Raw genomic sequence first — 55,806 nt, forward strand, 5'->3', positions numbered from 1 at the left:
CGAGCAGTTCGGGCGTGGCGGGCATACCGGCGACGGTGGTGTCCCGCTCCTCCTCCTTGCGGATCCACAGCTCGGGGGTGATGCCGCGTTCCGCGTCGAACTCGGCGTCCAGCTCCTCCTGGAGGGCGCGGTCGTCCGCCAGGTCCGTCCCGGTGCGCAGCGGCCGGTGGCCGGGCGAGGTGCCGCCCAGCTCGTCGGGGTCGGTGAGGAGACGGCGGTAGAGCGCGGAGGTGCGCTCCAGCTCCTGGTGGGTGCCGATCGCGGCGAGCTTCCCGCCGTCCAGGACGGCGATGCGGTCGGCGAGCTGGAGGGTGGAACGCCGGTGGGCGATGAGCAGGGTGGTGCGGCCCGCCATCACCTGTTTCAGCGCCTCGTGGATCTCGTGCTCGACGCGGGCGTCGACGGCGGAGGTGGCGTCGTCGAGGAGGAGGAGCCGGGGGTCGGTGAGGATGGCGCGGGCGAGGGCGACGCGCTGGCGCTGGCCGCCGGAGAGGGTGAGCCCGTGCTCGCCGACGGTGGTGTCGTACCCGTCGGGCAGGTCGGAGATGAACCCGTGGGCCTGGGCGGCGCGGGCGGCCGCCTCGATCTGCTCCTGGGTGGCGTCGGGGAAGCCGTAGGCGATGTTAGCGCGGACGGTGTCGGAGAACAGGAAGCTGTCCTCGGGGACGAGTCCGATGGCGGCGCGCAGGGAGGCCTGGGTCAGCTCGCGGACGTCGTGGCCGCCGATGAGGACGGCCCCGTGGGAGACGTCGTAGAAGCGGGGCAGCAGGAGCGAGACGGTGGACTTGCCGCTGCCGGAAGCGCCGACGACAGCGACGGTCTCGCCGGGTTCGACGGTGAGCGAGAACCCGTCCAGGACGGGACGCTCCTCGTCGTACCCGAACGTGACGTCGTCGAACTCGATCCCGGCCGGGGCGTCGGCGGGCAGCTCCTTCGTACCGTCCCGCATGGACGGCTCGGTGTCGATCAGCTCCAGGACGCGTTCGACACCGGCGCGGGCCTGCTGGCCGACGGTGAGGACCATGGCGAGCATCCGGACCGGGCCGACGAGCTGGGCGAGGTAGGTGGAGAAGGCGACGAACGTGCCGAGCGTGATCTCGCCCCGGGTGGCCAGCCAGCCGCCGAGGGCGAGCATGGCGACCTGGCCGAGGGCGGGCACGGCCTGGAGGGCGGGGGTGTAGCGGGAGTTCAGCCGGATGGTGCGCAGCCGCCCGGCGAACAGCCGCCGCCCGACCTCGCGGAGCTTGCCGGTCTCCTGGTCCTCCTGCCCGAACCCCTTGACGACCCGGACCCCGGAGACGGCCCCGTCGACGACTCCGGCGACGGCGGCGGCCTGGCTCTGGGCGTACCAGGTGGCGGGGAAGAGGCGGGTACGGGAGCGGCGGGCGATGAACCAGAGGGCGGGGGCGACGGCGAGCGCGACGAGGGTCAGGGGCAGCGAGAGCCACGCCATGATTCCCAGGGAGATGAGGAAGAGCAGGACGTTCCCGATGGTCATCGGGAGCATGAACAGCAGCCCCTGGATCAGCTGGAGGTCACTGGTGGCCCGGCCGACGACCTGCCCGGTGGACAGCTCGTCCTGACGCTTCCCGTCGAGCCGGGTGATGGTGGCATACATGTCCGTACGCAGATCGTGCTGGACGTCGAGGGCGAGCCGGCCGCCGTAGTAGCGGCGGATGTAGGTGGCGATGTAGACGAGGACGGCCGCGCCGATGAGCAGGCCGGTCCAGACCGCGAGGGAGCGGGTGTGGTCGGTGACCACGTCGTCGATGATCACCTTGGTGATGAGCGGCACGAGGGCCATGACGGCCATGCCGGCGAGCGACGAGCCGAGAGCGAGCACGACGTTGCGCCGGTACCGCCACGCGTACCCGGTCAGCCGCCGGCCCCACCCCTGTTGCTCTGCGCCCGTCACGCGTTGCCTCCCCGTCCCGTTCGATCCGTCCCGTTCGATCTTCCGGAGGCACCAACACGGCCGGGAGCGGATTTCATCCCTCCGCAACAATCGGGGCGGCGAACCGGGCCGAAGGGCGGGGGCGGGTGGGGCCGGGGTCCTAGGACCGGTTCACGGCCCCGGCCCGGCGGGTAGTAACCCGCGGCGAACCGGCGGCTCCCCGGCCGGAGGACATCTCGAAGACCATCCCGCAGGCCATCCCGCGCGGGGCATCTCGAAGGCCATCCCGCAGGCCATCTCGCAAGGCATCTCGAAGGGGCAGGAAGCATGGCGATCGACCGGCTCACCGAGGCCTACCGTTGTGGACAGCTCTACGCGGCGCTCGCCGCACTGGAGCGTCTCGGCGGGGGCGCGCACCATCCCCTGGACGACCCTGCGGAGCGTCGGCAGGTGTCCACCGAACCGCGCAAGCACCTCGCCCCGCACCTGTGGAAGGCGACCCGGTCCCTGGTCGACGCCACCGGCCAGGGCCGGGGGAAGCCCGCCGCGGTGATCTTCCGGCAGCTGCCGGACCTGCTGCCGCTCCGCCGGGAGCTGCCCGGGGAGATCCGGGACCCGGCGGAGCGGGCGCGGTTCCAGGAGGGCGTCACGGCGCAGGAGGCCGCGATCGGCAAGGCGCTCGCGGAGCTGTGAGCGGGCGGGCGGTCCCACCGGCCCGCCCACCCCGCCCCCACGTGCGCCCGGCCTACAGGTGCGTCGGCTCGAACATCCGCAGCAGCGCCGGAAGCACGACGACCGAAGGCCCCGGGGCCGCCAGCGCCTTGCCCAGGTCGGTGGCGAGCGACTCCGGTGTCGTACGGACGGCCGGTACGCCGAAGGACTCGGCGAGCGCGACGAAGTCCGGGCGGGACAGCTCGGTGGCGGTGGCCTCGCCGAAGGCCCCCGTCATGTACTCGCGCAGGATGCCGTAACCACCGTCGTCGACGATCAGCCAGGTCAGCGGCAGGTCGTACTGACGCGCGGTGGCCAGCTCCGCGATGGAGTACATCGCACCGCCGTCGCCGGAGACCGCGAGCACGGGCTTCGTCGTGTCGGCGGCGGCCGCGCCGACGGCCGCCGGGAAGGCGTAGCCGAGGCCGCCCGCGCCCTGGGCGGAGTGCATGGTGTTGGGGCGCCGGGCGTCGAAGGCGGACCAGGCCCAGTACGCCAGGATCGTCATGTCCCAGAAGCTGGGCGCCGCGTCGGGCAGCGCCTCGCGGACGGCGGCGAGGACCTGCTGCTCCAGGGTGAGTTCCTGGGCCTCGATCCGGACCCGTACCTTCTCCAGCACCGTACGTACGCGCTCGGCGGCGCCCGCGTCCTCGCGCCGCTCGACGGCCTCCAGGAGGTCGGCCAGCGCCTCGCGGGCGTCGGAGTGGATGCCGAGGGCGGGGTGGTTGGACTCCAGCTTCCCGGCGTCCGCCTCGATCTGGATCACCCGGCCGCGCGGGCGGAAGGTGTGGTAGTTCGAGGAGAGTTCACCGAGCCCGGAGCCGACGACGAGCAGGACGTCCGCGTCCTCCAGGAAGTCGGTGGTGTGCCGGTCCTCCAGCCAGGAGCGCAGCGACAGCGGGTGCTCCCAGGGGAACGCGCCCTTGCCGCCGAAGGTGGTGACGACCGGCGCGTCGATCTTCTCGGCCAGCGCGAGGAGCTTGCCGGAGGCGTCGGAACGTACGACTCCGCCGCCCGCGATGATCACGGGCCGCTCGGCGTTCGACAGCAGATGCGCGGCGGCGATCGTCAGCTCGGGGCGCGGGTAGAGCTCGCGCGGGGTGGCGTCCATGGCGCTGACGACCGGCAGCGTGGTCTCGGCCAGCAGCACGTCCTGCGGGATCTCCACCCAGACCGGCCCGTGCGGGGCGGTCAGCGCGGACTCCCAGGCGGCGGCGATCGCGGACGGGATCTGGGACGCGGTCCGCACGGTGTGCACGGACTTCACGATGTCGCGGACGGAGGCCTGCTGGTCGCGCAGCTCGTGGAGATAGCCGTGCCGCCCGCCGCCGAGACCGGCCGTGGGGATCTGGCTGGAGATGGCGAGGACGGGCGCGGAGGCGGCGGCCGCCTCCTGGAGCGCGGCGAGCGAGGTGAGCGCACCGGGCCCGGTCGAGAGCAGGAGCGGGGCGACCTCCCCCGTGATCCGGCCGTACGCGTCGGCGGCGAAGCCCGCGTTGTTCTCGACGCGGAGTCCGACGTACGAGAGGGAGGAGCGGCGCAGCGCGTCGAACATGCCGAGCGCGTGCTGGCCGGGCAGCCCGAAGACGGTGGTCGCGCCGAGGCCCTGGAGGGACTCGACGACGAGGTCGCCGCCGTTGCGGCCGGCCGGCGGGTTCAGTACGGCGGCGGCCTGGGCGGCGGTGAGCTGCGGCCGGTCGTCGTGGTCGTGGCTCACTTGGCGTCCTCGGCTTCCTTTGCTCCCTTTGCGTCCTTTGCGTCCTTCTGTGCGGCGATCTGCCGGGACATGATCGTCGTCAGCTCGTACGCGGCGTGGGAGGCGGCCACGGAGGTGATCTCGGCGTGGTCGTACGCGGGGGCGACCTCGACCAGGTCGGCGGAGACGAGGTGGCAGGAGGAGAGCCCGCGCAGGATCTCCAGCAGCTCGCGGGAGGTGAGGCCGCCGGCCTCGGGGGTGCCGGTGCCGGGGGCGTGCGCGGGATCGAGCACGTCGATGTCGATGGAGATGTAGAGCGGCCGGTCCCCGATGCGCTGGCGCAGCTGGTCGGCGATCTCGTCGACGCCGCGCCGCATGACGTCGGCGGAGGTGACGATGCCGAAGCCCATCTTCTCGTCGTCGGTCAGGTCCTGCTTGCCGTAGAGCGGGCCGCGGGTGCCGACGTGGGAGAGGGCGGAGGTGTCGAGGATGCCCTCCTCGACGGCCCGGCGGAACGGGGTGCCGTGGGTGTACTCGGCGCCGAAGTAGGTGTCCCAGGTGTCCAGGTGCGCGTCGAAGTGGAGCAGGGCGACGGGCCCGTGCTTCTTGGCGACGGAGCGCAGGAGGGGCAGGGCGATGGTGTGGTCGCCGCCGAGGGTCATCAGGCGTGCGCCGGTGCCCAGGAGGTCGTCGGCCGCGCCCTCGATGGTCTCGACGGCCTCGTTGATGTTGAACGGGTTCGCCGCGATGTCGCCGGCGTCGGCGACCTGGGCGAGGGCGAACGGGGAGGCGTCCTGGGCCGGGTTGTACGGACGCAGCAGCCGGGACGCCTCACGGATGGCGTTGCCGCCGAAGCGGGCGCCGGGCCGGTAGGAGACCCCGGTGTCGAAGGGCACGCCGACGACGGCGACATCGGTCCGGCCGACCTCGTCGAGCCGGGGCAGCCGGGCGAACGTCGCGGGCCCGGCGTACCGCGGGACGCGGGAGGAGTCGATGGGGCCGCGCGGCGAATCGGTGCTGCTCATGGGGGGTGTGCCTTTCCTTCGGTTTCTTACGCTGTCAAGTGTGCGGGCTCCGGCGGACAAACCCAGCCCGTCCGGCGATTGAGGACGTCCACCCCAGCCCGCCCGGCGATTGAGGGCATCTGTGAGGGCGACCGAACTCAGCCCGTCCGGCGATCGAGGACATCGGTGGGCTCGGCCGGATCCGGCGCAAGGGTTCCGTCCTCAAACGCCGGACGGGCTGGATGGCCCGCCAACCGCTCACGCCACGCGTCCAGCACGGCCGCATCCGTAGGCGGCGTGGCCAGCGACACGACCACGTACACGGCCAGCGACGCCAGCAGCCCGTAGTAGATCGGCTGATTGGCGAGGATCCCGTAGTGCCACATCAGCCCGACCACCGCGACACCCCCCACGCACACCGCCGACAGCGCCCCGGCCGCCGTGCCGCGCCGCCACAGCAGCCCGCCGATGATCGGCACGAGCAGTCCGCCGACCAGCAGGTTGTACGCGACGGTCAGCGCTTCGACCACGTCGTTCAGCGCGATGGCGATCAGGATGACCGCGACGCCCATGATCAGGATGAACGCCCGGTTCCCCTTGACCTCGTCGTGCGGCTCGTCGCCGTCCCCGCCCCGGCCGACGGCCCCGCGCAACCGGGACCAGATGTCGTTGTTGGCGACGGTGGCGCAGGCGATCAGCGCGCCCGAGGACGTCGACATCACGGCGGCCAGCGCCGCGGCGAGCACCAGCCCGCGCACGCCCACCGGCAGCTCGTCCTTGACGATCGTCGCGAAGGCCGCGTCCGCACTGGCCAGGTTCGGGTACATCACCTTGGCGGCGGTGCCGATGACGGCCCCGGCGATGGCGTAGACGAGACAGTACGTACCGGCGACCGTCCCGCCCCAGCGCGCCGTCGTGTCACTGCGCGCGGTGAAGACGCGCTGCCAGATGTCCTGCCCGATGAGCATGCCGAAGGTGTAGATCAGCACGTACGTGAAAATCGTCTCGCCGCCGATGCCGAGCGGGTCGAAGTACTCGGTGGGCAGCTGGGCCTTCATCTCGCTGAAGCCGCCCGCCTTGACGACGGCGATGGGCAGCAGGAGCAGCAGCACCCCGATGGTCTTGACGACGAACTGGACCATGTCGGTGAGCGTGATCGACCACATGCCGCCGAGCGTCGAGTACGCGACGACGATCGCTCCGCCGAGGACGATCGCGACGGTGCGGTTCACGTCGAAGAGGACGTCGAAGATGGTGGCGTACGCGATGGTCGAGGTGACCGCGAGCATCAGGGTGTACGCCCACATCACAACGCCGGAGATGATCCCGGCCCGGCCGCCGTAGCGCAGGTCGAGCATTTCGGAGACGGTGTAGACCTTCAGCCGGGCGATGCGCGCCGAGAAGAAGACGGAGAGCGCGAGGAGCCCGAGGCCGATGGTGAAGACCATCCACGCGCCGGAGAGACCGTACTGGTAGCCGAGCCCGACACCGCCGATGGTGGACGCGCCGCCGAGGACGATCGCGGCCATGGTGCCGGAGTACATGCCCGGTCCGAGGCGGCGGCCCGCGACCAGGAACTCGCTCTTGGACTTGGCGCGGCGCATGCCCCACCAGCCCATGGCGAGCATGCCGGCCAGGTAGACGACGATCACGGCGTAGTCGACAGCCATGGGCTTCCCTCCGTCTCGCGCAAACAGATGTACGTGCGAGGAAGACGGTAGGTGGCCGAAAGCCGACGCTGAAGTGTACGTTTCCTCCATTCCCGACGCACGGAATGGACGAACCATCCATGCCAACCCCGCCCCCACCCCCGGCCTCACCGTCACCGCCCGGCCCGCCGACCCCGCCCATCCCGCTGGCGGAACTCCTGTCCAGGGAGGAGCTGGGCCTGCGCCGGATCGCGGGCCCGGCCGACGCCGATCTGCTCTGGGTGCACACCTCGGAGATGGCGGACCCGTATCCGTACCTCCTCGGCGGCGAGCTGCTGCTGAGTGCCGGGGTGCTGCTGACGGACCCGGACCACTACGTCGGCCGGCTGGTGGAGGCGGGGGCGGCGGCGCTGGGCTTCGGGGTGCGCCCGGTGCACGAGACGGTGCCGGCCGCGCTGATCGAGGCGTGCGACCGGTACGGCCTGCCGCTGCTGGAGGTGCCGCCCGAGACCCCGTTCACCACGATCGCGCGGGCGGTGTGGCGGCTGATGGCCGAGGCACGCCACCGCGAGCTGCGCCGGGTGACCCGCGCCCAGCAGGCCCTGGCGACGGCTGCGGCCCGCCCCGACCCCGTACCGGCGGTGCTCCACCAGCTCGCGGCGCAGCTCGGCGGCCGGGCGGCCCTGCTGACGGCGCGGGGCGAGGAGCTCCACGCAGCGGGCCGCGCCCCGGCCGGGGAGACCCCCACGACGGGCCGCCGACCGACCGAGGGGACCCCCACGGCAGGCCGCCGATCGACCGAGGAAACCCCCACCGCGGGCCGCCGACCGACCGAGGGGGCCCTCACGGCGGGCCGCCACCCCGCACCACGGGCGTCGGCGGCGCTGACCCGGCTGGCCCGGGTGGTGGCCCGCGAACGCCCCGGCGCCCCCACCTCGGCCACCGACACCCACGGCGACACGCACCTGGCCGCGTACGCGCTGGGCGGCGCCGAAGGCCTGGTCCTGGCGCTCGCGACCCGGCGACGGGAGCCCGGCGACCACACGGTGGCGGGCATCGCGGTGGTCCTCCTCTCGCTCCTGGCCGCCCCGCACCAGGGCGCGGACGCGGCGGGCCGTTCGGCGGCCCTGGTCCGCATGCTCCTGGGCGCCTCCCCCGCCGAGGTGGCCCCGCTCCTCGGCGCCACCGGCCCGTGGACGGTGATCCACGCCCGCCGCACGAACGGCGCCCCGGCGGACGCCCTGACCGCCGGGGCCCTGGGCGCGTCACTGGGCACGGCCCTGGTCGACGCGGGACGCGGGGACGGCGAGCCGGTACGGGTACTGCTGCCGAGCACCCCCGGAATGCATCCGGTCCCACCCCCCGCCAAGCCTGATACGCATGCACGCACCGCCACCGCCACGGCTACCGCGACCACCCCCGCCCCTGCCCCCGCCCCCGAACCGGCCCGGGTCACCCCGCAGCCCGGCTGGACGCTCGGCGCATCCGCCCCCACCCCCGTCACCGCTCTCGACGCCGCCGACCACCTGGCCGCCCGCGCCCTGGCCCACGCACAGGCGACCCGGGCCCCACTGACGACGGACGCCCCCGCGAGCGGCCTCGCCGCCCTGGTCCCGCCCGAACAGGCGGCCGCCCACGCCCGCGCCCTCCTCGCCCCGCTCACCGCACCGCTGGCCGACACCCTGCGCTGCTGGCTCTCGCTCCACGGCAACTGGGACCGTACGGCGGTGGCCCTGGCCGTCCACCGCAACACCGTGCGCCAACGCATCGGGCGGTGCGGTGAGTTGCTGGGCATGGACCTGGACGACATGGACGTACGGACGGAGCTGTGGTTCGCCCTGCGACAGGGGGCAACGTGACGGTCCGCCTGGAGGAGCACATTGCCGGATGACCGGGGCCGGGGACGGAGGCGAGGGCGGACCCGGAAACGCGAGAACAACGACTGAATGCCCCCGGGGCCGAGCGTTGAGCACCGCGCATCAATGCAGTTGCCGACAGGCTCCCCACAACCGATTCTGAACTCCGGACAATTCAGGAGGCCAGGATGGGGCTCATGCTGTTCCCCGGAGACGACGATGTGACCAGCCCGGACATCTCCTGGTCCTACACCGGCTTCAACATGTTCAGGGAATGGCTGGCAAAGGCCGAGGGGTTCGCCCTTTCCGAGATGCAGGGATTCGACGGAGACCGCCCGTGGAGCAGCGTCACCACAACGCTGGCACCGCTGCTCGACCATCCGGATGACGGTGGTCCGGACCTCACGCCCGCTCAATGCTCGGACATGCTGCCCCGGTTGGAGGCAATCATCGACGAGCGGCGGCACGACGCCGGCGATCCGGTTCTCGACCGACGTATCGACGACACCCGCCAATTGGTCGCCGTCATGAAGTTCTGTCTGGCCAAGGACGTCGCGATCATCTTCGGCTGATAAAGCGCTCACCACCCGCCGTCTACGCTTCACCGTCATGGGCATATGCATTGACGTGCTGATCGTCGACTGGGACCACCTCATGTCGGTACCGGAGGATCAGCACCACGCAGTGCTGTACGAGGCATCCGACTCGGTGGACGAGGAGTGGTGGGACGCCGGGCCCGACCAGCCGCCGTCCGTCGAGCCCCAGTGGTTCTGGCCCGCTCCCCCGGCCATCGGCTGGTTCGGGAAGTTCGACTTCGGGGCTGTCGGCTCCTCGTACAAGGATCACTTCTGGGCCGGTGAGCGGTGGGAGGAGATCCGGGCGTTCGTCGAGCCGGGGCTGCGGTCGGGCGTGGACCGGTTCATCGATCCTCTGTTCTGGGGCGGGCTTGCGTACATGCCCGATCAGCAGGGAATCCGGGAGGCGTCGGCGCTCGTGGCGATGGATGAGGCCCCTGCGTACGCCGACCATCTGTTGTGGTGCCGGCCGTCCGCCGTCTCCTCGCTCAAGGTTCTCCGGGATTCCGTCGGTCCTGAACTGGGCCTGCTGCGCGGCCCGTTCGAGCAGCACTCCCGTGCCGACTTCGGGCGGATCAATGACTTCGACACCTTCGTCGGGCTGATTCGAGGGTGGGGTGACGTCATCGGGCAGGCCGAGCTGCGTGGTTGGGGTGTCGTCGGGTTGCGCTGTTGAGGGCGGGCGTGGGGGAACGAGGTCCGGGGTGAGCGGGTGGATGGGGCGTGGGCGGGCGCCCTGGTCGGTTGTCGTGGCGGTCTGGGTGATCGCGGCGGTGCTGATCCTTGTGGGTGGCGTCGCGCATGTCGTGGATCTCGTGCGCCATGGGCTGTGGGCCTATGCGTGGGCCCCGGGCTGGCTCAACCTCTACTGGTCGTCGCTCGCCGTCCTCGATCCGCTTGCCGCCGTGCTTCTGCTGCGCGGCAAGCGGATCGGCTTCGACCTCGCCTGCGGGGTCATGGTGACGGACCCGGCTGCCAACCTGTACGCCGTTCACGGGCTCCGTGGCAGCGGGTTTCTTGCCGAGCCCGGGCTCCAACGGGTCGCTTGTTTCGCCCTGTTCGTGTTCGCGGCCGGGCCGTTCGTTCGTCGGTGGCTCGCCTGAGCGGCTGCCCTTGAAGAGCCAGACGCCGCCCGCGTCCTTGGCCTTGCCCACGTCCTCACCCGGCAGGCCCACGACGACCTCGCCGTAGCCGTCGCCGTCGCCGTCGCCTGCCTGATGTGCGGCGGAGGCGGGTCCTGTCGGCCCCGCCTTCCTGGGAAAACCATCCGTACGGTGAATGGTTGCCCGACGGCACCACCACAGGCACAGGCACGGGCACAGGTACGGACCTCGCGCCGATGCCCCAACCAGTGGGCGGTCAGGCGGACATGCCCTGGCCCGCGGGGGCCAGGAGTGGTTCGAGTGTGGCGGCCCACTCCGGGTACAGCTCGGTCTTCTTCCTGTGCAACTCCATGATCCTGGCGTCCAGTTCCGGGTCCATGTCGTCCGAGGCGTCCGGCCCGATCGCGATTCTCGCCAGGTGCGGCAGGATCTCGTCGTCGCCCGCCAGATGGACCGGGTCGTGCATGTACCGCTCCAGGGCGTCCAGATCCTCGATCGCTACGCAGTAGGCGTGGGTGAAGTCCGCGCCGGGGCCGATCAGGCTCTGGCCCACGGTCGCGAAGGAGACGGATTCCACCGAGGCCGTACGTCGCATCAGGCCGAGCACACGGGCCTTCTGCTCCTCCGTCGTCCCGTCCTTGAAGGTGAACCGCAGCATGTGGACGAGCATCGTTCGCTCTCTCTCATTGAACTCATGCGTTCAGAAAAGCTTCCCGACTGGTAGCCACCAACACCTAGACTGAACGCATGAGTTCAGTCGAGTCAAGGGGTTCCCGGGCAGCCGCCCCGCGCCGACGGGCCGACAAGCGCCAGGCGATCCTGGACGCCGCGTTCCTCGTCTTCGCCCGGCGCGGGTACGCGCAGGCGTGCGTCCAGGAGGTCGCGGAGGAGGCCGGGGTCGCCAAGCCGACCGTCTACAACCACCTCGACGACAAGGAAACGCTCTTCCGGTACGCCGTCGAAGCCTCCGCCGACATCCTGCTGGCCGAACTCCTCGCCACGATCGACGACTTGCGCGACCGCGCGGCCGAACAGGATCCGCGCGCGGCCCTGACGGACCTGGCCGTCGGCCTGGCCCGTATCTGCTGCGGCGAACGCGCCGTCGCCCTGCGCCGACTGACCTACGCGGAGTCGCCGCATTTCGCCGATCTGGCCGACGCCGTCCAGGAACGCACCGCCCGTCGCCCCCTCGCCGCGCTGGCCGACCGCCTGGCCCGGCTCGCGCTCTCCGGCCGGCTGCGCCCGTGCGATCCGGAACAGGCCGCCGGCCACTTCTTCGCCCTGCTCACGGGCCCGCTGGAACTCCTGTCCCGGCTGGGCGCACGCCCCGTACCGGCGGCCGACCTGCGGTCCACCGCCGAAGGGGCCGTGGACGTCTTCCTGCGTGCGTACGGAGACGCCCCGGGCGGGTGAGACCGCGCCCGGGACACCGCAGGCCCCGGCTCCGCCGCCTCCCGTTCCGCGCTCCTCTTCTCCGTTCCGCCCCTCCGTTCCGCCCCTCCGTTCCACCTCTCCGCTCCGCCTTGCGCGCGGGGCCGACCCGACCGCCTCCTTGTTGCGTTATTGGCAAGTCCATATGCGTCTTGCGCAATCCAGTCGTACGCTCGACGGCATGGCTCACGACGCGCACCCCACGGCCCCCGCCCACCGTCACACCCACAGCGACGGCCACGGCCACACCCACGGACATGGCCACAGCCACGCACACGGTTCCGATGCGACGCCGAACGGCCTGCCCGAGATCCTCGACCTCGACGCCGCCCTCTTCGCGCCGCATCTGACCGCGCTCACCGGGCGTATCGCCTGTCTGGCCGGTGACGACGTCCGGCACATCGTCGACCTCGGCTCGGGCACCGGGACCGGCACCTTCGCCCTGCTGGAGCAGTTCCCGACCGCCCGCGTGACCGCCGTCGACAGCTCGCCCGCCATGCTGGAGCGGCTCACCTCGGCGGCCCGGGACCGGGGGCTGGGCGACCGTGTGCGCACGCTGGAGGCCGACGCCGGTGCGGGGCTGCCCGGGGTCGTCGACGCCGACCTCGTCTGGGCGTCGGCCTCCCTGCACCACCTGGACGACCCCGCGACCGCCCTCGCCGGCATCCGCGCCGCGCTGCGCCCCGGAGGGCTGCTTGCCGTCGCCGAGGTGGACGGGATGCCGAAGTTCCTGCCCGAGGACGGCCCGTGGGGTGAGCTGGAGGCCCGTTGCCGCGAGGCCCTCGACGGTCTGCATGCCGAGCGGATGCCGCACCGCGGGGCCGACTGGGGCTCCCTGCTGGCGGCCGCCGGCCTCCCCGTCGAGCAGGAGCGCGCCGAACGGTGGGAGCTGCGCGCCCCGCTGCCCGAGGGGGCGGGACGGTACGCCTTCCTCGTCTTCGAGCGGATCCGCGGCACCCTCGACGGGCGCGTCGGCGCCGAGGATCTGGCCGCGCTCGACCGGCTCGTCGGCGGCGGGCCCGAGGACGTACGCCACCGCGACGACCTCGTCGTACGGTCCACGCGCGAGACGTGGATGGCCCGCCGCCCCGCCTGAGAACCGTCCACGTCGTTCGCGTGCGTCAGCGTGTGGCCGACCTCGCGGCCCGCTCGATCTTCGCGCGGTGGGCCGCGCGGGCTTCCTCGTCGATCGGCCGCTCCTGTTCGGCGCGCAGCCCGGTCCGGCCGTCTATGCCCTCGCGCAGGATGTCGGCCTGCCCGGTGTGCCGGATGGTCTCGCCGAGGACATGGACCAGGACGGCGAACAGGTTCGTGTGGGTATAGGGCTCCGGCCACCACGGCACATGGCCGGGGGCGTCGAGGGGAAGCTTGTCGATCGTCGCGTCCGAGTGTTCCCACGTACGCCGGTAGAACGCGACGATCTCTTCGCGGGTCTCGTCCTCCGCCGCCCATTGGTCGCTGCCGTCGGAGTCCTGCCACCGGCACAGCGGTTCCGGGGAAGGCCGGTCGAAGACCTCGCCGAAGTACCTGGCCTCGACGGTGGCCACATGTTTGACCAGGCCGAGGAGGTTGGTCCCGGTCGCCGTCAGCGGTCGGCGGGCGTCGTAATCGGACAGGCCGTCGAGTTTCCAGAGCAGCGCCTGGCGGTCCCGCCGCAGTCTCCCGTGCAGGTTGTCCTTCGCGAAGTCATCGATCATGCGGCGTGAGCCTTTCTGTTGAGCGGTTCGGTGAGCGGGTGAGCGGTTCGGTGAGCGGTTCAGTGAGAGGCAGGGGAAGGGGCCGGGGAAGGGGCCGGGGAAGGGGCCGGGGAAGAGGCAGGTGAGGGGGCCGGAGACGTGCGCGGGTGCCAGGTGAGAATCCAGCCGGCGGTGAGCACCACCACGCCGCCCGCCAGGGCGATGGCCCCGCCTGTTCCCGTGCCTGCCGCGGCCGCCGTGCCCAGGCAGACCGGTCCGACGCCCTGGAGCGTCATGCTGCCGGAGCCGAGCAGGCCGAAGGCCTGGCCTTGGCCGTCCTGCGGCAGGGCGTCCAGGAACGGGCGTTGCAGGCCGAGACCGTAGGCGTATCCGAGGCCGCTGATCAGCAGCAGGCAGGCCGAGACGCCCACCCCGGGCTCGGCGGCGAAGCCGATCAGGGGCAGCCCCGCCAGCGCGGCCAACGGGACCACCAGTCGCTCCCGGGTGCGTGGCCGCAGGAACCGGCCCACCAGCAGATCGCCGACCAGCATGCCGACCGGAAGACAGCCCATCAGCACCGCGTACCGGCCTGGCGCGAAGCGGCGTTCCCCCGCGTAGGCGACGATGAGGCCTTCCGCGCCCGCCACGAGCGCGACGGGCAGCCACTGGGCCAGCATCAGTCGTCGCACCGTACGGTCACGCAGCAGCAGGCCCGCACCCTGCAGGCTTGCCCGGACGGCCCCGCCGTCGGCCGCCCCTCCATCGACCTCTCCATCAGCCCCGCTGTCGCCACCGGTGCCGCCCCGGGTGCTGCCCCCGGTGCTGCCGGGTGTGCCGCCCAGCGCCGCCGGCTGCAGCCGGGGCAGCCGGATACGGATGGCGAGCGCGCAGCCGAAGTAGAGGACGGCGCTGACCGCGAGTGCCCGGCGCGGGCCGAGTGCCGCGACGGCCGCGCCGCCCAGCGCCAGGCCGGACAACTGCGCGCCCGCACTGGCGATGTTGCTCAGCGAACGGCCCAGTACGTAGGCGTCGCCCTTCAGCGAAAGCGCGACCAGCCGGCTCGACGCGCCGTGAAACACCGGTGTGGCGAGAGAGACCAGCGCCACGACACCGAGGCTCGCCGCGACCGGCATGCGCACCACCGCGAGCAGCAGGGCGGTGGCGCACGTCAGGGCGTAGCCGCCGGTGATGAGCGCACGGGGCGGCAGTCGGTCGGCCAGTGAGCCCAGCAACAGCGAGCCGAACAACTGCGGGATGAAGCCGATACCGAAGGCCACCGCACTCAGCAGGGCGGAGCCGGTGGACGAGAAGACCAGAACCGAGAACGTGGTGATCCGCAGCGCGTCCGCGGTGATCGCGACGGTGCGGGTCGAGAACAGCAGCCGGAAGCGCGGTTCGGCCAGCACCTCGCGGTACGTGGCTCGGTGGTCGCCCTGCGCGGGCCCGGCGGTCGGAGTCATGACGCGCAGCCTCGCCGTGCGCCCGCACCACTCACCAATGATTCGTCGCTGGACGAATCCGAGCAGGCGTCCCGCAGTAGCATGGCCGCGTGCTGCGCTTCGAAGTCTCCGTCGAGGACCTGCTGCGCAGCCGTTTCGCCCTGTCGCCCGCGTTGGACCTCTGCTTGCTGCTGCGCTCGCTCGTCGGGCAGGATCCGCCGCTGCCGCGGGCGTGGGCGGCCCGGCTCCGGCCGGCCTTCGAACGGCTTCGCCGTGAGACCGAACTGAACGCCGTCCTCGCCCTGCACACCGAGCGCGGGCGCGGACCGAACTTCGTCGCCCCGCCCCCGCGCGGCCTCAACCAGACCTGGGCGGACGACTTGGCCGTGATCCGGGCCACACCGCTGGAAGCGGCCCGCCATGAGATCGCCGTCAACGCGACCGGCCCGTCCGCCCGTGATCCCCGCGTACGCGCGGTGCTGGACGCGCCGGACGCCGTCTCCCGGATCGCCGAGGCGATGGACCGGGCGTGGCACGAGCTGCTCGCCGCGGACTGGCCGCAACTGCGCGCGATCTGTGAGCGCGATGTCGTGCACCGGGTGGGGGTGATCGGCGAACACGGCTGGGCCGCGACCATCGAGAGCCTGCACCCGGGCGTCACCTGGCGCGCCGGCGGTATCGAGATCGGCTTCCTCCGGGGCGGAACGGTCCGCCTCGCCGGAGACGGACTCCTGGTGATCCCTTCGACCATCGTCGGGCACATCGCCGCCCACATGGACGACCCCTGGCCCAGGACCTTGGTCTACCGGGCCCGCGGCACCGCCGCCCTGTGGGGCGAACAGGAGACCGTCCCCCGGCCGGACGCGCTGACCGCCCTGGTCGGCCGGGCCCGGGCCCGGCTGCTGCTGGCGCTGGACGCCCCGGCCAGCACGAGCCACCTCGCCCGGAGCCTCGCCATGGCACCCGGCGCGGTGGGAGACCATCTCGCCATCCTGCGAGAGGCGGGGCTGCTCGTCCGCGCCCGGTCCGGACGGTCGGTGCTCTACCGGCGCACCCCGCTCGGCGAGGCACTGGTCGCCGGTTCGGGCTGAGAGCCGAGGGCTCAGGGCTGAGAGCTGCGAGCTGACGGCTCAGGGCTGAGAGCACGCTGTTCGGCGTGCCGCCGACACCTGACCGACCGCCCGGACAACCCCTAACTGGTCACCGCGACAACCGTCCCCGCCGAGATCGCCGCCACCGTCCGCATCACCGCGGCGTTCACCGCCTCCGCGCCCCAGCTGCTCTGCTCCAGCTCCTTCGCCCGCTTGTAGACCTTGCCGGACCACGGGATGGAGCGGTGCAGGGTCGGCAGCGTGCCGCTCGCGGAGAGCAGTCCCGTCAGCGCCGCCGTACGGTCGTCGGGTTCCGCGCCGTCGATCAGAACGGCCCGGACCTTCTCCACCAGGGCCTTCTTGTACCCGGTGTCCGCGACCGTCGTCGACGTCGTACGGAACAGGCCCAGCGTCTTCTTGGTCTCCTGGCGCAGCATGCCCCGCTCCACGAGCCGGTCGAGCACCGTCTCCCGCTTCCCTACCCCCGTACCGATCTCGATCAGCAGGGTCTGCACGCCGCGCACCCGCTCACCGACCTTCGCCTGAGCGGCCCGGAGCAGCGGATCCGACGGCGTACGGCTGCTGACGGCGTGGACCTTCACGCCGTTCAGTCCCTGGTCGTTCTCGTCGGCCGCGATGTGACCGCCGAGGCCCAGCTCCACGAGGACCGCGCCGCCCAGCGTGTAGTACAGCGTGCCCTCCCCCGCGATGGCCCCGGACTTGTCGTCCATCATCAGCAGCGTCAGGTCTTCGACGATGAGCAGGTCGTTCTCGTTCTTCTTCTGCATGGCCTCTGTCCAACCGTCGGCGTCCGGTGCGCGGGTCTCCGCCCAGCCTGCCCCGCGCGGGCGGAGGAGAGCGGTGCGCCCTGTCACCACTGTTCATGACAGACGTCATGTCCGGGCGTACAGCAGGGCCGCCCGGTCTCACGGAAGCGCCGCTAGCATCCGGAGGGAAACCCGAACGGATGAGGAGCGACGCGTGCGATTCGCCCTGGAAGCACTGTTCGCCGACGTGCCCGCCGAGCAGGTCGCCGAAGCCCGCGCCTTCTACCGGTCGAGAGTCGCAGGCCGTGGGCCCGCCACCTTCGAGGAGCTGCAAGGGGCGCGGGCGAAGAAGCCCGCACCCCGGGCCGTCGTTCCCCCGGCCGTCGAAGAGACGGTCGAGGCCGCCGGAGTACGCGTCCCGGTCCGGATCTTCCTGCCTGCCGACGGTCCGCCCCAGGGCGTCTACCTGGGCATCCACGGCGGCGGCTTCTACATGGGCACCGCCGCCCAGGGCGACGAACGCCACCGCGCGCTCGCGGACGCCCTCCGGATCGCCGTCATCGGCGTCGACTACCGGCTCGCGCCCGAGCACCCCTGGCCCGCCGCCCCCGACGACTGCGAAGCGGTGGCGCTCTGGCTGGTCGAGGAGGCCGAGGCCCGCTTCGGGACGTCACGGCTCGCGATCGGCGGAAGCTCGGCGGGAGCGACCCTCGCCCTGGCGACCCTGCTCCGGCTGCGGGACCGGGGCATCGCCGACCGGTTCACCGGGGCCGCGCTCCGCTTCGGCACCTGGGACCTGAGCGCGCGGACCCCGAGCGGCCGCCTCATCGCGGACGAGTACTTCATCCAGGCGTACGTCGGCCACGTGCCGGAACGCGACCGCACCCTTCCCGACATCTCGCCCCTCTACGCCAACCTGAGCGGCCTCCCTCCGGCGCTGCTGGTCGTCGGCGGCGACGACATCCTGCTGGAGGACAACCTGACCATGGCCGGGCGACTGTCGGCGGCCGGTAACGACGTCGAGCTCCGCGTCTACCCCGCGGCGCCCCACGGCTTCACCGGCCACCCCACCGCCCTGGCCGCCACCGCGATCGACGGCGTCAACTCCTGGCTGCGCGACCGGATCAGCGGTCGCCCCTGACCCTGGCGTGCAGATGCATGTCGTGCCGGCCGTCGTCGTGCACGGCCGCGCTGCGCTTGGCGCCCTCCAGCCGGTAGCCGGCCTTGGTCGCGACCCTGCACGAGGCGGCGTTACGCGTCGAGTGGTCCAACTCCAGTCGGTAGAAGCCGATGTCGTCCAGGGCCCACGCACTGAGCGCCGCGAGCGCCCGGGATGCCACCCCCGCTCCACGGGCGGCCGGGAGCACGGGTTGCGGGGCGTCGGAGAGGCGGCCGGATGCCATGGCGGGAGGCGTCGACAACGTACGGATCATGGCTCATGGTCACCCGGCGGCGAGCCCTCGCGTCAAGGCCGTTCGCTCGCGCTCTCTACGCTCGGGAACATGAACAGCTTCTACGGCGGTGACGGCCGCTACCTGGAGATGACCAACGGCGGCACCGCCGTGTTCGTGGACGTACTGATGCTCTCGGTGTCCACGCTGGCCCGCGAGCCCTGGGACTTCCGCTTCGCCGCCCTGCTGACGCTCCAGGACCAGAGCATGATGGGGCGCGGGGTCGTCGGCTTCGACCTGGCGGACCTCGACTGGGGTGACACACCGCAGGAGCGGGCCGCGGCGAAGGACTTCGTACTGCGCGTCCTCGATCTGGCGCTCACCCGCCACCGGTGGGAGGAGCTGACGTACGAGCCGCCCCGGGCCGAGGGCTATCTGCGTACGTACCGGGCGATGGTGGAGGCGTTCGACCCTGCGACCGCGAACGCCGGTGCGGATGTCCTGCCCGGGCCGCACAGCGCCGCCATGGCCTCGTGCGTACGTCACCGGGTGCTGGACGGGCTGCCGTTCTGGGATGTGTGCGTGTTCTGCTCGGCCGGAGTCTGAGGGCCCGTGCACCGGGCCCTCTGCCGCCTCTGCCGCCTCTGCCGCCTTACGGTCGCAGCCGGACCATCCCCGGGCCCGAAGGATGATCGGGCTCGAAGGCATCCGGAATCCCCAGCCTCAGGCCACGGCTCCGGGCGACCCGGTGCACGTCCCGCAGCGAGTGCGCCAGCGCGGCGGCGACATGGCGGAGCTGGACGCCCGTGGACCCGTCGTCCGCGACCATGTCGTCGGCGTGGTCGAGGAGTTCGTACGCCATGCCGAGCTGCATCGCCTCGACCTTGTCGGCCTCACGCGAGACCTTGCCTTCGCCGTTGCCGACGACGTAACACGGCCTGCCGGTCGCTCCGGTCCAGGGGAGCAGGCGGACGGTGTCCAGCGGTTGTTCCTTCATGAGGGCGTCAACTCCGTGAGCAGTGGGGGTGAATTCTTCGCTGCGTAGCGATCCACTCACAGAGTGCGAGCGGCGCGGCTAGGCTCGCCAGAGGGTTTGTGGTGACACCGCGTTCGTCGCACGGGAGTTGGCTGTGAGTAATACCTATGGCACATGGTTGAAGGCGCAGCGCGAAGCGGCCGGCCTGACCCAGCAGCAGCTCGCGGACCTGGCGCTGATGACGCGGTCGCACATCTCGCACATCGAGGCCGGGCGTCGCATGCCGAGCGAGGAGGATGCCCGGCGGTTGGACAAGGCGCTGGGCACGGGAAATGTGCTGACCACTTTCCGGCCCCAGCCAGACGACCGTTCCGTCGCGGAACGGTTCAAGGCGGCGCGGAAACTTGAGGAACTGGCGACGTTCATCCGTGAGTTCGCCATCGCCTATTTCCCTGGAATCCTCCAGACGCGTCGGTACGCGGATGCGGTACTGGGCGCAGCCTTTCCGCCGTACAGCGACGAGGAACGTGACAAGGCTGTTGTCTCACGACTGGAGCGGGCCAAGATCCTGGAGCGTCCCACGTCCCCCGTAGTCTGGGCGCTGCTGGACGAATCCATCCTCCGACGCATGGCGGGGAGTGCGGACATCATGGCGGAACAGATCATGCACGTGGTGCAACTGGTCGAGCGGGGCCGGATCCGCGCGCATGTGATGCCCTTGAACGGCCCCATCACCAACCTGCACCAAAGCATGGTGACGCTGATGCACTTCGAGGACCAGCCACCGGTGGCGTACTCCGAAGGCACGCAGGTGGCCAAGGTGCACGATGCACCGCACTTGGTCGAGCGGATCGAGGCCACCTACGCTCTGGCCATGAGCGACGCGCTGTCCCTCTCCGAGTCGCTGAACGTGCTCAGGGCAGCCGCAAGGGAGTACGGACACCGTGACTGAGCGCACCAACCCGCTTGCCTGCTGGCGGAAGTCTTCGTACAGCGGCCCTGACAAAGACAGCTGCCTGGAGGTCCAGGACCACCACCCCACCGCCGTCCCCGTCCGCGACTCCAAGGTCCCCGGCGGGCCCGCCCTGCTCATCCCCGCCGCCGGGTGGACCTCCTTTGTGGACGCGGTCAAGCGCGGGGCCTTCTCCGCCTGACCCGGGAGTCGGGCGGAGAAGGCCCGGGCCTCACTCCCCCACGTACTCCGCCAAGTGCTCGCCCGTCAGGGTCGAGCGGGCCGCGACCAGGTCGGCCGGGGTGCCCTCGAAGACGATCTTGCCGCCGTCGTGGCCCGCGCCGGGGCCGAGGTCGATGATCCAGTCGGCGTGGGCCATGACCGCCTGGTGGTGCTCGATGACGATCACCGATTTTCCGGAGTCGACCAGGCGGTCCAGCAGGCCGAGGAGCTGTTCCACGTCCGCCAGGTGCAGGCCGGTGGTCGGCTCGTCGAGGACGTAGACGCCGCCCTTGTCGCCCATGTGCGTGGCCAGCTTCAGGCGCTGGCGTTCGCCGCCGGACAGGGTGGTGAGCGGCTGGCCGAGGCTGAGGTAGCCGAGGCCGACGTCCGCGAGGCGGTCGAGGATCTTGTGGGCCGCCGGGAGGGCCGCCTCACCGGAGCCGAAGAACTCCTCGGCCTCCGTGACCGACATCGCGAGGACCTCGCTGATGTCGCGGCCGCCGAGGTGGTAGTCGAGCACCGAGGGCTGGAACCGCTTGCCCTCGCAGTCCTCGCAGGGGCTGGAGACGCTGGCCATCATGCCGAGGTCGGTGAAGATGACGCCCGCGCCGTTGCAGGTGGGGCAGGCGCCCTCGGAGTTGGCGCTGAACAGGGCGGGCTTCACGCCGTTGGCCTTGGCGAAGGCCTTGCGGATCGGCTCCAGGAGGCCGGTGTACGTGGCCGGGTTGCTGCGGCGGGAACCCTTGATGGGGCTCTGGTCGACCGAGATGACGTTCTCGCCCGCCGGGATGGAGCCGTGGACGAGCGAGCTCTTTCCGGAGCCGGCGACACCGGTGATGACAGTGAGGACGCCGAGCGGGATGTCGACGTCGACGTTCTGGAGGTTGTGCGAGGTCGCGCCGCGGATCTCCAGCGCGCCGGTGGACTCGCGGACCTCGTCCTTGAGGGCTGCCCGGTCGTCGAGGTGGCGGCCGGTGACGGTGTCGGAGGCGCGGAGGCCGTCCAGGGTGCCTTCGAAGCAGACGGTGCCGCCCGCCGTACCGGCCCCGGGGCCGAGGTCGACCACGTGGTCGGCGATGGCGATGGCTTCGGGCTTGTGCTCGACGACCAGGACCGTGTTGCCCTTGTCGCGCAGGCGCAGCAGGAGGTCGTTCATGCGCTGGATGTCGTGCGGGTGGAGGCCGATGGTGGGCTCGTCGAAGACGTAGGTGACGTCGGTGAGCGATGAGCCGAGGTGGCGGATCATCTTGACGCGCTGGGCCTCGCCGCCGGAGAGGGTGCCGGAGGGGCGGTCCAGGGCGAGGTAGCCGAGGCCGATCTCCACGAAGGAGTCCAGGGTCTGCTGGAGGGCTTCGAGGAGCGGGGCGACCGAGGGTTCGTCCAGGCCGCGGACCCATTCCGCGAGGTCCCGGATCTCCATCGCGCAGGCGTCGGCGATGGAGATCTTCTTGATCTTCGAGGAGCGGGCGCCCTCGGTGAGCCGGGTGCCCTCGCACTCGGGGCAGGTGGCGAAGGTGACCGCGCGGTCGACGAACTCCCGGATGTGGGGCTGCATCGCCTCGCGGTCCTTGGACAGGAACGACTTCTGGATCTTGGGGATCAGTCCTTCGAAGGTGAGGGTGGAGCCCTCGACCTTCACCTTGGTCGGCTCCTTGTAGAGGAAGTCCTGCATCTCCCGTTTGGTGAACTTGGCGATCGGCTTGTTCGGGTCGAGGAAGCCGGACTCGGCGTAGATCCGGACGGTCCACCAGCTGTCCGACTTCCAGCCGGGGATGGTGAACGCGCCCTCGGCGATCGACTTGGAGTCGTCGTAGAGCTGGGTGAGGTCGATGTCGGAGACCGTGCCCCGGCCCTCGCAGCGCGGACACATGCCGCCGGTGCGGCTGAAGGTCGCCTTGACCGCCTTCTTGTTGCCGCGCTCGACGGTGATCGCGCCGCTGGCGGTGACCGAGGGGACGTTGAACGCGAACGCGCCGGGCGGGCCGATGTGCGGCGTGCCGAGCCGGCTGAAGAGGATGCGGAGCATGGCGTTGGCGTCGGTGGCGGTGCCGACGGTGGAGCGCGGGTCGCTGCCCATGCGCTGCTGATCGACGATGATCGCGGTCGTCAGGCCGTCGAGCACGTCGACGTCGGGGCGTGCCTGGGTGGGCATGAAGCCCTGGACGAAGGCGGGGTAGGTCTCGTTGATCAGCCGCTGGGACTCGGCGGCGATGGTGCTGAAGACCAGCGAGCTCTTGCCCGAGCCGGAGACTCCGGTGAACACCGTCAGCCGGCGCTTCGGCAGCTCGATGCTGACGTCCTTCAGGTTGTTCTCCCGCGCACCGTGCACGCGGATCAGGTCGTGGCTGTCGGCAGCGTGCGGCGCGGGCGGCTGCTGGGTCTTCGTTCGCGGAGCCATGCTCGTCGTCTCTCCATAACTGGCCGTTGCTGGTGCGCGGAGCCTGCGGTCCGTGCGTGGGGGCCGGGGCCCGTCGTTGCCGGGCTCCGGCCCCTGGGGGCGGGGGCGGGTGCTACTTCTTGGCCTGGGTGATGCGCAGCATGTTGCCGGAGGGGTCGCGGAAGGCGCAGTCGCGGACGCCGTACGGCTGGTCGATCGGCTCCTGGAGCACCTCGCCGCCCGCCGCGCGGACCTTCTCGAAGGCCGCGTCGACATCGTCCGAGGAGAGGATGACGCCGCGCAGCATGCCCTTGGCGAGCAGCTCGGCCATGGTCTGGCGGTCGGCGGCCGGGGCGTTCGGGTCGGCGAGCGGGGGCTCCAGGACGATCTCCACGTCCGGCTGGGCGGGAGACCCGACGGTCACCCAGCGCATGCCTTCGAATCCGACATCGTTGCGTACCTCCATTCCCAGGGCGTCGCGGTAGAAGGCGAGCGCCTTGTCGTGGTCGTCGACGGCGATGAAGCACTGCGAGAGCTTGATGTCCATGGATTTCACGCTACGGGCGGGGCCTCCGATCCGCTTCTCCATTCCTGACCGGTCGCGTGAGCATCTTGGCGACGCAGGCGGGGATGGTCTCGCCGGCGTCGTGGGGGCGGGCCCGGTAGGCGCTCGGGGTCTCGCCGACCAGCTCCGTGAAGCGGGAGCTGAAGGAGCCCAGCGACGTACAGCCGACGGCGAAGCAGACGTCGGTGACCGACAGGTCGCCCCGGCGCAGCAGGGCCTTGGCCCGCTCGATGCGGCGGGTCATGAGATAGCTGTACGGGGTCTCGCCGAAGGCGGCGCGGAAGCTGCGGGAGAAGTGGCCGGGGGACATCAGCGCGTCGCGGGCCAGTGCGGGGACGTCGAGCGGCTCGGCGTACTCGCGGTCCATGCGGTCGCGGGCCCGGCGCAGCCGGACCAGGTCCTCCAGCCTCACTCCCTCACCTTCCTCCCCGCACCTTCCTCCCGCACCCTCCTACGGCCGCCGAAGCCCGGCCGCCCGTCGCCCGAGGCCCGGCCCGCCGTCCGGAAACGGGTCGCCGAACCGCTCACCACTCGCGCTCGGCGATCAGCTTCTCCGGGTCCGCGTCCTCGAAGCCGTACGCCGTCGCGATGGTCCAGAAGGCCTCGCCTATCTCCTCGCGGGCGACCGTCTCGATCTCGCTGTCCGCCGCCTCGAACTCCGCCTCCAGGTCGTTGAAGGCCTCGGTCGCCACCGCGGTCAGCGCGTACAGCGCGGTGAGGTCGGCGGGCCGCTCGGCCTCGATCCGCTCGCACAGGGCGTGCAGGATCGCCGTGCCCTTGTCCAGGACGTGGTCCGGGAAATAGTCGTCCTCGTACAGCAGGGCCAGGAAGGTGTGGCCCGCCAGCTGCTCGTTGGTGATCGTCATGGTGCTCCCCCGATGCGGTCCGTCGCCGTCTGCATCCGATAGTCCCCCACACCACTGACAATCGCCCCGGGTGCCGAGCATCACCCTGGACAGCGACTGCAACCGGCGGGTAACTTCGAAGGAAGTCTGAGCAAGCGCTTAGCCATGTTCCGCGACTTTCCGCGCATTTCCGCGAATCGACTGCCGACCTAGGAGGCATCCCGTGCGCCGTACGGTATTCAACGAGGACCACGAGGCGTTCCGGGAGACCATCCGCGCCTTCATCGCGGCCGAGGTCGTGCCGGTCTACGACGAGTGGTTCGCCGCGGGCCAGGCGCCGCGCGACTTCTACCTCAAGCTGGGCGAGCTGGGCATCTTCGGCATCGAGGTGGACGAGGAGTACGGCGGCGCGGGCATCGACTCGCACAAGTACGAGGCCGTGATCTACGAGGAGACCGCCCGTGCGGGCGTCTCCTTCGGCGGCTCCGGCGTGCACACGCTGCTCGGCCTCCCGTACATCAAGATGCTGGCCACCGGCGAGCAGAAGAAGCGCTGGCTGCCGAAGTTCGCGAGCGGCGAGGAGATGTGGGCCCTCGCGATGACCGAGCCGGGCACCGGCTCCGACGTCGCGGGCATGAAGACCACCGCCAAGCTCTCCGAGGACGGCACGCACTACATCCTCAACGGCTCCAAGACCTTCATCACCGGTGGCGTCCACGCCGACCGCGTGATCGTCTGTGCCCGCACCGCCGCCCCGCGCGAGGACGACCGCCGCTTCGGCATCTCCCTCTTCGCCGTCGACACCAAGTCCGAGGGCTACTCCGTCGGCCGCAAGCTCGACAAGCTGGGCCTGCGCGTCTCCGACACCGCCGAGCTGGCGTTCGTCGACGTCAAGGTCCCGGTCGAGGACCTGATGGGCGAGGAGAACAAGGGCTTCGGCTACCTCGGCACCAACCTGGCCTCCGAGCGCTGGGGCATCGCCTTCGGCGCGTACGCCCAGGCCGCGGCCGCCGTCCGGTTCGCCAAGGAGTACGTGCAGGACCGCACGGTCTTCGGCAAGACCGTCGCCTCCTTCCAGAACACCAAGTTCGAGCTGGCCGCCTGCCAGGCCGAGGTGGACGCGGCCCAGGCCGTCGCCGACCGCGCGCTGGAGGCCCTGGACGCCGGTGAGCTGACGGCGGCGGAGGCCGCGTCCGCGAAGCTGTTCTGCACCGAGGTCGCGCACCGCGTCATCGACCGCTGCCTCCAGCTGCACGGCGGCTACGGCTTCATGAACGAGTACCCGATCGCCCGCCTGTACGCGGACAACCGGGTCAACCGCATCTACGGCGGCACCAGCGAGGTCATGAAGTCGATCATCGCCAAGTCCATGGGCCTGTAAGGGACTACCTTCCTTCCATGAACGAGAGTCCCGATCCCCTGCTCGATCTGCTCCACCTGCTCGACCTGGAGCAGATCGAGCGGGACATCTTCCGGGGCGAGAGCCGCAGCGCGCTCGTGCCCCGGGTGTTCGGCGGCCAGGTCGCGGCCCAGGCGCTCGTCGCCGCGGGCCGCACCGTCCCCGCCGACCGGGGAGCCCACTCCCTGCACTCGTACTTCCTGCGGGCGGGCGACCCGGGCGCGCCCATCGTCTACACCGTCGACCGGATCCGCGACGGGCGGTCCTTCACCACCCGCCGGGTCGTCGCCGTCCAGCACGGGCAGCCGATCTTCCACCTCTCCGCGTCCTTCCAGACGCACGAGGAGGGCATGGAGCACCAGGCCCCCATGCCCGCCGCCCCGGACCCGGAGACCCTGCCGACGGCTGCCGAGATGCTGCCCCGGTACGCGGACCGCTTCAGCGATCCCGGCGTCGTGGACCGGCTGATCGAGGCGCGGCAGGCGGTGGACCTGCGGTACGTGGACGAGCCGCCGTTCGCCACGGTGGGCGAGGCGCGCGAACCCCGTTCCCAGGTGTGGTTCCGGACGAACGGCAAGCTCGCCGACGACCCGCTGCTGCACGTCTGCCTGGCCACGTACGTCTCCGACATGACCCTGCTCGACTCGGTACTGCTCGCCCACGGGCGGGGCGGCTGGACGGTCGGGGACGTGGTCGGCGCAAGCCTGGACCACGCGATGTGGTTCCACCGGCCGTTCCGGGCGGACGAGTGGCTGCTGTACGACCAGGAGTCGCCGTCGGCCTCCGGTGGCCGGGGACTGGGCCAGGCCCGTATCTACACCGCCGACGGACGCCTGGCGATCACGGTCATCCAGGAAGGCGTGGTCCGTATCCCGCGAGGATGATGCGCATCCCGCGAGGATGAACGGCCCCCGAAGCCGCGATTCCGACATACTCCCCACCATGAGTGACGCGAAAGCCGACAAAGCGGCCGACGGCGGGGAGTCCACCTTCACCGTGATCGTGGCGGCCGCCGCCAACCTCGGTATCGCCGTGGCGAAGGCCGTCGCCGGGCTGATCAGCGGCTCCAGCGCGATGCTCTCCGAGGCGGCGCACTCGGTCGCCGACACCGTCACCGAGGTCATGCTCCTCACCGCGCTCAAGCGGAGCGAGAAACCGGCCGACGAGGACCACCCCCTCGGTTACGGCCCCGAGCGCTACATCTGGGCGATGCTCGCCTCCATCGCCACCTTCGTCGGCGGGGCCGTCTTCTCGATCTACGACGGGGTGCACACGCTGGTCGCGGGCGAGGAGCTGGGCGATCCGCTCGTCTCCTACATCGTCCTCGGCGTCGCCTTCCTACTGGAGGGCTACTCGCTGCGCACCGGGGTCAAACAGGTGCGGCGCGAGGCGTCACGGCTGCGGGTGCCGGACACGTACTACCTGCGGCACACACCGGACACGGCGGTGAAGGCCGTGGTGATGGAGGACTCGGCGGCCCTGATCGGCCTGCTGCTGGCGGCGGGCGGTCTGCTCGGCGGGCAGCTCTCCGGCTCGGGCGTCTGGGACGGCGTCGCGTCCTGTCTGATCGGGGTGCTGCTGGTGTACGTGGCGTGGGTGCTGGGCCGCGCCAACGCGCAGCTGCTCATCGGGCGGCCGCTGCCCCGGGCGATGCGGGCGGGGGTGCGCGAGGAGCTGCTGTCGGTGCCGCACATCGTGGACGTACTGGAACTGACCACGCTGATCCAGGGGCCGGCCGAGATCCTGATCGCCGCGAAGATCGACTTCCGGGACATGGCCACCGCCGCGGAGGTCGAGTGGGCCTGCGAGGAGGCGGAGGCGCAGCTGCGCGAGCGGTTCCCGTCGGTCCGACGGGTGTATCTGGACCCGACGCCGGGAAGGGCTCAGAGGCTGCGGCGCGGCGGTTCCTGAGCGACACCGGTCGCGGCGGGCCGGAGCCCGGCCGCTCCTGAGGCCCACGGCGCCTACGCGGCCGGCTCCTCGGCGACCGGCTCCGCGGGCTCCTCCTCCAGCAGCCCCGCCGCGTGCAGCAGGTAGTCCGTCATCGGGTCGTAGAAGCGCGGGTCGGTGACATGGTCGTCCAGCGGGACCGTGACCTGGAGGGATCCCTCCGACTCGCCGAGGAAGAGGGCCGGGTCGTTGCAGTCCGCGTAACCGATCGCGTCCAGCCCGCGCTGCCCCGCGCAGCCCGCCCAGCCGTGGTCGGCGACGACCAGGTCGGGCAGCGGGCGGCCCAGGTGGGCCATGGCGTCCAGGATGGCGGCCATCGGGGCCGGGGAGTGGGTGTGCCAGAGGGTCGCGCCGCGTTCCAGCATCGCGACGTCGGCGAACTGGACGACCAGCCCCTCGTCCGCGATCAGCCCGGACGGGATGCGGACGATCTCGCAACCCGCGCGGCGCAGCGCGTCCGCCGTCTGCCGGTGCACGTCCAGCAGGCCGCCCGGGTGCCCGGTGGCGAACAGGACCCGCTCGCGGCCGTCGGCGGCCTTGCGCAGCCGGGCCGCCATCCGCTCCAGGGCGTCGACCGTCAGCTCGGGGTCGATGGTGTCCTGGCCCTGCCGGTGCGCCGGGTCGTCGTTGACGCCGCAGCGCTCGGCCATCACGGCGAGCACGTCCTGCTCGTCGGTCCAGCGGTCGCCGAGCTCCAGGCCCAGCCAGTAGTGGCGGTCACCGTTGGCGAGCTTGCGGTAGTGGGAGAGGTTGTTGTCGCGTGGCGTGGCGACGTCCCCCGCGATACGCGTACGGACGAGGTGGTCGACGAGGGCGGCGCGGCTGGGTATCGGCATGGACCCATTGTGCCGTCCGGTGTGCGGGGCGTGCCCGGTGTCTTGACCGTCGGACGGTCCGGGGCCCGGCGGGCGTGCGGTCGGCGGCCGGTCCGCGCCGGCTCCGGCTTCCGGCCCCGGCGGGCGGTCCGCGCCCGGTCCGTGCCCGGCCCGTGTCCGGCCCGGCAAGTCTTCCGGGACTGTTCACCCTCGCGTGACCTGCCTCTTCCCCCGCCGGACGGGCGTCGGGCTCGAATGGAATCACCCAGAGGTCTGGACCAATTAAGTCACGCCAATCCGGTGTCTCATTCCGTCCGCCGCAGCCCTCTCGGTAAGTGGTCTATACCTTTGACAGTAAGGTGGGCCACCGGGAACAGGCACAGAAAAACGGGTACATACACAGCCGTGGGGGGCTTTATGACCGTGCATCACCTTCCGCAACCTCCGTCCGACGACGAGCTCTACTGGTACTTCGGGCCGCAGCACCGGTGGGTGCTGGTGAGCAGTTCGCTGGCCTTCGTGTTCACGGCGGCGACGATGTTCGCCTTCGCGTTACGGACCCCCGCGCTGTGGGCGTTCCTCGCGGTCCTCGGGTTGAACGTGGTGGCCCTGCTGCTGTCCTCCGTCAACAGCCTGCGGCAGCGCCGGCTGACCCGGGCCTCGCACGAGGTGCTCGTCCGCGCCTGGCGGCCCGCCGCGCTGCCGACTGTCGACCTCTACCTGCCGACCTGCGGCGAACCCCTCCCCGTCCTCGCCAACGCCTACCGCGCGGTCGCCGCCCTCGACTGGCCCGACGCGCTCACCGTCTGGGTGCTGGACGACGCCGACCGGGCCGAGGTGGCGGCCCTGGCGGCCGAGCACGGCTACCGGTACGTCGTCCGCCCCGACCGGGGACACCTGAAGAAGGCCGGGAACCTCAACCACGCCCTCACCCTGTCCGACGCCGAGTTCATCGCGATCCTGGACGCGGACTTCGCGCCCCGGCCGGACTTCCTGCGCCATCTGGTCCCGTATCTCGCGGACCCCGCCGTCAGCATCGTGCAGAGCCCGCAGTGCTTCGACACCGACGCGGGCATGGACTGGATCCAGCGCGCCGCCGGGGCCGCGCAGGAGTGGTTCTTCCGCTGGATCCAGCCCTCGCGGGACGCCAGCGACGCCGCGATCTGCTGCGGCAGCAACGCCGTCTACCGGCGCGAGGCGATCGACCTGGCGGGTGGCTTCGCGCGGCTCGACCACAGCGAGGACCTGTACACCGGACTCGCCCTGCACGAACGCGGGTTCCGCACCCAGTACGTCCCGGTCCTGGTCGCCAAGGGCACCTCGCCCGACACCGTCACCTCGTTCGTCAACCAGCAGTACCGGTGGGCGATGGGCAACCTGCACCTCCTCGGCACGCCGGTCCTCAAGCGGATGAACGCGCCCTGGCGGATGCGGCTCTGCTTCTACGAAGGCGTCGTCGGCTACCTGACCACGGCCGTGAACACCTTCGCCGCTCCGCTGCCGCCGCTGGTGATGATGTTCCGGTACCCGGACCACGTCCGGCCCTGGCACGTCCTGCCGCTGCTCGCGCCGCTGTGGCTGTGGCATGTGCTGCTGCCCCGGATCAGCCGGACCCGGTGGCGGGTGGAGGTGATCCGCGCGAACGTCCTCACCAGCGTGGCCGCCGCCACCGCCTTCTGGCACACCCTGCGCGGCCGCAGCGCCGCCTGGGTGCCCACGGGGGCGCAGGGCAAGGAGCGTCGCGGCGGCGGGAGTTCGGGGTCGATGGCCCGCCGGGTGGTGGGCGTCTCGCTGGTCTGGCTGGTCCTGTCCAACGGGGCGGCCGCCGGTGGCCTCGCGCTGGCCGTGGCCCGTAACGGCTGGGAGCCCAACTGGGGCCTCGGCCTCTATCTCCTGGTCCAGTTGCAGATCAACATGCCGCTGATCCGGGACCTGTCGGCCGAGCTGCGCCCGCCCGCGCCGACCGGGAAGCCCCTCGCCGAAGCCGGGCCCCGGTCCGGGTCCAGGTCCAGGTCCGGGTCCAGGTTCGCGTCCGGGTTCGCGTCCGGGCCCCGGGCCTGGTTCACGCCCGGGTCGCGGCCGTCCCCCCGTACGGGCATGCTGCCGCGCCGCTGGCCCGAGGCGCTCGCCGCCTCCGCCGTCCTCCTGCTCACCGGTCTGATCGCCTCCGGGTGGGTCAACCCGATGCTCCCGTGGCTGAGTTGAGCCGTCCCGAAAGGCGCCACCCGATGCCCCTCCTCATCGCCCGCGGCCCACGCCGTAAGCGATCCGCCCTCCCGAGCTCAGCCCGCCCGGCCCGCCCGGCCCGCTCGGGCGGCGAGTCCGGGCCCAGTCCGCACCGATCCACGTTCCGGCCCGACATCGAAGGGCTGCGTGCGGTCGCCGTCCTGGCCGTGCTCGCCTTCCACGCCCAGATACCGGGGGCGGCGGGCGGCTTCGTCGGCGTGGACGTCTTCTTCGTCATCTCCGGCTATCTGATCACCGGGCTGCTGGTCCGGGAGGCGATCACCACCGGCCGGATCCGGCTCGGCGACTTCTTCTCCCGCCGCGCCCGCCGGCTGCTGCCCTCCGCCGCCGTCGTCCTCGCGGCGGTCGCGGTCGCCGGGGCGTGGCTGACCGTACCGCTGCTCCGCGCCGACCTGGAGCACGACGTCCTCGCCGCCGCGCTGTCCGTCGCCAACTGGCGGTTCGTCTCCCAGCAGACCGACTACCTCGCCGCCGGGCACGACCAGAGTCCGCTGCTGCACTTCTGGTCGCTCGCCGTCGAGGAGCAGTTCTATCTGTTCTGGGCCCCGCTGCTGGCGGTGATCGTGCTGGTCGCCGCACGTGCGGTGCGCCGGGGCCGGGCCGTGCGCGCGGTCGTGGCGCTCGTCACCGCCGCCGTGGCCGTCGCCTCGTTCGCGCTGTCCCTGCACTGGACGCGGGACTCCGTCTCGCTCGCGTACCTCGGAACGCCTTCGCGGGTCTGGCAGTTCGCCGTCGGCGCGCTGCTGGCGCTGCTGCCCTGGCATCTGCTGCGCGGGCCGCGTCCGCTGCGGCTGGTGTGCGGATGGGCGGGGGCCGCGGCGATCCTCTGGTGCGTCGTGGCGTACGACGCGTCGACCCCGTACCCCGGTCACGCGGCGCTCGTCCCGACCCTGGGTGCGGCCGCCGTCATCCTCGCCGCGATCCCGGGCCGGGGCGAGCGTGACGCCCAAGGGGCCCACGGTGTCGGGCGGTTGCTGGCGGGGCGGGCGCCTCGGGCCGTCGGGCGGCTCTCCTACACCCTGTATCTGTGGCACTGGCCGGTGCTCGTCCTCGCCGAGGCGCGGCTCGGTTCGCTCGGCTGGCCCGCGAAGACGGCGCTGACGCTGGCCGCCGTGCTGCCCGCCCTCGCCACGATGCGCTGGGTGGAACAACCGCTGCGCCGCAGCCGTACGGTCTCCGAACTCCCGCGCCGGGGACTGGCGGTGGGGATCTCGGCCATCGTCCTGCCGGTCGTGCTCGCGCTCGTCGTCGGCACCACGACCCTCCAGCTGATGGGCCCGGCCACCCCGGTCGACGTCAAGGGTCTCCCGCCGGGCGCGGCCGCCGGGCCCTCGCTGCTCGCCCGCGCCGACGGCTCCCCGCTCGCGGACGGTCCTCCGGTGCCGGGCCCGGCCCAGGCCCGCAAGGACTTCCCGCCGGACGGGGCCTGCCAGGTCGCCCCGGCGGTGACGCGCAGCCCGGAGTGCCTGTTCGGGGCGGTGGACAGCCCGGACCGCATCGTGCTGCTCGGCGACTCGCACGCCGGCCAGTGGTTCTCCCCGCTGCTCTCGATGGCCTCCCGGCGTGGCTGGGCGCTCCAGGAACTGGTGAAGCAGGGCTGCCCGCTACCGGAACTGACGGTGGAAAGCCCTCAGTTGGGGCGTGCCTACCGGGAGTGCGACAGCTGGCGGGCGGACGCGCTGGACCGGCTGCGTACGGGGCCGAGGCCCCGGCTCATCGTGATCGCCTCGCTCAACCGGTACACCGCCGACGAGAAGGCCCTGACCGCCGCCTGGGAGAGGACGCTGGAGCCGCTGCGGGCAACCGGCGCGCCGATCGTGTACATCGAGGACACCCCCGTACCGGGCACGGACATCCCGGCGTGCGTCTCCGGCGCTCCGGACGACGCCGCCGGCTGCGCGTTCGGCCGGGCCGAGGCGCTTCCGGCCGACCCGCTGGCGCGGCGGATCGCGGCGGGCGCGGTGCCGGGTGTGCGGTCCGTCGGCGTGAACCCGGTGCTGTGCCCGGGCGACGGCCCGACCTGCCCCGCGGTACGGGACCGGATCCTGCTCTACCGCGACGACGCCCATCTGACGAACGTGGCGGCGATCGTGCTGGCCCCCCGGCTGGAGCGCCTGCTGACGGAGTCCGGCGCACTGACCCCGGACGATGCCACCGACCCCGCACCCGAGCCCGTCGCGCCCGCGCCGCCCGCCGCGTCCGGGAAGGACGGCTGGGCCGAGCTGCTGCGGGACGACTTCGACGGACCGAAGGGCAGCCGCCCCTCACCCGCGAACTGGCAGTACGACCTGGGAACGTGCTACCCCGGCTGCCCGGCGCCGCAGTGGGGCACCAGTGAGATCGAGACCATGACCGACTCGACCGACAATGTGCGCCTGGACGGCCGGGGCGCACTGGAGATCGTGCCCACCCGGAAGGCCGGGCAGTGGAGTTCGGGCCGGATCACGACCGTACGTTCGGACTTCGCGCCGCCGCCCGGCGGAGTGCTGCGGATCGAGGCGTCCATCGCCCTGCCGGACGTGACCGGGCCGGAGGCGGCGGGCTACTGGCCCGCGTTCTGGACCCTGGGCGGCTCGTTGCGCGACGGGTACACCGGATGGCCGGGCGTGGGCGAGCTGGACGTGATGGAGTCGGTCAACGGCCGGGACAGCGTGTTCGGTTCGCTGCACTGCGGGGTCCTGGACGGCGGCCCGTGCGAGGAGCCGGTGGGGCTGACATCGGGTCCGCGGGCCTGCGCGGACTGCCGTACGGCGTTCCACATGTACGCCGTCGAGGTCGACCTCTCCCCCGGCGCGGAGGAGGTCCGCTGGTACCGGGACGACCGGGTGTACCACCGGGTGCGGGCCGACGCGATGGACACGGCGACCTGGAAGCGGGCGGTGGACCACGGGGTGTTCCTGATCCTGAACGTGGCGATCGGCGGCAAGCTGCCGGAGGCGGACGGCGCGACGGCGGGCCCCGCGACCGAGCCCGGCCACCCGATGCGCGTCGACCACGTCACCGTCTCGGTCAGGCAGTCGGGTTCGGCCCCGGGCTCGGGCTGAGGCCCTCGACGGCGAGGGTGAAGAGGCGGCCGGCCTGGACCGACGGTTCGGCGTGGTGCTCGGTGGCCAGGGCGATCCCGACGACGAGGGTGATCAGGTCGTGGAAGGTGACGCCCGGCCTGACCACGCCGTCGCGCAGGGCGCGGTGGAGCAGCGGGGTGGCCGCGTCCTCCAGCACCGCGCCGCAGGAGTGCGGCGCGTCGGCGTCGGCCGGTACGTCGGTGGGCGGCTCGTAGGTCAGGGCGTCCGCGAGACCGCGGGCGGAGACGGCGTACGCGACGAAGTCGCGCAGCCATTCCAGCAGGGCGGCCCGGCTGTCGTCGGCCCCGCCCAGCTGGTCCGCGCGGGCGCAGAGGGCCTGGATGCGTTCCTGGAAGACGGCTTCGAGCAGGGCCTGCCGGGTGGGGAAGTGGCGGCGCACGGTGGCGGAGCCGACGCCCGCGGAACGGGCGACCTGTTCGAGGGAGGCCGCCGCACCGTGCCGAGCGACCTCCGCCTCGGCCACGGCCAGGATGCGGCTGTAGTTGCGGCGGGCGTCCGAGCGCTGACCGGTCACATGCTCTCCTTGCTAAGTGGTGGGCCTCGCCATATCGTAGCGAGGGAGAAACGGCGGGCCCCGCCGTTTTCTGTTTCGCGGCCCTGCCGCCGATTTCCGACGGTCCCGCCGCCGCTTCCCGAGGAGACACCGCCATGGCATCACCGGCATCACGTACCGCCCCCGTCCTGGTCACCGGCGCCACCGGACGCCAGGGCGGGGCCACCGCCCGGGCCCTGCTGGCCGCCGGTGTGCCGGTCCGCGCCCTGGTGCGCGACCCGCTGGCGCGGCGCGCGAAGGACGTCGAGGCGCTGGGCGCCGAGCTGGTGACCGGCGACCTGACCGTCCGGTCCTCGCTGGACGCCGCGTGCGCGGACGTCCGTGCCGTGTTCGCGGTGCAGATGCCGCCGATGAGCGAGAGCGGCGTCGACTTCGCCGGGGAGCTGGCGCAGGCGACGAACCTCATCGAGGCGGCGCGGGCCGCGGGCGTGCCGCAGTTCGTCCAGTCCTCGACCAGCGGGGTGGGCCGGCACACGGAGACCCCGGGGTGGGCGGAGGGCCGCTGGGCGGCGATGGAGCCGTACTTCGACACCAAGCAGGCGATCCTGGAGGCGGTGCGCGGGGCCGGCTTCGCCCGCTGGTTCGTGGTCAAGCCCGCGTTCTTCATGGAGAACCTGCCCCAGCTGGCGCCCCACGGGCCCGAAGGCGGTCTGGCGACGGTCGTCCGGCCGGACACGACCCTGGCGCTGGTGGCGGCCGAGGACATCGGCGCGGCCGTCGCCCACGCCGTACAGGAGCCCGACCGCTTCCACGCGGTGGAGCTGGAACTCGCGGGCGACCGGCTCACGATGGAGCAGGTGGCCGGGGTGCTGTCCGCCGCCTGGGGCGTACCGGTGGAGGCTCCGTCGATGGACCTCGACGAGGCGCTCGCGGCGGGCATGCCGGCGTGGGGCGCCGGTCACCTGTGGAGCAACGCCATCACGCAGCCGGCCCACCCCGAACACGCCGTGGAGCTGGGCATTCCGGTGACCTCGTTCGCCGCCTGGGCGCAGCGGAACCTGACGGCGGCGACGGCCTGAGAGCGCACAGAACGGCCCTGCCCGGCGGCCTGAGAGCGCCCCGGAGCCCCTGCCCTACGACACCACGGCGTCCTACGACACCACGGCGCTCTACGACACCACGGTGAGGACCGTCACCACGGACACCGCGGAGATCGCCGCCTGAAGGTTGCGGATCGCCTCGCGCACGCTCACGCCCGCCCAGTGGCCCTCGGCGATCTCGGCCATGCGCGGGGCGACCTGCTTCTTCGGCAGGCCGGGGAACGTCTGCGGGTGCATGCCCGTGGCGTGCACCAGGGCGACGAGCGCGGTGGTGCGGGCGTCCGGCTCGGCGCCGTGCAGCACCACGGCGGACAGCCGGGCGCGCAGCTCGCGTTCGACGGTTCCGTCCGCCTCCGGGTAGCGGCGCACCGGGAAGACGCCGAGGGCCCGGTACTTCTCCTCGGTCACCAGGCCGCGGGCGCAGAGGCTCGCCACGACGTCTTGCGAACCCTTGGCGTGTTCCCGGGTCAGCCAGTCGGTCACCTTGCGGCTGCTGGAGGCCCCGTGGACCCAGCGCACCAGCCGGTCGAGCCGGCCGTCCAGCAGGGCGTCGCCGGTCGGGGTGGGGTCGAAGACCTCGACGCGGCCGCCCCTCACCGTGACGCGCCCCGCCATGACCAGCTCCAGGAGCATGCCGGCCGCCACGCCCCAGCGGGCGGCGGTCTCCCCCTTCGCCGCGCCGGTCTCGTCGTCCAGCGACAGCAGCATGATCTCTTCGCCCAGTGAGACGGTCATGGTGCGGCTCCCCGATTTCGTAGCGTTGTGACCGGTCGTAGCGTGTTGACCGGAGAGACGTACGTACCCCGTCCGGGGTTGCCCGGAACCCGGTGCGGCCCGGGAGAGGAAGCCGCTGCTCAGGAGGGCTCCGCCGCGGCGAAGGCGCCCCGGGCCAGCCGGTGCAGCAGCGCGGCGGTCGCCGCCCGGCCGGGCAGGGCGTCGGGGCGGGCCAGGTGCGGGGTGGAGTTCAGCAGACCGAAGACGGCGTGCACGGTGACGCGGGCCCGGTTCTCGGCCAGCGCCGGATACAAGGCGCGGACGACGCCGACCCAGACCTCGACGTACTCGCGCTGGAGCCGGCGCACCCGCTTGCGGTCCGTGTCGCGCAGCCGGTCCAGCTCCCGGTCGTGGAGGGTGATCAGGGGGCGGTCGTCGAGGGCGAAGTCGATGTGGCCCTCGATGAGCGCGTCCAGGAGGGCCTCCGGGGAGCCGTCGCCCCGGGCCTCGTCCTCCGCCACCCGCAGCCGTCCGCCCTCGAGGAGGCGTTCGCTGATGCCCACCAGCAGCTCGGCGAGCATCGCGTCCTTGCCGGGGAAGTGGCGGTAGAGGCCGGGGCCGCTGATCCCGACGGCGGCGCCTATCTCGTCGACGCCGACACCGTGGAAGCCGCGCTCGGCGAAGAGGCGGGCGGCCTCCCGGAGGATCTGCTCGCGGCGGGTGGGAGCCGCGACGCGGGCGGCGGCATGGGTGCTCATGAGGATTCATTCTAGACAGGGTCGTTAGCGCTCGTTAACCTGAGGGGAACGCGTTAACGCTCATTAACAGCACGTCGCAACAGCACGTCAACGCTTTTCACTACTGCGGTACGGGCAAGGGGGCTCGACACGATGCAGCAGGCACCGGTCCTGGCGAGCGCGGCCGATCCCGCCTCGGAGGCCTGGCAGGCCAACGAGGCGGCTCATCGCGCGCTCTCCGACGAGCTGGCGGCACGGCTCGCCACGGCGCGGCTGGGCGGGGGTGAGAAGGCGCGGGCCCGCCACGAGGCGCGCGGCAAGCTGCTCCCCCGGGACCGGGTGGACACCCTTCTCGACCCGGGCTCGCCGTTCCTTGAGCTGGCCCCGCTGGCGGCGAACGGGATGTACGGGGACCAGGCGCCCGCCGCGGGCGTCATCGCGGGCATCGGGCGGGTCTCGGGCCGCGAGTGCGTGATCGTCGCCAATGACGCGACCGTCAAGGGCGGCACGTACTACCCGATGACCGTGAAGAAGCACCTGCGCGCGCAGGAAGTGGCGCTGGAGAATCGTCTCCCCTGCCTCTATCTGGTCGACTCGGGCGGCGCGTTCCTGCCGATGCAGGACGAGGTCTTCCCCGACCGGGACCACTTCGGGCGGATCTTCTACAACCAGGCCCGGATGTCGGGGGCGGGCATCCCGCAGATCGCGGCGGTGCTGGGCTCCTGCACGGCGGGCGGGGCGTACGTCCCGGCGATGAGCGACGAGGCCGTCATCGTCCGCAACCAGGGCACGATCTTCCTCGGCGGCCCGCCGCTGGTGAAGGCCGCCACCGGTGAGGTGGTCACGGCGGAGGAGCTGGGCGGCGGCGAGGTCCACTCCCGTACGTCGGGGGTCACCGACCATCTCGCGGAGGACGACGCGCACGCGCTGCGGATCGTCCGCAACATCGTCGCGACCCTCCCGGACCGGGCCCCGCTGCCCTGGTCGGTCGAGCCGGCCGAGGAGCCGAAGGTCGACCCGGCGGGGCTGTACGGGGCGGTCCCGGTGGACTCCCGCACCCCCTACGACGTACGCGAAGTGATCGCGCGCGTGGTGGACGGCTCCCGCTTCCAGGAGTTCAAGGCGGAGTACGGCCAGACCCTGATCACCGGCTTCGCCCGGATCCACGGCCACCCGGTCGGGATCGTCGCGAACAACGGCATCCTGTTCTCCGAGTCCGCCCAGAAGGGCGCGCACTTCATCGAGCTGTGCGACCAGCGCGGCATCCCGCTCGTCTTCCTCCAGAACATCTCCGGCTTCATGGTCGGCCGGGACTACGAGGCGGGCGGCATCGCCAAGCACGGCGCGAAGATGGTCACGGCGGTGGCCTGCACCCGGGTGCCGAAGCTGACGGTCGTGGTCGGCGGTTCGTACGGCGCGGGCAACTACTCCATGTGCGGCCGGGCCTACAGCCCCCGCTTCCTGTGGATGTGGCCGAACGCCAAGATCTCGGTGATGGGCGGCGAGCAGGCGGCCTCCGTCCTGGCCACCGTCAAGCGCGACCAGCTGGGCGACGACTGGAGCGCCGAGGACGAGGAGACGTTCAAGGCCCCGATCCGCGCCCAGTACGAGACCCAGGGCAACGCGTACTACGCCAGCGCCCGGCTCTGGGACGACGGCGTGATCGACCCCGTGGACACCCGCCAGGTGCTGGGCCTCGCCCTCACGGCCTGCGCCAATGCCCCGCTGCCCCAGAAGGACCCGGCCGGTCCCGGCTTCGGCGTCTTCCGGATGTGAGGAACAGATGACGATGTTCGACACCGTTCTGGTCGCCAACCGCGGCGAGATCGCGGTCCGGGTGATCCGGACACTGCGGGAGCAGGGGGTGCGCTCGGTCGCGGTCTTCAGCGACGCGGACGCGGACGCCCGGCATGTCCGGGAGGCGGACACGGCGGTACGGATCGGCCCGCCGGCCGCGTCGGAGAGCTATCTGAACGTGGCGGCGCTGCTGGAGGCGGCCCGCCGCACGGGCGCGCAGGCGGTCCACCCCGGGTACGGATTCCTGGCGGAGAACGCCGAGTTCGCCGCCGCCTGTACGGACGCGGGGCTGGTCTTCATCGGCCCGCCCGCCTCGGCGATCTCGCTCATGGGCGACAAGATCCGGGCCAAGGAGACGGTCGCGGCGTACGGGGTCCCGGTGGTCCCCGGCTCCTCCGGCAGCGGCCTGACCGACGCCCAACTGGAGGAAGCGGCACGGGAGATCGGCACCCCGGTCCTGCTGAAGCCCTCGGCGGGCGGCGGCGGCAAGGGCATGCGCCTGGTCCGCGACGCGGCGGTGCTGGCGGAGGAGATCGCGGCGGCGCGACGGGAGGCCCGTGCCTCCTTCGGCGACGACACGCTCCTGGTGGAGCGGTGGATCGACCGCCCGCGCCACATCGAGATCCAGGTGCTGGCCGACGCCCACGGCAACGTGATCCATCTGGGCGAGCGCGAGTGCTCGCTCCAGCGCCGCCACCAGAAGATCATCGAGGAGGCCCCGAGCGTCCTGCTGGACGCGGAGACCCGGGCGGCGATGGGCGAGGCGGCGGTCCAGGCGGCGCGCAGCTGCGGCTATGTCGGCGCGGGGACGGTGGAGTTCATCGTCCCGGGCAACGACCCGGCCTCGTACTACTTCATGGAGATGAACACCCGCCTCCAGGTCGAGCACCCGGTGACCGAGCTGATCACCGGCCTGGACCTGGTGGAGTGGCAGCTGCGGGTGGCGTCGGGCGAGCGACTCCCGTACGCACAGCAGGACATCACCCTCACCGGCTGGGCGATCGAGGCGAGGGTCTGCGCCGAGGACCCCGCCCGGGGCTTCCTGCCCTCCGGCGGTACGGTGCTGGCGCTGCGCGAACCGCAGGGCGGCGGGGTGCGGACGGACTCGGGGCTCAGCGAGGGCGTGCCGGTGGGCAGCCTGTACGACCCGATGCTGTCGAAGGTCATCGCGTACGGCCCCGACCGCGCGACGGCCCTCCGCAAGCTGCGGGCGGCCCTCGCGGACACGGTGATCCTGGGCGTCCCGACCAACGCGGGCTTCCTGCGCCGCCTGCTGGCCCACCCGGACGTGGTCTCCGGCGACCTGGACACGGGGTTGGTGGAGCGCGAGGCGGAGGGCCTGGTGCCGGACGGGGTGCCGGACGAGGTGTACGCGGCGGGAGCGGCGGTCCGCCTCGACGCCCTGGCCCCCCGGCCGGACGCGGGCGGCTGGACGGACCCGTTCTCGGTGCCGAGCGGATGGCGTACGGGGGGTGTGCGGGCGCCGCTGGCGTTCCCGCTGCGGGTGCCGGGCGCGGACCCGGTGACGTACGGGGCGCCGTCAGGAGCTGTGGTCGGTCCCGACCGGGTGACGGTCGAACAGGACGGCACGGTCGTCCACTTCCACCGCTCGGGCGACTGGCTCGGCCGGGACGGCGATACCTGGCACGTCCAGGACCACGACCCGGTGGAGGCGTCCCTGAGCGGGGCGGGCCGGGGCGGGGCGGACACGCTGGCGGCCCCGATGCCGGGCACGGTCACGGTGGTGAAGGTGGCCGTCGGGGACGAGGTCGAGGCGGGCCAGAGCCTGCTCGTGGTGGAGGCGATGAAGATGGAACACGTGATCGCGGCCCCGCACGCGGGGACGGTCACCGAGCTGGACGTCACGGCGGGCGCGACGGTGGCGATGGACCAGATCCTGGCGGTCGTGGTCCCGGTCGCCGACGGGGAGGACGCATGAGCACGCGGGGACTCCCCATGAAGGTCCCGGCCCCGGGTCTTCCCGCCCGGGTCCGTATCCACGAAGTGGGCGCACGTGACGGCCTCCAGAACGAGAAGGAGACCGTGCCGACGCCGGTGAAGGCGGAGTTCATCCGCCGCCTGGCGGTGGCGGGCCTGACCACCATCGAGGCGACGAGCTTCGTGCACCCGAAGTGGGTGCCCCAACTGGCGGACGCGGAGCAGCTGTTCCCCCTCCTCGGCGACATCGCCGACGTGGGTGACGTATCGCTCCCCGTCCTGGTCCCGAACGAACGCGGACTGGACCGGGCGCTGGCGCTCGGGGCCCGGTCGATCGCGGTGTTCGGCTCGGCGACGGAGACGTTCGCGGCCCGCAATCTGAACCGTACGGTCGACGAGTCGCTGGCGATGTTCGAGCCGGTGGTGGCGCGCGCGAAGGCGGACAAGGTCCAGGTGCGCGGATACCTCTCGATGTGCTTCGGCGACCCGTGGGAGGGCGCGGTGCCGGTCGCCCAGGTGGTGAAGGCCGCCAAGGCGCTGATGGACCTGGGCTGCGACGAGCTGTCGCTGGGCGACACGATCGGGGTGGCGACGCCGGGCCACGTGACGGCGCTGCTGTCAGCGCTGAACGAGTCCGGAGTCCCGACCCCGTCGATCGGCGTCCACTTCCACGACACGTACGGCCAGGCGCTGTCGAACACCCTGGCGGCGCTCCAGCACGGGGTGACCACGGTCGACGCCTCGGCGGGCGGCCTGGGCGGCTGCCCGTACGCGAAGAGCGCCACGGGAAACCTCGCCACCGAGGACCTGGTCTGGATGCTCGAAGGACTGGGCATCGAGACGGGCGTCGACCTGGCCGAACTGACCGCCACCAGCGTCTGGCTGGCTGAACACCTGGGCCGGCCGAGCCCATCCCGCACGGTCCGCGCCCTGACCCCTCCCCCTTCTTCCGCCTCCCACCAGGAGTGAGCAACCCATGCCTTTGGACCACCGGCTGACCGCCGAGCACGAGGAACTGCGCCGCACGGTCGAGGCGTTCGCGCACGACGTGGTCGCGCCGAAGATCGGCGACTTCTACGAGCGCCATGAATTCCCGTACGAGATCGTGCGCGAGATGGGCCGGATGGGCCTGTTCGGGCTGCCGTTCCCGGAGGAGTACGGCGGCATGGGCGGCGACTACCTGGCGCTCGGGATCGCCCTGGAGGAGCTGGCCCGGGTCGACTCCTCGGTGGCGATCACCCTGGAGGCCGGGGTCTCGCTGGGCGCGATGCCGCTGCACCTCTTCGGCACGGAGGAGCAGAAGCGCCAGTGGCTGCCGAAGCTGTGCGCGGGCGAGGCGCTGGGCGCGTTCGGCCTGACCGAGCCGGACGGCGGCTCGGACGCGGGCGGCACGCGCACGACGGCGGTGCTGGACGAGGCGACGAACGAGTGGGTGATCAACGGCTCGAAGTGCTTCATCACCAACTCCGGCACGGACATCACGGAGTTGGTGACGGTCACCGCCGTGACGGGCCGCAAGAAGGACGGCCGCCCGCTGATCTCCGCGATCATCGTCCCGTCCGGCACCCCCGGCTTCACGGTCGCGGCCCCGTACTCCAAGGTCGGCTGGAACGCCTCGGACACCCGCGAGCTGTCCTTCACGGACGTCCGCGTCCCGGCGGCGAACCTGCTGGGCGAACAGGGCCGGGGCTACGCGCAGTTCCTGCGGATCCTGGACGAGGGCCGGATCGCCATCTCGGCCCTGGCCACGGGGCTGGCGCAGGGCTGTGTGGACGAGTCGGTGAAGTACGCGGCGGAGCGCCACGCCTTCGGCAAGCCGATCGGCGCGAACCAGGCGATCCAGTTCAAGATCGCCGACATGGAGATGCGCGCCCACATGGCCCGCGTGGGCTGGCGCGACGCGGCCTCGCGCCTGGTGGCGGGCGAACCGTTCAAGAAGGAGGCGGCCATCGCGAAGCTGTACTCCTCGACGGTCGCGGTGGACAACGCCCGCGAGGCGACGCAGATCCACGGCGGCTACGGCTTCATGAACGAGTACCCGGTGGCGCGGATGTGGCGCGACTCGAAGATCCTGGAGATCGGCGAGGGCACGAGTGAGGTCCAGCGGATGCTGATCGCCCGGGAGTTGGGACTCTCGGGCTGAGCTGCTCGACGCTTTGATCGCCGCCGCCCCGGCCGCCGTGGATGTGCTCACGGCGGCCGGGGCCGCCGCACCCACCCCCGCGGAGCCCGAGGGCAAGACTGCCCGGGCAGCCGACCCGTGCTGCCCTTTCGGGACTTCCGTGGATGCGTCCCGGTGATGTAGTCAGGAGAGAAGCCCGGATCCGACTGCACAGAAAGGCTCTTGATGCGCGCTCAGGACTCGGACAGGACTCCCGGAGCGCCCAAGGGCCGCCGTACGGGTGCAGGCTCCGCCGGGCAGCAGGGAGGTGCGCCCGGGGCCTCGCTCGCGGCCCTGCAGCGCAGACTCGGCAACGCCGCCGTCAGCCGGCTGGTCGAGGAGGCGCGGCACCAGCACGACGCGGACTGCGGCCATCAGCAGGACTCCGCGCCCGTACAGCGCTCCGCCGTCCACGACGTCCTGCGCGGCTCGGGGCAGCCCATGGCGGCGCCGCTGCGGCAGGAGATGGAGGCGCGCCTCGGTGCGGACTTCTCCGAAGTACGTCTGCACACCGGCACGACCGCCCAACGCTCCGCCGGCGAGATCGGCGCCCGCGCCTACACCTCGGGCAGCAACATCGTCATCGGCGACGGCGGCACCGACAAACGCACCCTGGCCCATGAACTCACCCACGTCATCCAGCAGCGCCAGGGGCCGGTGGCCGGGACCACCCGGGGTGACGGGCTGCGCGTCAGCGACCCTTCCGACCGGTTCGAGCGGGAGGCGGAGGCGACGGCGAACCGCGTGATGTCCGCGCCCGTCCCATCCGCCGGGCTGGCCGCGGAGCCGGCCCCCGGTCCGCAGGCGGCGACGGCCGGAGACGGGGCGGTCCAACGCGCCCTGGTGGCGGAGGACATCGACCGGTGGAGGGAGCGGCTGGGGCTGGCGAGCGCGCCCATGGTGGTCGAGGTGCCCGCGGGCATGTCCGCGGCGACTCCGTTCTCCGAGTATCCGGCGGAGAGCCGCGTGAACCTCACCCCCGAGGCCTTGGCCTTGAATGTGAATACGGTGACCGGCATGGCCGGCGACGACGCCGTGCAGATCGTTTCCTCGGCCGGCGGGGGCGCCTACATGGAAGAGCATCGGATCCTTCTGGTCAACCATGAGGTGACGGGTGACTACACGAAAAATCAGACGATCATGCACGAGCTCGGCCACCAGAAGCAGCAGGAGGGGGGCATCGACATCAACCAGCAGAGAAACAGCAAGGCGCTGGTCGAGTACCACAACATCATCGTCAACGAGAATGTCCTGACCCACGCGGAGGACGACCAGGCGAAGCCCCGCTTCTTCTATTCGGGACGCGGCGACTCCTCACTCTCCACGGAGACGAGGGCGAACATGACGGCGGCCGGCTGGGCCCCCATCCCCAAGATCTGGGACCTCATGCAGCAGCATGTGGCTGCAGTGGCCAACGACAACGAGCAAAGGCTGTTGCTGGAGATCACGGCTGCACTCGACAGTGAAGAGACCGCTGCCCGTTATGCCGAGAAGACGGGGAACAAGTTCTCCAAGAGCTACAAGGACGCGATCAAAGCGAACCTCGCGGGGCTCTACTTCACCGGGAAGTTCGCGGCGCCCGCGGCGACGTGACCCGTACGGGTGGTGCCTGCGAGGGACGACCGGGGCTTCATGATCGAGCAGCCCTCGCACACAGCGCAAAGAGTAGGCAACGACCTGCACTTCTGCAGCGATCGGACGACAAGATTCAGCGGTCCGACACCTGTACTGCCTGGAGCAGAAAATGATCAAAAGGATCGTCGGGGCGCTGCTGCCCGTCGTCAGCCTGGGGCTACTGTCCTTCGCCCCGTTCCTCTATCTCATGCTCACCCGTAAAAGCGCCCGCAGCCGTGGACTGTTCGCCACATTCACCGCCGCTACCGTCGTCGAGGTCGTCCTCATCGCGGTCGTTGGAAACGACACCAAGGAAAGCACCGCCGACTTCCTCGTCGGCGTCTACATCGTGGTCCTGGCCGTCGTCGCCGCGGTCCTTGCCTTCGTCGAGCTGCGCGCCGAAGGCAAGGAGACAGCGGCCGTTCCCGGCCGCGCCTACCTCTGATCGGACAGCTCTCACCCGCGTCGAGGGAAAGCACAGACGTCACGATGAGCCAAAAAGGGGTGCGGCTGTCCGCGTCGGACGACCGCACCCCTTTCCGGGCGGGACCCTACTGGCGGCCCGGCACCGCCACCCCGTCCTCCGTCACGTACTTCACGCCCGCGTCGTTCTTCGTGATCGTGAACGCGTCCAGGGTCTCCCCCACCTCCTTGTCCGTCGTCGACTTGTCGTCCCACTTGGCGCCGATGACCGCCTCGTACCGGATCGTGTTCTTCGTGACCGTGATGCCCTGGAACGTCGACGTGTGGGCCGCGCGGGCCACCTGGGTCGCGCCGTTGCGGGTCCAGACGTTGTCGTCGGCCGGGGACAGTTCGTAGTACTTGGGGCCGGCCATGGCGACCGCGTAGACCGGGCCCGTCGTCACGCCCGGTGTGTCCGTCGCGTCCGCGTTCACGTAGCCGCGGGCGTACACGTGGTCGTGGCCCATCAGGACCAGGTCGATGTCGTTGCGCTGGAAGACCGGCAGCCAGGCGTCGCGGATCGGCTTCTCGTCGCGGCCCACCGCCGCCGAGAAGACCGGCTGGTGGAAGGTGGCCACCGACCACTTGTTGGGGTTGTTCGCCAGGATGTGGTCCAGCCAGCGGGCCTGGAGGTCCAGCCACAGCTTCTGCGGGTCCGGGCAGTCGACCGAGCAGGACGGGAGGTCCGGCGGGGTCATCAGCTCGCGGGCGTCGTGCGTGCTCGCGTTGAGGGTGATGAAGCGGACGTTCTGGTAGTCCGTGTAGTACGCCGTCTCCACGATCGACTTCGCCATGTGGGCCTCGTATGCGGCCCGTTGGCGTTCTGCCGGGGTCTCGTCCTTGGCCGGTACGGCGGTGGGGCCGTTCGCCGGGTACGCGAACGTGGACTTCCACGTCTTCAGGAACAGGTCCGCGTTGTACTCGTGGTTGCCCGGCGCCGCGATCACGTTGGTCGTCTGGCTGTGGCCGTTCATCGCGCCGAACCACTCGTCCCACAGGCCGTCGTTGCCGCCCGAGTCCACCAGGTCGCCCGCGTTGACGCTGCCGATCGCCTTCGGGAAGCGTTTGTACGCCTGGTCGACGACCGGGGCCCACTTCGCCTTCAGATCGTTCTGGGCGTCGCCGAAGTAGAGGAACGTGAACTCCTCGCCCGGCTTGCCTGCGGAGGTGAAGGTGTAGCGGTCGCTCAGCTTGTCACCCGTGCCCACCCGGTACTCGTACGGCGTGCCCGGCTTCAGGCCCGCCATCACCGCCGAGTGCGTCCGGGTCGGGACTCCGCTGCTCAGCAGCTCCTCGTTCGTCGTCGCCTTCGCCTTGCGCCAGGCCGCGTTGGAGCCCTTCTCGCGGTACTGCGCCTCGCCGCTCGTCGTGCCGCTGCCCGTCCGCCACGTCACCGCCTGGGAGGTGGAGGGGGTTTCCGTCGGGGTGAGGACGATGCGCTCCGGGGTCACGCCCGGCGCTTCCAGGTCCGGGTTGGTCGTCAGGGCCACGTCGAAGATGTGCATGATGCCGCGGTCCGTGCCCTGCGGCAGGGTCACCGCACGTACCCGCTTCTTGCCGTCCAGCACCTGCGGGACCGTGCCGAAGACCACCGTGCGCGTCGTGTCCGACGTGCCGTTCACCTTGTTGCGGCCCTCCGTGGCCACCAACGGGACGTTGCCGTAGAGGTAGTTGGTTCCGGGCGTCCAGTCCGTGAACTGCACCGCCACGTTCTGCGTCGAGCCGTCCTCGTACTCCACCGTCGCCAGGCCCTGCGAGGGGCCGTTCGTCGCCAGGCCGAGGAAGGAGATGCCCGTCGCCTTGACGCCCTTGCCGTTCCGGCCCGCGAGGTCCACGCGCTGGCCGTGCGGGATCCAGTTGTCCGGCTCGGCCTGCCGCGCCTTCGGCCAGGTGAAGGTGACCCCGGTGTCGCCCAGCGGCAGCTTCGCACCCGGTGCCGCGCCCGCCGCCGCCAGCTTCTCGCGGGAGAGGGAGTTGTCGCTGAGGTCGAGCGAGCCCAGCTTGCCCTGGCCGTCGGGGGTCGAGCCGATGTTGTTGCGGGTGTCCGAGCCCTCCGTGTACGAGGGCGGCACGTCGGCCGCTCCCGTGCCCCAGGTCTTCGGGGTCTCCCCCATCGTGAAGGTCAGTACGCCGCCCGACCGCGCGAAGTCCTCGTTCAGCCAGGACTTGGTGGTGGACTTTCCGTTGACCTTCAGGCCGGTCACATACGGCTTGTCGGCCGCCGCGCCCGCCGCCTTGATCGTGATCCGGCGGTCGCTGTCCGCGCTGTCGATCGTGACCTTGTCGAACATCGGCGAGCTGAGCACCAGGTTCGCCGTGCCGTACACCGCCGGGTTCATCCCGAGGTTGGCCCACACGTACCAGGAGCTGAGCGAGCCCAGGTCGTCGTTGCCCGGCAGACCCGACGGCGTCGTGCCGTACATCTCGTCCGTCGCCCGGCGCAGCACCTCCGACGTCCGGTGCGGCTGCCGCAGCCAGTTGTAGACGTACGGCATCGAGAAGCTCGGCTGGTTGGAGAGGTACGCGCCCGTGGTGTTGTAGACGCCCGCGTCCAGGGCCTTGGTGTGCTCGTCGAGGTCACGGGTGACGGCCTCGACGCCGCCGCGCTTCTCGATCAGCGTGCCGATGTTCTGCGGGACCATCCAGCCGTACTGGTAGCCGGTCGCCTGCTCGAACTGGTTGCCGCGCTCACCGAGGTTGAAGCCCCGGTCGAAGCCGTTGCGGCCACGCGGGCGGATCCGCTGCGTCTCCGGGTCCAGGAGGTTCTGCCAGTTCTGTGCCCTGGTCATGAACTGCTCGTGGGTCGCCTTCTCACCCAGGCGGTCAGCCAGTTGGGCGATCGCGAAGTCGTCGATGGCGTATTCGAGGGTCTTCGACGTCGCCGAGTCGCCCTTGCCGTTGTCGATGAAACCGGCGCTGAAGTACTGCTGCGCGTGCGCCCGCTTCGTCGTGTCGGCGGGCAGCTGCTGCGTCTTCCGCATCGACGCCAGCGCCGCCTTGCGGTCGTAGTCGACACTGCCGAACGCGTCGATCGACGACAGCACCACCTGGAGCGAGTCGCCGCTCATCTTCTGCTGCGACTGGTTCAGATGCGGCCAGTTGGGCCACGCGCCCGTCTGCTTCACCAGGTCCACCAAGGACTGGTTGATGTCCGAGCCGACCTTCGGGAAGAGCAGCGCGATCAGCTGCGCCTGCCCCCGGTACATGTCCCAGCCCGCATAGGTGACGTAGTGGTGCCGGCCGGCCGCCACCTTGCGGACCTTGCCGTCGTGGCCCGGGTACTGGCCGTTCACGTCGTCGGAGATGTTCGGGTGGAGGAGGGAGTGGTAGAGCGCCGTGTAGAACTTCACCCGCTCCGACTTCGTCCCGCCGGTGGCCCCGACCGTGCCCAGCGTGTCCTTCCAGACCTTCGCCGTCGCCTTCCGCACCTGGTCGAAGGTCCGGCCGCCGGTCTCCTCCTCGGCGTTGCGGGCCGCGTTCGCCACGCTGACGTAGCTCAGCCCGGTCCGCGCGGTGACCGTCGCGCCCTTCGGGAAGACGAGGTACGCGCCCGAGCCGTGCTTGGCCTCACCGCCGCGCGCGCTCGCCGCGCCCGGGGTGACCTCGCCGCCCTGCCAGGTGCCGTACGAGGTGAACGCGCGGTCGAACGTCGAGGAGAAGTAGGCCCGGTAGCGGCCGCCCTCGTCGCACACCGACGCCGTCTCGACCCAGCCGCTGACCGTACGGCCCTCGACCTTGACCTCGCTGTCGAAGACCCGGTTGTTGGAGCCGGCGACGTCCAGGATGAGGGTGGAGGAGTCCTTGCGGGCCGGGAATTCGTACCGGTTGACGGCGGTACGCGTCGTCGCCGTCAGCTCCGTCTCCACGCCGTTGCCGAGACCGACCGTGTAGTGGCCGGGGGCCGCCGTCTCGTCGCGGTGGTCGAAGTCCAGGTAGTACGGGTCGATCTTCGCGCCGGGGCTGGTCGGCAGCGCGCCGTCGTCGAGCGTGCCCGTGTACGGCAGGACCGGGAAGTCGAAGGCGCTGAACCGGCCCTCGCAGCCGGTGCCGGACAGCCGCGTCATCCCGAAGCCGCGGATCTTGTCGGCGCTGTACTCGTAGCCGCCCTTCTGGTCGCCGTCCGACGAGCGGTACGTGGTCGGGCTCGACTGGACCATGCCGAACGGGGTCGTCGCGCCCGGCCAGGTGTTGCCGTACGCGCTGTTGCCCTTGTTCTGCTTCGGGTCCAGCTCCGTGCCGATGAACGGGTCGACGGCGTCGTACGGGCTGATGGCCGAGGCGCGCGGGGCGACGTCCGCGGCGGTGACGGTGGCCGTGGCGGGGGCCAGGCCCGCGACGAGCGCGCCCGACGTCAGCGCGGCCACGGCGACGGCGCGCAGCCGCCCCCGTCTCGGCCGGGGCGGCGGGTGGGCGGCGGCGGTGGGTTCCCGCATGAGCGGTCCTCTCGGGGGCGACGGAAGCAGGCAGAAGCGTGCGCTCCGGGGCGGGAGGCGGACAGCGATGACAAGCGATGACAACGTTGTCCAACTCCCGTTCGGGCGCGTGCACCACAGTGCTCGGCACAGTTTTCCCGGAGTGGGCCGCCAGGGGAAGACCTGACCAACAGGCCGTTTCCCGCGATCACTCGCGCCGCGCGCCCCGGAGGCCTCGGCTCCGTCCGGCCCGGAGGCCTCAGCGCCAGGCGTGGCGGATCTTCAGCCGCCCGTATCCCATCGCCCCCGAGAAGCGGATGCGCGGCGCGTCGGGGCGGCTCGGCTGCCTGGGCTTGTAGCGCAGGTCCTTCCACCCGGTGGTCAGGCCCTCGACCTCGACGATCGCGTCCCGCGGCACCGTGACGCTCGCGTTGCCGGTGCCGAGGCTCAGCTCGATGTCGATGACCGGGTGTTCGAGGATCGCCCGGGACAGGTCCAGGCGCACCCGCCCGAAGGCGGACTCGACCTTGAGGACCCTGGGCACCCGCCAGGCCCCGCGCCGCTTGATCCGCCCACCGGCGGCGGCGATCGTCGACGTGGTGCCCGGGTCCTCCGCCGGGAGCGGATCCAGGGCCGCGGCAAGCTCGCCGTGGGTCGTGGCGGCGAGCACCTGGCCCAGGCGACCGTCCATCTCCTCGTGCGAGATGCGTTCCTCGGCGTACGCCTCCCGCACGCGCCGCACCGCGCTCTCGCGGTCGTCCTCGCCCACGCGCGTCGAGTCGCTTCGCTGAGGTGTGGTCACCGCTTCACCCTAATGCGGCGGCGGCCGGACGGACATGGCGCTGCCGTGCGGTCTCAGGAGACCGACGCCGCCCCGGCCTCCTGACGGCTGTCGTAGTCGGCACGCGCCTTCGCGATCTCCTGCTGGTGGCTCTCGGTCCAGTCGACGAGCGACCTGATCGTCGTGTGCAGGGTCGCGCCCAGCTCCGTCAGCTCGTACTCCACGCGCGGCGGGACGACGGGGTAGACCGTGCGCCGCACCAGACCGTCGCGTTCGAGCTGGCGCAGGGTCACCGTCAGCATGCGCTGACTGATGCCTTCGATGAGCCGGCGCAGTTCGGAGAAGCGCAGGGTGCGGCGTTCCAGGTGGGCGATGGCGAGGAGCGACCACTTGTCCGCGACGCGGTCGAGGATCTGCCGTACCTCGCAGCCCTCGCGGACGTCCCACTGGCTGATGTCGTAGTCCGGACCGGCGGCGGTATCCGCGCAGTGACTCGGTGACTTCGAAGTGCCTTCTTCCATACCGCCCCACGGTGCCGCAAGCTTCGAGTGGTTACAAGAGGGAACCGACCGGCAATCCGGTAACTCATCTCTGTTTCGCGCTGCTTGAGGCCATGGCGCGCGCATCCCGTTCCGTACGACCGCCGTTGGCGGCTGTTCGGCGTGCCCGCTTCGCCGTGGCCTCCTCGCCGTGGCCGCTTCGCCGCGCCCGCTTCACCACGCCCGTTCCGTTCGCGTACAAGGAGAAGTCCCGTGTCCTCATCACCGTCCCTTCCGAGACCGCGCAGTGACCGCATGACCGGGCGTGCCTGGGGTGTGCTGCTCGTCCTGTGCGGCGCGATCTTCCTCGAAGGCATCGATGTGGCCATGCTCAATGTGGCCCTGCCCGCGATCCGCGAGGACCTGGACCTGTCCACCGGCACGCTCCAGTGGGTGATGAGCGCGTACGTCCTGGGCTACGGCGGCTTCATGCTGCTGGGCGGACGGGCGGCCGATCTGTTCGGCCGCCGGCGGATGTTCGTCCTCTGGCTCGTGGTGTTCCTGCTCTTCTCCGGGCTGGGCGGGCTGGCCACCGAGGGCTGGATGCTGATCGCCGCCCGCTTCGTCACCGGGGTCGCCGCGGCCTTCATGACCCCGGCCGGTCTGTCGATCATCACCACCGGCTTCCCCGAGGGGCCGCAGCGCAACAAGGCCCTGCTCGTCTACGCGGGCACCGCAGCGGGCGGCTTCTCCATCGGTCTGGTCGTCGGCGGGCTGCTCTCCGCCGTCGACTGGCGCTGGGTGTTCTTCGCGCCGGTCATCCTCTCCTTCGGCATCCTGCTCGCCGCCCTCGCCCTGATCCCCGCCTCGCCCCGCCCGGACCGCACCGGCAAGGGCGTCGACCTGGCCGGCGCGGTCACCGTCACCGCCGGAATCCTGCTCCTCGTCTTCGGTGTCGAGCGGGCCTCGCACGCCTCGGCCGGCTGGACCGTCGGCACGATCGGCGCGGCCCTGCTGCTCTTCCTCGCGTTCGTCCTGATCGAGCGCGCCTCGTCCTCGCCGCTGGTGCGCCTGGGCATCTTCCGCAGCGGGGCGCTGGTCCGCGCGAACGTGTCGGGGCTGCTGTTCGCCGCGGGGTTCTTCGGCTTCCAGTTCATCGCCGTGCTCTACCTCCAGGAGCTGCGCGGCTGGTCGTCCCTGCGGACCAGCTTCGCGCTGATCGTCATCGGTGTGGACGCGGTCCTCTCGCCGCTGCTCACCCCGAAGCTGGTGGCCCGGTTCGGCAACGCCCGGGTCATCTTCGGCGGGCTGCTCGTCGCCTCGCTGTCGTACGCGCTGTTCCTGCCGATCGCCGCCGACTGGACGTACGCGGCGATGTTCCCGGGCCTGCTCCTTCTGGGGGTCGCCTTCTCGCTGGTCTACGGGCCGCTCACCATCACGGCCACCGACGGCATCGCCGAGGAGGAGCAGGGTGTGGCGGGCGGACTGCTCTACACCTCCTTCCAGTTCGGGGCCGCGCTGGGGCTGTCCGCGGTGGCCGCCGTCAATATCGCGGCCACGGACGGGAGTTCGCCCGCCGCCCTTCTCGACGGTTACCGGGCGGCCCTGGTCGTCCCGCTGGCCGCCGCCCTGATCGCCGCCGCCGTCAGCGCGTTCGGGCTGCGCACCCGGCGGGCGACGACTCCGGGCAGCACCCCGGCCGACGTCGGCGGGGTCGAGCGGCCCGCCGGGGTCGGGGCCTGAACGCGCGGAGGCAGGAGCTGAACGCGGGGGCGCGGGGGTACGGCCGGGGTCGCCCGGGCGTACCCCCGCCGCTGTGTGCCGCCGTGTGCCGCCGCCTATTCGGTCGACACCCCTCCCCCGGGTCCGGCAGAGTCCCGTCATGGACCACAAGGAGATCACCACCCTCCGGCACTGGCCGCTCTACGGGCTTCGCCTCCGTACCCCGCGCCTCGAACTGCGCCTGCCCGGACTCGAACTCCTCGACGAGCTGGCCTCGGTGGCGGCCGACGGGGTGCACGATCCGGACCGTATGCCGTTCACCGTGGCGTGGACCGACGGTTCGCCCGAGGCCGTGGGGCGGGCGGTGTTCCAGCATCTGCTGGGGACCGTGGCGGGCTGGTCCGTGGACGACTGGACGCTCAGTCTGGCGGTGCTGCACGAGGGGAAGGTCGTCGGGCGGCAGGATCTGATGGCGCGCGACTTCGGGGTGCGGCGGCAGGCGGAGACCGGGTCATGGCTCGGACTCCCGTACCAGGGCCGGGGGTTGGGTACGGAGATGCGTGCCGCCGCCCTTCACCTCGCGTTCGCCGGGCTCGGCGCGCAGTACGCCGTCTCGGCCGCCATGACCGACAATCCGCGTTCGCTCGGGGTCTCGCGACGGCTCGGGTATGCGGACGACGGCCTGGAGACGGACGTCGTGCGCGGGGCTCCCGTCACGCTGCGGCGGTTGAGGCTGGACCGGGCCCGGTGGGAGGCGCACCGGAGTGTGGACGTGACGATGGAGGGGCTCGACGGCTGCCGGGCGGAGTTCGGGGCCTGAGGAAGGCGTGTCGGCGACCACCCCCGTTATCAAGCAAGGTTAGGCTAACCTTCCTTTGGATCGCCCCAGCCGGAAGCCGGGCCCGTCCGCCCGCCGCTCCGGCCCGTCCGGAGGAGCCCCCGTTGACGTCGACGACCGCCACCACTCCCGAAGTCGCCCCGTTCCGGCTCTTCGACCTGACCGTTCTGCGGACCAGGCGACTGGGCCCCTCCATCCTCCGGATCACCCTCGGCGGCCCGGGAATCGAGGGCTTCAGCGGCGGGGGCCGCGATCAGAGCCTGTCGGTCCTGCTGCCCCGCCCGGGGCAGAACGAGGCCGTGGTCCCAGCGGGCGGGAGCGGGACCTGGCACGAGAAATGGCGGGCGCTGCCCGAGGGCGAGCGGGCGGTGATGCGTACGTACGCCGTACGGGCCCAGCGGCTGCGGGCCGACGGTTCGACCGAGGTGGATCTCGACTTCGTGCTGCACGGTGACGGCGGGCCCGCCTCCCGCTGGGCGCGGGCGGCCGCACCCGGCGACCGGCTCAAGGTACTGGGGCCCGCGATGGCGGACAACACCGCTGTACGTTTCCGTCCGCCGGCCGACACCGACTGGGTGCTGATCCGGGCCGACGAGACCGCTCTGCCCGCCGCGGCCGCCGCGCTGGAGTGGCTGCCCGCGGGGTTGCCGGCCCGGGTCTGGCTGGAGATTCCGTGTACCGAGGACCGGCAGGCGCTGAACACCGCGGCGAAGGCCCGGATCAGCTGGCTGGTCCGGAGCGAAGGGGCCGTCCGCGGCGTGGAGGCCGTGCGCGCCGCCGAGCTGCCCCGGGGCACTCCGTACGCGTGGATCGCGGGCGAGGCGTCCGGGGTGCGGGCGCTGCACCACCATCTGGTGCGGGAGCGGGGCTTCGACCAGGAGCGGGTGACGTGCACGGAGTACTGGCGGCGCGGGCTCAGCGAGGAGCAGTCGCGGGAGGCGGCGGCCCTGGCGAGGACCGTCGGGAGCGGGGCCACGGATCGCCCGGAAGAGGAACACGAGGGTCAAGTAGCGGGATAGGGGCAGCAAAGCGGACAAGCCGCCCACCCTCAGGGGGTGCGGGGAATGATCGATTCCGAGTTAGGTTAGGCTCACCTTACTTCGGCATCGCGCCCTCGTCCCCCCTTCCTGCCCGGAGGGCCGCGATGAAGTTCCCCTCACCCGGGAGGACCCTTTTATGCGTGCGCACCTGCTCAACAACACGACTGCGGAGCACTATCGGAGCACCGTCTCCGCAGGAGTGGAACGGGTAGCGGCCACTCTCGCCGCCACCGATCGCCCCTTCAGCGGGGTCGGTGTCGACGAGCTCTCCCCCGTCGTCGACGCGATCGACCTCGACCGGCCGCTGGGCGATGCCGCCGCCGCCCTGGACGAGCTCGGCGAGGTCTACCTCCGCGACGCCGTCTACTTCCACCACCCCCGCTACCTGGGGCACCTCAACTGCCCCGTCGTCATACCCGCCGTGCTCGGCGAGGCCGTGCTCTCCGCGATCAACTCCTCCCTGGACACCTGGGACCAGAGCGCGGGCGGCACCCTCATCGAGCGCCGGCTGATCGACTGGACCACCGAGCGGATCGGGCTCGGCCCGGCCGCCGACGGGATCTTCACCAGCGGCGGCACCCAGTCCAACCTCCAGGCCCTGCTGCTGGCGCGGGAGGAGGCGAAGATCCGGCCGGAGCACTTCACCCGGCTGCGGATCTTCACCTCCGAGTGCAGCCACTTCAGCGTGCAGAAGTCCGCCAAACTCCTCGGCCTCGGCCCGGACGCGGTCGTCTCCGTACCCGTGGACCGCGACAAGCGCATGCAGACCGTGGCCCTCGCCCGCGCGCTGGAACAGTGCGTCGCCGAAGGAGCCGTGCCGATGGCCGTCGTCGCCACCGCCGGCACCACGGACTTCGGCTCCATCGACCCGCTGCCCGAGATCGCCGCGCTCTGCGAGCAGTTCGCCGTCTGGATGCATGTGGACGCCGCGTACGGCTGCGGACTGCTCGCCTCCCGTGAGCGCGGCGGCCTCCTCGAAGGCATCGCGCACGCCGACTCGGTCACCGTGGACTACCACAAGTCCTTCTTCCAGCCCGTCAGTTCCTCGGCCGTGCTGGTCCGCGACCGGGCCACCCTGCGCCACGCCACGTACCACGCGGAGTATCTGAACCCGCGCCGGATGGCCGAGGAGCGGATACCCAACCAGGTCGACAAGTCCCTCCAGACGACCCGCCGGTTCGACGCGCTGAAGCTGTGGATGACGCTGCGCGTCATGGGCGCGGACGGGATCGGCGAGCTGTTCGACGAGGTCTGCGACCTGGCCGCCGAGGGCTGGCAGCTGCTCGCCGCCGATCCGCGCTTCGACGTGGTCGTCGAGCCGCAGCTCTCCACGCTCGTCTTCCGCTACATCCCGTCCGGTGTCACCTCCCCGGGCGACATCGACCGCGCCAACCTCTACGCCCGCAAGGCGCTGTTCGCCTCCGGCGAGGCGATCGTCGCGGGCACCAAGGTGGGCGAGCGCCAGTACCTGAAGTTCACCCTGCTCAACCCCGAAACGACCGTGCACGACATCGCCGCGGTCCTCGACCTGATCTCCGGCCACGCCGAGAAGTACCTGGGAGACTCCCTTGACCGCGCTTCCTGAACCCCACGACTTCATCGGGATCGGGCTCGGCCCGTTCAACCTCGGCCTCGCCTGTCTGACCGAGCCGATCGACGAACTGAACGGTGTCTTCCTGGAGTCCAAGCCGGACTTCGAGTGGCACGCCGGAATGTTCCTCGAAGGGGCCCATCTCCAGACGCCGTTCATGTCGGACCTGGTCACCATGGCCGACCCGACCTCGCCGTACTCCTTCCTCAA

General features: G+C 71.6%; 49 protein-coding genes and 1 pseudogene (2 of these 50 only partly in view). 29 read left to right on the forward strand and 21 right to left on the reverse strand.

All coding sequences use genetic code 11. The annotated features are described in order from the left end of the window. On the reverse strand, positions 1-1,915 hold the 5' portion of the coding sequence (locus ACSMXR_RS11805) for an ABC transporter ATP-binding protein (RefSeq protein ID WP_473171815.1). 1,817 nt of this gene lie to the left of the window's left edge; the window shows 1,915 of its 3,732 coding nt (coding positions 1-1,915); the start codon lies at positions 1,913-1,915; the stop codon falls past the left edge of the window. A 306-nt stretch (positions 1,916-2,221) separates the two neighbouring features. Here ACSMXR_RS11805 and ACSMXR_RS11810 point away from each other — a divergent pair, with 306 nt between their 5' ends. Further along, complete coding sequence (locus ACSMXR_RS11810; RefSeq protein WP_376184574.1) at positions 2,222-2,587, forward strand: hypothetical protein; 366 nt, start codon at positions 2,222-2,224, stop codon at positions 2,585-2,587. A 52-nt stretch (positions 2,588-2,639) separates the two neighbouring features. Here the strand turns inward: ACSMXR_RS11810 and ACSMXR_RS11815 are convergent, their stop codons facing one another. The 3 genes from ACSMXR_RS11815 to ACSMXR_RS11825 all read right to left on the reverse strand — a co-directional run bounded on the left by ACSMXR_RS11815 (position 2,640) and on the right by ACSMXR_RS11825 (position 6,975). After that, positions 2,640-4,322 (reverse strand): thiamine pyrophosphate-binding protein, encoded by a 1,683-nt coding sequence (locus ACSMXR_RS11815; protein WP_473171816.1) that lies wholly within the window; start codon positions 4,320-4,322, stop codon positions 2,640-2,642. Continuing rightward, positions 4,319-5,326 carry an agmatinase gene (gene speB, locus ACSMXR_RS11820; protein ID WP_137232922.1) on the reverse strand — a complete coding sequence of 336 codons (1,008 nt, stop codon included), beginning with the start codon at positions 5,324-5,326 and terminating at the stop codon, positions 4,319-4,321. Before speB ends, ACSMXR_RS11815 begins: the two co-directional genes overlap by 4 nt. Positions 5,327-5,463: 137 nt before the next feature. Further along, positions 5,464-6,975 carry a sodium:solute symporter family protein gene (locus tag ACSMXR_RS11825; protein WP_364884151.1) on the reverse strand — a complete coding sequence of 504 codons (1,512 nt, stop codon included), beginning with the start codon at positions 6,973-6,975 and terminating at the stop codon, positions 5,464-5,466. A 104-nt stretch (positions 6,976-7,079) separates the two neighbouring features. On the opposite strand from ACSMXR_RS11825, the gene ACSMXR_RS11830 reads away from it, so the two are divergent. The 4 genes from ACSMXR_RS11830 to ACSMXR_RS11845 all read left to right on the forward strand — a co-directional run bounded on the left by ACSMXR_RS11830 (position 7,080) and on the right by ACSMXR_RS11845 (position 10,488). Beyond that, a complete protein-coding gene (locus ACSMXR_RS11830) occupies positions 7,080-8,813 on the forward strand; it encodes a PucR family transcriptional regulator (RefSeq protein WP_473171817.1) in 1,734 nt (577 codons plus the stop codon). Positions 8,814-8,998: 185 nt separating this feature from the next. Beyond that, positions 8,999-9,382, forward strand: coding sequence for a hypothetical protein (locus ACSMXR_RS11835; protein WP_381795597.1), 384 nt, complete (start codon positions 8,999-9,001; stop codon positions 9,380-9,382). Positions 9,383-9,419: 37 nt separating this feature from the next. Beyond that, positions 9,420-10,061 carry a hypothetical protein gene (locus ACSMXR_RS11840; RefSeq protein WP_473171818.1) on the forward strand — a complete coding sequence of 214 codons (642 nt, stop codon included), beginning with the start codon at positions 9,420-9,422 and terminating at the stop codon, positions 10,059-10,061. A gap of 73 nt (positions 10,062-10,134) precedes the next feature. Further along, a complete protein-coding gene (locus tag ACSMXR_RS11845) occupies positions 10,135-10,488 on the forward strand; it encodes a hypothetical protein (protein WP_473171819.1) in 354 nt (117 codons plus the stop codon). A 256-nt stretch (positions 10,489-10,744) separates the two neighbouring features. Here ACSMXR_RS11845 and ACSMXR_RS11850 read toward each other — a convergent pair whose 3' ends face one another. Beyond that, the gene (locus ACSMXR_RS11850) at positions 10,745-11,158 is read right to left on the reverse strand and encodes a Dabb family protein (RefSeq protein ID WP_473171820.1); all 414 of its coding nucleotides are present in this window, start codon (positions 11,156-11,158) and stop codon (positions 10,745-10,747) included. Between the two features lie 77 nt (positions 11,159-11,235). On the opposite strand from ACSMXR_RS11850, the gene ACSMXR_RS11855 reads away from it, so the two are divergent. Together ACSMXR_RS11855 and ACSMXR_RS11860 are read left to right on the forward strand one after the other, a co-directional pair. Then, entirely contained in the window at positions 11,236-11,901 is a 666-nt protein-coding gene (locus ACSMXR_RS11855) for a TetR/AcrR family transcriptional regulator (protein WP_473171821.1), read from the forward strand. Between the two features lie 199 nt (positions 11,902-12,100). Further along, positions 12,101-13,015: a class I SAM-dependent methyltransferase gene (locus ACSMXR_RS11860; RefSeq protein WP_473171822.1), complete on the forward strand. Its 915-nt coding sequence runs from the start codon at positions 12,101-12,103 to the stop codon at positions 13,013-13,015. A gap of 25 nt (positions 13,016-13,040) precedes the next feature. Here ACSMXR_RS11860 and ACSMXR_RS11865 read toward each other — a convergent pair whose 3' ends face one another. Then, the gene (locus ACSMXR_RS11865) at positions 13,041-13,616 is read right to left on the reverse strand and encodes a DinB family protein (RefSeq protein ID WP_473171823.1); all 576 of its coding nucleotides are present in this window, start codon (positions 13,614-13,616) and stop codon (positions 13,041-13,043) included. 59 nt (positions 13,617-13,675) lie between these two features. Beyond that, positions 13,676-15,055, reverse strand: coding sequence for an MFS transporter (locus ACSMXR_RS11870; protein ID WP_473171824.1), 1,380 nt, complete (start codon positions 15,053-15,055; stop codon positions 13,676-13,678). An 89-nt stretch (positions 15,056-15,144) separates the two neighbouring features. On the opposite strand from ACSMXR_RS11870, the gene ACSMXR_RS11875 reads away from it, so the two are divergent. Next, complete coding sequence (locus ACSMXR_RS11875) at positions 15,145-16,125, forward strand: winged helix-turn-helix domain-containing protein (RefSeq protein WP_473171825.1); 981 nt, start codon at positions 15,145-15,147, stop codon at positions 16,123-16,125. A gap of 101 nt (positions 16,126-16,226) precedes the next feature. On the opposite strand, the gene ACSMXR_RS11880 is transcribed toward ACSMXR_RS11875, so the two are convergent. Beyond that, positions 16,227-16,913, reverse strand: coding sequence for a GOLPH3/VPS74 family protein (locus ACSMXR_RS11880; protein WP_381849535.1), 687 nt, complete (start codon positions 16,911-16,913; stop codon positions 16,227-16,229). A gap of 193 nt (positions 16,914-17,106) precedes the next feature. Here ACSMXR_RS11880 and ACSMXR_RS11885 point away from each other — a divergent pair, with 193 nt between their 5' ends. Beyond that, positions 17,107-18,033, forward strand: coding sequence for an alpha/beta hydrolase (locus ACSMXR_RS11885; protein WP_473171826.1), 927 nt, complete (start codon positions 17,107-17,109; stop codon positions 18,031-18,033). Here the strand turns inward: ACSMXR_RS11885 and ACSMXR_RS11890 are convergent. Next, positions 18,017-18,265 (reverse strand): annotated as a pseudogene (locus tag ACSMXR_RS11890) (GNAT family N-acetyltransferase); the annotation flags it as partial. The gene ACSMXR_RS11885 and the pseudogene ACSMXR_RS11890 overlap by 17 nt on opposite strands. A gap of 129 nt (positions 18,266-18,394) precedes the next feature. Here ACSMXR_RS11890 and ACSMXR_RS11895 point away from each other — a divergent pair. Further along, entirely contained in the window at positions 18,395-18,889 is a 495-nt protein-coding gene (locus tag ACSMXR_RS11895) for a hypothetical protein (protein WP_381795579.1), read from the forward strand. A 46-nt stretch (positions 18,890-18,935) separates the two neighbouring features. On the opposite strand, the gene ACSMXR_RS11900 is transcribed toward ACSMXR_RS11895, so the two are convergent. Continuing rightward, positions 18,936-19,280: a hypothetical protein gene (locus ACSMXR_RS11900; RefSeq protein WP_376184593.1), complete on the reverse strand. Its 345-nt coding sequence runs from the start codon at positions 19,278-19,280 to the stop codon at positions 18,936-18,938. 133 nt (positions 19,281-19,413) lie between these two features. On the opposite strand from ACSMXR_RS11900, the gene ACSMXR_RS11905 reads away from it, so the two are divergent. Together ACSMXR_RS11905 and ACSMXR_RS11910 are read left to right on the forward strand one after the other, a co-directional pair. After that, complete coding sequence (locus ACSMXR_RS11905; protein ID WP_473171827.1) at positions 19,414-20,211, forward strand: helix-turn-helix domain-containing protein; 798 nt, start codon at positions 19,414-19,416, stop codon at positions 20,209-20,211. Continuing rightward, positions 20,204-20,413 (forward strand): DUF397 domain-containing protein, encoded by a 210-nt coding sequence (locus ACSMXR_RS11910; RefSeq protein ID WP_137232904.1) that lies wholly within the window; start codon positions 20,204-20,206, stop codon positions 20,411-20,413. Before ACSMXR_RS11905 ends, ACSMXR_RS11910 begins: the two co-directional genes overlap by 8 nt. Positions 20,414-20,443: 30 nt before the next feature. Here ACSMXR_RS11910 and ACSMXR_RS11915 read toward each other — a convergent pair whose 3' ends face one another. The 4 genes from ACSMXR_RS11915 to ACSMXR_RS11930 all read right to left on the reverse strand — a co-directional run bounded on the left by ACSMXR_RS11915 (position 20,444) and on the right by ACSMXR_RS11930 (position 24,241). After that, a complete protein-coding gene (locus ACSMXR_RS11915; protein WP_473171828.1) occupies positions 20,444-22,831 on the reverse strand; it encodes an ATP-binding cassette domain-containing protein in 2,388 nt (795 codons plus the stop codon). 112 nt (positions 22,832-22,943) lie between these two features. Next, complete coding sequence (locus ACSMXR_RS11920; RefSeq protein WP_030085396.1) at positions 22,944-23,357, reverse strand: VOC family protein; 414 nt, start codon at positions 23,355-23,357, stop codon at positions 22,944-22,946. 10 nt (positions 23,358-23,367) lie between these two features. After that, on the reverse strand, positions 23,368-23,787 hold the full coding sequence (locus tag ACSMXR_RS11925) for a helix-turn-helix transcriptional regulator (RefSeq protein WP_030085393.1): 420 nt from the start codon (positions 23,785-23,787) through the stop codon (positions 23,368-23,370). Positions 23,788-23,899: 112 nt separating this feature from the next. Continuing rightward, the gene (locus ACSMXR_RS11930; protein WP_137232901.1) at positions 23,900-24,241 is read right to left on the reverse strand and encodes a DUF5713 family protein; all 342 of its coding nucleotides are present in this window, start codon (positions 24,239-24,241) and stop codon (positions 23,900-23,902) included. Positions 24,242-24,443: 202 nt separating this feature from the next. Between ACSMXR_RS11930 and ACSMXR_RS11935 the strand changes: the two genes are divergently transcribed. From ACSMXR_RS11935 to ACSMXR_RS11945, 3 genes are read left to right on the forward strand one after another with little or no spacing between them, the layout of a single operon-like run. Next, complete coding sequence (locus tag ACSMXR_RS11935; protein ID WP_473171829.1) at positions 24,444-25,601, forward strand: acyl-CoA dehydrogenase family protein; 1,158 nt, start codon at positions 24,444-24,446, stop codon at positions 25,599-25,601. A gap of 17 nt (positions 25,602-25,618) precedes the next feature. Then, the gene (tesB, locus tag ACSMXR_RS11940) at positions 25,619-26,503 is read left to right on the forward strand and encodes an acyl-CoA thioesterase II (RefSeq protein ID WP_137232900.1); all 885 of its coding nucleotides are present in this window, start codon (positions 25,619-25,621) and stop codon (positions 26,501-26,503) included. A 58-nt stretch (positions 26,504-26,561) separates the two neighbouring features. Continuing rightward, positions 26,562-27,530 (forward strand): cation diffusion facilitator family transporter, encoded by a 969-nt coding sequence (locus ACSMXR_RS11945; RefSeq protein ID WP_376184598.1) that lies wholly within the window; start codon positions 26,562-26,564, stop codon positions 27,528-27,530. A gap of 53 nt (positions 27,531-27,583) precedes the next feature. Here ACSMXR_RS11945 and ACSMXR_RS11950 read toward each other — a convergent pair whose 3' ends face one another. Further along, a complete protein-coding gene (locus tag ACSMXR_RS11950; RefSeq protein WP_473171830.1) occupies positions 27,584-28,405 on the reverse strand; it encodes a phosphatase in 822 nt (273 codons plus the stop codon). A gap of 396 nt (positions 28,406-28,801) precedes the next feature. Between ACSMXR_RS11950 and ACSMXR_RS11955 the strand changes: the two genes are divergently transcribed. Both ACSMXR_RS11955 and ACSMXR_RS11960 read left to right on the forward strand, forming a co-directional pair. Continuing rightward, positions 28,802-30,589 (forward strand): glycosyltransferase family 2 protein, encoded by a 1,788-nt coding sequence (locus tag ACSMXR_RS11955; RefSeq protein WP_473171831.1) that lies wholly within the window; start codon positions 28,802-28,804, stop codon positions 30,587-30,589. Positions 30,590-30,612: 23 nt separating this feature from the next. Beyond that, entirely contained in the window at positions 30,613-33,675 is a 3,063-nt protein-coding gene (locus tag ACSMXR_RS11960) for an acyltransferase family protein (protein WP_473171832.1), read from the forward strand. Here ACSMXR_RS11960 and ACSMXR_RS11965 read toward each other — a convergent pair. Next, positions 33,641-34,231: a TetR/AcrR family transcriptional regulator gene (locus tag ACSMXR_RS11965; protein ID WP_137232895.1), complete on the reverse strand. Its 591-nt coding sequence runs from the start codon at positions 34,229-34,231 to the stop codon at positions 33,641-33,643. The two genes, ACSMXR_RS11960 and ACSMXR_RS11965, sit on opposite strands and share 35 nt — an antisense overlap. A 134-nt stretch (positions 34,232-34,365) precedes the next feature. Between ACSMXR_RS11965 and ACSMXR_RS11970 the strand changes: the two genes are divergently transcribed. Next, entirely contained in the window at positions 34,366-35,289 is a 924-nt protein-coding gene (locus ACSMXR_RS11970) for an NmrA family NAD(P)-binding protein (protein ID WP_473171833.1), read from the forward strand. Positions 35,290-35,379: 90 nt separating this feature from the next. On the opposite strand, the gene ACSMXR_RS11975 is transcribed toward ACSMXR_RS11970, so the two are convergent. Together ACSMXR_RS11975 and ACSMXR_RS11980 are read right to left on the reverse strand one after the other, a co-directional pair. Continuing rightward, positions 35,380-36,045, reverse strand: a complete 666-nt coding sequence (locus ACSMXR_RS11975) for a GOLPH3/VPS74 family protein (RefSeq protein WP_137232893.1) — start codon at positions 36,043-36,045, stop codon at positions 35,380-35,382. A gap of 119 nt (positions 36,046-36,164) precedes the next feature. Continuing rightward, positions 36,165-36,782 (reverse strand): SACE_7040 family transcriptional regulator, encoded by a 618-nt coding sequence (locus tag ACSMXR_RS11980; protein WP_030085373.1) that lies wholly within the window; start codon positions 36,780-36,782, stop codon positions 36,165-36,167. 132 nt (positions 36,783-36,914) lie between these two features. Between ACSMXR_RS11980 and ACSMXR_RS11985 the strand changes: the two genes are divergently transcribed. From ACSMXR_RS11985 to ACSMXR_RS12010, 6 genes are all read left to right on the forward strand, one after another. Further along, positions 36,915-38,537 (forward strand): carboxyl transferase domain-containing protein, encoded by a 1,623-nt coding sequence (locus tag ACSMXR_RS11985; RefSeq protein WP_137232892.1) that lies wholly within the window; start codon positions 36,915-36,917, stop codon positions 38,535-38,537. A gap of 7 nt (positions 38,538-38,544) precedes the next feature. After that, positions 38,545-40,497: an acetyl/propionyl/methylcrotonyl-CoA carboxylase subunit alpha gene (locus ACSMXR_RS11990; protein WP_473171834.1), complete on the forward strand. Its 1,953-nt coding sequence runs from the start codon at positions 38,545-38,547 to the stop codon at positions 40,495-40,497. Further along, on the forward strand, positions 40,494-41,465 hold the full coding sequence (locus ACSMXR_RS11995; RefSeq protein WP_473171835.1) for a hydroxymethylglutaryl-CoA lyase: 972 nt from the start codon (positions 40,494-40,496) through the stop codon (positions 41,463-41,465). Before ACSMXR_RS11990 ends, ACSMXR_RS11995 begins: the two co-directional genes overlap by 4 nt. 7 nt (positions 41,466-41,472) lie before the next feature. After that, positions 41,473-42,639: an acyl-CoA dehydrogenase family protein gene (locus ACSMXR_RS12000; protein WP_473171836.1), complete on the forward strand. Its 1,167-nt coding sequence runs from the start codon at positions 41,473-41,475 to the stop codon at positions 42,637-42,639. Positions 42,640-42,843: 204 nt separating this feature from the next. Beyond that, a complete protein-coding gene (locus tag ACSMXR_RS12005) occupies positions 42,844-44,250 on the forward strand; it encodes an eCIS core domain-containing protein (protein ID WP_473171837.1) in 1,407 nt (468 codons plus the stop codon). A 151-nt stretch (positions 44,251-44,401) separates the two neighbouring features. Next, a complete protein-coding gene (locus ACSMXR_RS12010; protein WP_473171838.1) occupies positions 44,402-44,716 on the forward strand; it encodes a hypothetical protein in 315 nt (104 codons plus the stop codon). A 106-nt stretch (positions 44,717-44,822) separates the two neighbouring features. Here the strand turns inward: ACSMXR_RS12010 and ACSMXR_RS12015 are convergent, their stop codons facing one another. From ACSMXR_RS12015 to ACSMXR_RS12025, 3 genes are all read right to left on the reverse strand, one after another. Further along, on the reverse strand, positions 44,823-49,166 hold the full coding sequence (locus tag ACSMXR_RS12015) for a GH92 family glycosyl hydrolase (protein ID WP_473171839.1): 4,344 nt from the start codon (positions 49,164-49,166) through the stop codon (positions 44,823-44,825). Between the two features lie 238 nt (positions 49,167-49,404). Continuing rightward, positions 49,405-49,947: a DUF1707 SHOCT-like domain-containing protein gene (locus ACSMXR_RS12020; protein WP_381849486.1), complete on the reverse strand. Its 543-nt coding sequence runs from the start codon at positions 49,945-49,947 to the stop codon at positions 49,405-49,407. 53 nt (positions 49,948-50,000) lie between these two features. Next, positions 50,001-50,447 (reverse strand): winged helix-turn-helix transcriptional regulator, encoded by a 447-nt coding sequence (locus ACSMXR_RS12025; protein WP_137232886.1) that lies wholly within the window; start codon positions 50,445-50,447, stop codon positions 50,001-50,003. 273 nt (positions 50,448-50,720) lie between these two features. On the opposite strand from ACSMXR_RS12025, the gene ACSMXR_RS12030 reads away from it, so the two are divergent. The 5 genes from ACSMXR_RS12030 to ACSMXR_RS12050 all read left to right on the forward strand — a co-directional run. Next, a complete protein-coding gene (locus ACSMXR_RS12030) occupies positions 50,721-52,148 on the forward strand; it encodes an MFS transporter (protein ID WP_137232885.1) in 1,428 nt (475 codons plus the stop codon). Between the two features lie 139 nt (positions 52,149-52,287). Beyond that, a complete protein-coding gene (locus ACSMXR_RS12035) occupies positions 52,288-52,947 on the forward strand; it encodes a GNAT family N-acetyltransferase (protein WP_473171840.1) in 660 nt (219 codons plus the stop codon). A 122-nt stretch (positions 52,948-53,069) separates the two neighbouring features. Then, the gene (locus tag ACSMXR_RS12040; RefSeq protein WP_473171841.1) at positions 53,070-53,984 is read left to right on the forward strand and encodes a siderophore-interacting protein; all 915 of its coding nucleotides are present in this window, start codon (positions 53,070-53,072) and stop codon (positions 53,982-53,984) included. A 157-nt stretch (positions 53,985-54,141) separates the two neighbouring features. Beyond that, positions 54,142-55,590 (forward strand): pyridoxal phosphate-dependent decarboxylase family protein, encoded by a 1,449-nt coding sequence (locus ACSMXR_RS12045; protein WP_137232882.1) that lies wholly within the window; start codon positions 54,142-54,144, stop codon positions 55,588-55,590. Continuing rightward, positions 55,574-55,806, forward strand: partial view of a lysine N(6)-hydroxylase/L-ornithine N(5)-oxygenase family protein gene (locus tag ACSMXR_RS12050; protein WP_473171842.1) — the beginning only. Its footprint extends 1,045 nt past the window's final position; only the first 233 of its 1,278 coding nucleotides appear in the window; the start codon lies at positions 55,574-55,576; its stop codon lies beyond the right edge, outside the window. Before ACSMXR_RS12045 ends, ACSMXR_RS12050 begins: the two co-directional genes overlap by 17 nt.

It is taken from the genome of Streptomyces sp. DSM 106670, from assembly GCF_055792845.1.

Coding starts and splice junctions, on each gene's coding strand:
- ACSMXR_RS11810 (WP_376184574.1), top strand. CDS start 2,222: ATGGCGATCGACCGGCTCACCGAGGCCTACCGTTGTGGACAGCTCTAC.
- speB (WP_137232922.1), bottom strand. CDS start 5,326: ATGAGCAGCACCGATTCGCCGCGCGGCCCCATCGACTCCTCCCGCGTC.
- ACSMXR_RS11825 (WP_364884151.1), bottom strand. CDS start 6,975: ATGGCTGTCGACTACGCCGTGATCGTCGTCTACCTGGCCGGCATGCTC.
- ACSMXR_RS11830 (WP_473171817.1), top strand. CDS start 7,080: ATGGACGAACCATCCATGCCAACCCCGCCCCCACCCCCGGCCTCACCG.
- ACSMXR_RS11835 (WP_381795597.1), top strand. CDS start 8,999: ATGGGGCTCATGCTGTTCCCCGGAGACGACGATGTGACCAGCCCGGAC.
- ACSMXR_RS11840 (WP_473171818.1), top strand. CDS start 9,420: ATGGGCATATGCATTGACGTGCTGATCGTCGACTGGGACCACCTCATG.
- ACSMXR_RS11850 (WP_473171820.1), bottom strand. CDS start 11,158: ATGCTCGTCCACATGCTGCGGTTCACCTTCAAGGACGGGACGACGGAG.
- ACSMXR_RS11855 (WP_473171821.1), top strand. CDS start 11,236: ATGAGTTCAGTCGAGTCAAGGGGTTCCCGGGCAGCCGCCCCGCGCCGA.
- ACSMXR_RS11860 (WP_473171822.1), top strand. CDS start 12,101: ATGGCTCACGACGCGCACCCCACGGCCCCCGCCCACCGTCACACCCAC.
- ACSMXR_RS11865 (WP_473171823.1), bottom strand. CDS start 13,616: ATGATCGATGACTTCGCGAAGGACAACCTGCACGGGAGACTGCGGCGG.
- ACSMXR_RS11870 (WP_473171824.1), bottom strand. CDS start 15,055: ATGACTCCGACCGCCGGGCCCGCGCAGGGCGACCACCGAGCCACGTAC.
- ACSMXR_RS11880 (WP_381849535.1), bottom strand. CDS start 16,913: ATGCAGAAGAAGAACGAGAACGACCTGCTCATCGTCGAAGACCTGACG.
- ACSMXR_RS11895 (WP_381795579.1), top strand. CDS start 18,395: ATGAACAGCTTCTACGGCGGTGACGGCCGCTACCTGGAGATGACCAAC.
- ACSMXR_RS11900 (WP_376184593.1), bottom strand. CDS start 19,280: ATGAAGGAACAACCGCTGGACACCGTCCGCCTGCTCCCCTGGACCGGA.
- ACSMXR_RS11915 (WP_473171828.1), bottom strand. CDS start 22,831: ATGGCTCCGCGAACGAAGACCCAGCAGCCGCCCGCGCCGCACGCTGCC.
- ACSMXR_RS11920 (WP_030085396.1), bottom strand. CDS start 23,357: ATGGACATCAAGCTCTCGCAGTGCTTCATCGCCGTCGACGACCACGAC.
- ACSMXR_RS11930 (WP_137232901.1), bottom strand. CDS start 24,241: ATGACGATCACCAACGAGCAGCTGGCGGGCCACACCTTCCTGGCCCTG.
- tesB (WP_137232900.1), top strand. CDS start 25,619: ATGAACGAGAGTCCCGATCCCCTGCTCGATCTGCTCCACCTGCTCGAC.
- ACSMXR_RS11945 (WP_376184598.1), top strand. CDS start 26,562: ATGAGTGACGCGAAAGCCGACAAAGCGGCCGACGGCGGGGAGTCCACC.
- ACSMXR_RS11950 (WP_473171830.1), bottom strand. CDS start 28,405: ATGCCGATACCCAGCCGCGCCGCCCTCGTCGACCACCTCGTCCGTACG.
- ACSMXR_RS11955 (WP_473171831.1), top strand. CDS start 28,802: ATGACCGTGCATCACCTTCCGCAACCTCCGTCCGACGACGAGCTCTAC.
- ACSMXR_RS11960 (WP_473171832.1), top strand. CDS start 30,613: ATGCCCCTCCTCATCGCCCGCGGCCCACGCCGTAAGCGATCCGCCCTC.
- ACSMXR_RS11970 (WP_473171833.1), top strand. CDS start 34,366: ATGGCATCACCGGCATCACGTACCGCCCCCGTCCTGGTCACCGGCGCC.
- ACSMXR_RS11975 (WP_137232893.1), bottom strand. CDS start 36,045: ATGACCGTCTCACTGGGCGAAGAGATCATGCTGCTGTCGCTGGACGAC.
- ACSMXR_RS11980 (WP_030085373.1), bottom strand. CDS start 36,782: ATGAGCACCCATGCCGCCGCCCGCGTCGCGGCTCCCACCCGCCGCGAG.
- ACSMXR_RS11985 (WP_137232892.1), top strand. CDS start 36,915: ATGCAGCAGGCACCGGTCCTGGCGAGCGCGGCCGATCCCGCCTCGGAG.
- ACSMXR_RS11990 (WP_473171834.1), top strand. CDS start 38,545: ATGACGATGTTCGACACCGTTCTGGTCGCCAACCGCGGCGAGATCGCG.
- ACSMXR_RS11995 (WP_473171835.1), top strand. CDS start 40,494: ATGAGCACGCGGGGACTCCCCATGAAGGTCCCGGCCCCGGGTCTTCCC.
- ACSMXR_RS12000 (WP_473171836.1), top strand. CDS start 41,473: ATGCCTTTGGACCACCGGCTGACCGCCGAGCACGAGGAACTGCGCCGC.
- ACSMXR_RS12005 (WP_473171837.1), top strand. CDS start 42,844: ATGCGCGCTCAGGACTCGGACAGGACTCCCGGAGCGCCCAAGGGCCGC.
- ACSMXR_RS12010 (WP_473171838.1), top strand. CDS start 44,402: ATGATCAAAAGGATCGTCGGGGCGCTGCTGCCCGTCGTCAGCCTGGGG.
- ACSMXR_RS12015 (WP_473171839.1), bottom strand. CDS start 49,166: ATGCGGGAACCCACCGCCGCCGCCCACCCGCCGCCCCGGCCGAGACGG.
- ACSMXR_RS12025 (WP_137232886.1), bottom strand. CDS start 50,447: ATGGAAGAAGGCACTTCGAAGTCACCGAGTCACTGCGCGGATACCGCC.
- ACSMXR_RS12030 (WP_137232885.1), top strand. CDS start 50,721: ATGACCGGGCGTGCCTGGGGTGTGCTGCTCGTCCTGTGCGGCGCGATC.
- ACSMXR_RS12035 (WP_473171840.1), top strand. CDS start 52,288: ATGGACCACAAGGAGATCACCACCCTCCGGCACTGGCCGCTCTACGGG.
- ACSMXR_RS12045 (WP_137232882.1), top strand. CDS start 54,142: ATGCGTGCGCACCTGCTCAACAACACGACTGCGGAGCACTATCGGAGC.